This is a genomic window from Stenotrophomonas sp. (genome assembly GCF_050737075.1).
Taxonomy (GTDB): domain Bacteria; phylum Pseudomonadota; class Gammaproteobacteria; order Xanthomonadales; family Xanthomonadaceae; genus Stenotrophomonas.
Genome location: NZ_JBOHXV010000037.1, coordinates 1 through 42,224, shown reverse-complemented (window position 1 = coordinate 42,224; position 42,224 = coordinate 1). Strand labels below are relative to the sequence as shown.

The following is a 42,224-nucleotide window of genomic DNA, read 5'->3' as shown; positions in this document are numbered from 1 at the left end:
GCCCAAGGGGGAGCGGCACGACCCTGTTACACACACATCGGGGGGAGGGGTGTGCTTAGTGGGCCGGCAGCGGCGCGGTCAGCGGCGACGGCTGGTCGTCGGTGGCCAGCGGCGGCAGTTCCGATTCGCGGCCATCCAGCACCATGGCCAGGCGGTCGCGGTCCAGGGCGTTTTCCCAGCGCGAGACCACCACCGTGGCCACCGCATTGCCGATGAAGTTGGTCAGCGAGCGGCATTCGCTCATGAAGCGGTCCACGCCCAGGATCAGCGCCATGCCGGCCACCGGCACCTCCGGCACCACCGCCAGCGTGGCGGCCAGGGTGATGAAGCCGGCACCGGTCACGCCGGCGGCGCCCTTGGAGCTCAGCATCGCCACCAGCAGCAGCGCGATCTGGTGGCCCAGGGTCAGTTCGGTGTTGGTGGCCTGGGCGATGAACAGCGCGGCCAGGGTCATGTAGATGTTGGTGCCGTCCAGGTTGAACGAGTAGCCCGTGGGAACCACCAGGCCCACCACCGACTTGCTGCAGCCGGCCTTTTCCATCTTTTCCATCAGCGAGGGCAGCGCCGATTCCGACGATGACGTGCCCAGCACCAGCAGCAGCTCGGCCTTCAGGTAGCGGGCCAGCTTGAACACCGAGAACCCGCACAGGCGGCAGACCACGCCCAGGATGACCGCCACGAACAGGAACGCGGTGAGGTAGAACGAACCCACCAGCCAGGCCAGGTTGATCAGCGAGCCCACCCCGTACTTGCCGATGGTGAAGGCGATGGCACCGAAGGCGCCGATCGGGGCGGCCTTCATCAGGATGTGGACCAGGCGGAACACCGGCGCGGTCAGCGCCTCCAGGAAGGTCAGCACCGGGCGGCCGCGCTCACCCACCAGGGCCAGCGAAATGCCGAACAGCACCGCCACGAACAGCACCTGCAGGATGTTGCCATCCACGAAGGCGCTCACCAGCGTGGCCGGAATGATGTCCATCACGAAGCCGGTGAGGGTCAGCTCGTGGGATTTTTCCACGTAGCTGTGCACCGCCGTCTGGTCCAGGTCGGCCGGGTTGATGTTCATGCCGGCGCCGGGCTGCACCACATGCGCCACCACCATGCCCACGATCAGCGCCAGGGTGGAGAAGAACAGGAAGTAGGCCATCGACTTGGCGAAGACCCGGCCCACGGTGCGCAGGTGGGTCATGCCGGCGATGCCGGTGACGATGGTCAGGAAGATCACCGGGGCGATGATCATCTTCACCAGCTTGATGAAGCCATCGCCCAGCGGCTTCAGCGATTCGGCGAAGGCCGGCTCGTAGTGGCCGAGGATGGCGCCCAGGACGATGGCCACCACCACCTGGAAATACAGCTGGCGGTAGAACGGCAGCGGCTTGGCCGCAAGGGGGGCAGCGGTGGGAACGTGCATGGGAAGCTCCGGCAGTGTCACGGGGATGCCGGCCGCGGACGGCGGCATCGGGCGTGGCCTTTTTACGCCCGGCGCACCGCTACGCAGATAACCTATTGGTACTAGCCCCCCGGTTCAGCCCCAGCCAGTGCCTACACTGCAGGGGCACCGCGCCCCCACGGCGGCGGGTTGCCGCGTCATCCGGAGCCAGCCTTCACAGGCGGATGGCCCCACAGTTTCACCGCGCGCGGCCGTTGTTGTTCTGCCCCCTTTTTGAAGCCAGCCCTGAACTCATGCGCCTGACCCCCCTGTTTATTGCCCTGACCGCCCTGACCGCCCCCGTGGCCGCCTCCGCAGCCGATTACGACTGGGACAACTGGCCGACCAAGGTCGCCTTCAGCGACGGCACCGAACTGGCCGCCACCGCCAACATCGCCTACGACCTCAACGACTTCTCGGGCGCCGACGCGTTCGAAGATTCCGACGCGGTGCGCCGCAAGGAGTTCGGCGCGACCCTGAAGAAGAAGGGCGTGTACGACGCGATGGTCTATTACGACTTCCAGGCCGACACCTGGTTGGACGTCTTCTTCCGCTTCGAGAGCAAGGCCGTGTTCGGCAAGGACGTGGGCCGCTTCCGCTTCGGTTACATGAAGACTCCGGTCGGCCTGGACGCCAACACCTCCTCGCGCGCCGGCAGCTTCATGGAAACCGCCCTGCCCGTGCAGGCCTTCTACGCCGGCCGCCGCACCGGTGCCGAGTGGGTGCTGGAGCGCCCGCAGTACCTCATGCAGGTAGGCGCCTATGGCGGCAAGGACCTGCAGGGCGACAACCCGGGCACCACCCAGGCCGTGCGTGGCGTGTGGACCCCGGTGAAGGCACCGGGTGACGTGATCCACCTGGGCCTGGCCTATTCGCAGGAAAACCCGCGCGGCTACAGCGATGGCCGCGACGTGCACCATGAAGCCAGCGCCCGCCTGCGCGCGCGCCCGGAAGCCGGCCTGACCGACATCCGCCTGGTCGATTCCGGCGCCCTGGTCACCGCCGACCAGATCCGCCGCACCGGCCTGGAAGGCATCTGGATCCACGGCCCGCTGTCGCTGCAGGCCGAAGCGCTGCGGACCACCGTCACCCGCGACGGCAAGCCGGACTACACCGGCAGCGGCCAGTACGCGCTGGCCAGCTGGGTGGTCACCGGCGAATCGCGCCCGTACAACGCCGGCGCCGTGGCCAACATCAAGCCGGCCCATGGCTATGGCGCCGTTGAGCTGCTGGCCCGCTACAGCCGCATCGACCTGGACGACCGCGACGTGCTCGGCGGCCGCCAGCACGACTGGACCGTGGGTGCCAACTGGTACCTGACCAGCCACTTCAAGTTCCAGGCGAACTACGTGTGGGCCGACGCCAGCCGTCGCGGCGTGCGCACCAAGCCGGAAATCTTCGAACTGCGCGCCCAGGTTCACTTCTGATGCGCCACGGCGGGTGCACGCAACGTGCACCCGCCGGCACACCGTAAACTGACGCCGTGTACCGCGTCTCCCGCTACCGCCCACTGCTGCTGACCCTGCTGGTCATGATCGGCGGCACGCTGCTGGCCGCCCTGGTGGCCGGCCGCTATGCCCAGCAACGCGCCCTGGCGGCCGAAAGCGCCCAGGTGCGGCGCCAGCTGGATCTGTACGCCCAGACCCTGCAGCAGCGCATCGACCGCTTCCGGACCCTGCCGGAGGTGCTGGCGCTGGACCCGGACCTGCAGCAGGCCGTGCGGCAGCCGTTGAATGACGCCGAACGCCACCGGCTCAACCTGAAGCTGCAACAAGCCAACAACGTCACCAGCGCCTCCACCCTCACCCTGATCGACCGCCATGGCGTTGCCGTGGCCGCCAGCAACTGGGATCAGCCCACCACCAACGTGGGCGAGGATTACAGCTACCGGCCGTATTTCCAGCAGGCCATGGCCAAGGGCAGCGGGCGCTTCTACGGCATCGGCATGACCACTGCCGTGCCGGGCTACTTCCTGTCGCAGGCCATCCACGATGCGAACGGCGCCGTGCTGGGCGTCATCGCCATCAAGATCGAACTGCGCGCGCTCGAACAGGAATGGCTGCAGAGCACCGACATCGTCATGGCCAGCGACACCCACGACGTAGTGTTTCTCGCCAACGCCGACGCCTGGCGCTACCGCCTGCTGCGCCCGCTCTCCCCCGCCGAACGCAGTGAAATGCTGGCCACCCGCCAGTACGCCGACCGCTCGCTGCAGCCGTTGCGTGCGCGCACGCTGGAGGTGCTGGACGACGGCGGACGCATGGTGCGGCTGGAGCAGCCCGCGCTGCCGCGCCCCATGCTGTGGCAGACCCATGTGCTGGCCGATCCGAACTGGACCCTGCACCTGCTGCACGACGCAGGCGCCAGCGCCGCCGTGGGCCGCAGCACCGCGCTGGCGGCCGGCGGCATCTGGCTGGCGCTGTGCTTCCTTTCCCTGTTCGTGCAGCAGCGGCGGCGGCTGGACTCGCACCGCCAGCGCAGCCGGCGGGAGTTGGAAGCCGTGCTGCAGCAGCACGCACAGGAACTGCGCACCGCGCAGGACGGCGTGCTGCAGGCGGCCCAGCAGGCCGACAGTGGCCTGAGCCGCAGCCTGGCGCACCTGCCGCAGGGCGTGGTGGTGATCGACAGCGAACAGAAGCTGGTGGCGTGGAATGCGCGGTATCTGGAATTGTTCCGCTTCCCGCCGGACCTGATCCGCGTGGGTCGCCCCATTGAAGAGGCATTCCGCTACAACGCGCGCCGTGGCCTGCTGGGCCCGGGGCCGGTGGATGAGGCCATCGAGCGCCGCCTCAATCACCTGCGCAGCGGCCGCCCGCACATGCGCGAGAGCGAGAAAGACGACGGCACCGTGCTGGAGATCCGCGGCAACCCCCTGCCCGACGGCGGCTTCGTCACCAGCTATGCCGACATCACCGCCTACAAGAACACCGCGCGTGAGCTGCGCTCGCTGGCCGACGCGCTGGAACACCGCGTGGCCGAGCGCACCCGCGACCTGGATGAGGCGCGCCGCGAAGCCGAACGGGCCAACCGCTACAAGACCCGCTTCGTGGCCTCGGCCGTGCACGACCTGCTGCAGCCGCTCAATGCCGCGCGCATGTTCGTCTCCGTGCTGCGCGGCAAGTTGAGCGGCGATGCGCGCGAACTGAGCGAGCATGTGGACGCCGCGCTGGCCGCGCAGGATTCCATCCTCAACAGCCTGCTGGACATCTCGCGGCTGGAGTCCGGCACATTGCAGACGCACGTGCATGCGTTCGCGCTCTCGCTGCTGCTGGAAACGCTGGCACGCGAATTCGGTATTGCCTCCGAAGGCCGGGGCCTGCAGCTGGACTGGGTAGATACGCGCGCGGTGGTGGTGAGCGATGAAGCGCTGCTGCGCCGCATCCTGCAGAACTTCCTCTCCAATGCGCTGCGCTATACCCCGCGCGGGCGCGTGCTGATCGGTTGCCGGCGCGTGGGCGACCAGCTGCGCATCGAAGTGCACGACCAGGGCCCGGGCATTCCCGAGAGCCTGCAGGGCGAGATCTTCGAAGAGTTCCGCCGCCTGGATGACGGTGTGGACCAGGAACGCGGCGCCGGCTTGGGCCTGGCGATTGTGGAGCGTATCGGCCGTTTGCTGGGCCACCGCATCAGCCTGCGGTCCACGCTGGGGCGTGGCAGCGTGTTCGCGGTGACGGTGGCGATGGGCCATGCGGCGGACATTCCCGCACCTGCGGCGGTGCCGGTGGCGGCGCCTGAGCCCGGCGACGACAGCCCGCTGCGCCGCTGCCGGGTGTGGAGCATCGACGACGACCCGCGCGTGTGCGCGGCCACGCGCGCGTTGCTGGAACGCTGGGGATGTTCGGTCGAACTGGCGGATGGACCGCAGGCCGCGCTGGAGATCGCCTCTGCGCTCAACGTACCGCAGTTGTTGCTGCTGGACGTGCGCATGGGCCAGTGGCATGGGCCGGATCTGTATGAGGAGCTGTGCACCCTGTGGCGTGCGCGCCCGCCGGTGATTCTGGTTACCGCCGAACGCGACGATGCGTTGAGGGCGCAGGCGGCGGAGAACGGCTGGGGCTTCCTTTCCAAGCCGGTAAGACCACCGGCGTTGCGGGCGTTGATGACGCAGCTACTGGTGCGCCACCGCGAAACCCGGTAGGGTCGGACCCCGGTCGACTGCACGTAACACTGATCGGTGCGACGAACGCATGACCCAAAAACGAAACGCGCTCTTTCCCCAACGGTCATGCCATAACCGAACGTTCCAACACGGTCGGCGGTCGATTGGGATGCGACCCTACCAGGAGGCATCCCACGCGGCTCGACAACACCGCCCTACTCCAACACCTCACCCGTCGTCACATCCAACACCCGCCGCTTCTTCTTCGGCACGTGATCCTGATACCGGTACGGCACAACCACAGGCGTCTCATCCAGCCTCAGCGTGACCCGCTTGTGCGCCACCTCCACCAATACACGCGCCCCCACTGGCAGTTCGAACCGCTCCAGCCACATGCCACGCAGAACGATGCATGGAATGCGGCCACCATCCGGCAGATCATGGCCTGCGGGGTGCTTGAGCGATCCAACACGCAGGCGCTCAGGCGCATGCATGCCGATGCGCGTCTGGGGTTGTTGGCTTGAGGGTGAATCCGACTTTGAACGACGCATATGCCACCTCCGAGGAAGTCTCCCTCGCCGGAATGGCGAGGGAGTCGGGAGGCTGAAATCCGCTTGAACGCGCACGGCATGACGTATTTCCGCGAAGGTGTTGTATTTCGCCACCCTCCCGACATAGGACGTCCACACTTTAGCGTTCAAGGAGATTTCAGGCTCCGAGGCAACACCATGCGCAAAGCTGCATGCGAAGGGAAATTGCTTGTTCCGAATGATAGACGAGCTTCGGTTGATAGGAACTAACGCATGTCGCATTGCGCCTGAAGCCGCAAACGATCATTGCGCGCACGAACAGCCACCAAGCCCGACTGGGTAGAGCGGACTGTTAGTCCGCTGCCGTCCGCATGAACGCATGCCCCACCCAAACCACAGCGGACTAACAGTCCGCTCTACCCCGCCGGTTTGTGAGCCGCCACGCGTGGCCGGTTGCTTACCGCCCGCCCCATCACTGCGCTCCGCTCATCTAGGCCCCATCGCGCCTGAGAAGACCCCTGACCTCGCTGTCGGCGTGCGGCGACAGTGCAATGTGAGACCGGACATCGGCCGCCATCAGCTGATCGGGGTCCAAGTAGCTCAGAGTGACCAACTGTGCGAGCACGGTTTCGTCCGGCGACCTCTTCAGCCACCAATGGAACGCGCCATTTCTGTCGTGCTCGGAGGAGTTCTCCATCCCTGGTTGGTACGTCGCAATCAGCTGGCTCAACAGGTCCTCTGGAATGAGACCGTAGTCCTTCCATTCTTTCGGAAATTGCATCAAGGCCAGATATTCGTCAGCCGTCATCTTCAAACACCCTCGCTCAGCGCTCCCAGACCTCACTGACCATCAGTGGCGGCCACGTCAGACTGTGGAAGACTGCCATTCGGCCACATCGATGCCCTCATCCTGCATATACCTCTACGCCCAGCTCAACATCCAGTGACGACAGCGCGCCAAGCAATGCTCGATCGAGGCTGAAGCCGACATGATCATCCACGAAAACACCAATGTAGAGCATCAGCCTTCCGCCGCTTTTCACAACATCGCGGAGGTACTCGCGTCGCACCTGAATCAGCTCCACTGCATTTCGCACGCCGTCGACGAAATGCCCTTCCACCCGGTCACTCAGTGCAAATGCTGCAATGGTTTCTTTGTAGGCGCCTCCCAGCGTCTCTCCCCGATTGGACTTTCGCGGCTCGCCTGCAGTCTGTCCATGAACCAGCTTAAGATCGACGACGGCCGCAATCTCCTCATGTCGACGATGCGGGTGAATGACCCTGAGGGTGATTGAATAGCGCTCCGGTTCAACGGCGTCTTCGACAACGGCGGGCTTGCGAGTGCAGAAGGTCACGATCACAAGAGCCGCGCAAACCAATATCGACAGACCCAGCAACGGGCGGATCTGGTAAAAAAAGGCACCCGCGCTCATTGCCTGCAACCCTTGATCCACTACCGATGACGCCGCGCGGGCCAGCACCTGTATCCAGACGAACGTGATGAACTGAAGCAGGAAGATTCCCACAACCGCCAAAACCCGCCGATTGGTTGTCCGCGCAGTGACAGCCACATAGCAGAGCAGAACCAGCACAAGGACGAAAATAGAAATAAGAATGGTCATGACTCAGCTCCTACCGCAATCAACCAGGCGGCCGCATCTTTTGACCTGAACATTCGATAGGTTCAATAGGCATCTCGATCTCGAAGAAAACGCGAGAACTCAGGGGTCTCCAGTACCCGCAGTTGCGTCATTGAGATGTTGTACCGGTAGAAGAATCCCAGTAGATCATGCATCTCACGCCGACTGAGCAGCGCTCTGTCAATGACGATGTACAGGGTGTCACCGCACCCGTAGAAGCGCCTCACACATTCCATTCGTCCGAGCCAGTCAAAGAAGCACTGCTCATCGTGCGGCGAGTAGAACTTGACTATCACCGCCTCTAACTCAGCCAATTGATCACTGTCCATCCGAGTCTAGCTCCTTGATCCAGTGCAGGGAGCTGCGCTGGATTTACATTTGCATGCATGCAACGCGCGCAATACCGTGGGACTGACGCGAATCCCATGCCCGCCCCCAAGATGGCGGGCACGCACCCGTTGGTGAATGGCCCCCAATCAATTCGTTGGGTTCGCTTCATCAAAGGGGGAGTCGGTGGGGCCTGGCCGCCCCTCCCATGCGCCCAACCCAGCAAGCTGCGCGGGGACGGCCCGAATGACCATATCTACGTCCTCCGCTCCAGTACATTCCTTGGGGAAGCCGAGTGGCGAACTCATCGAAATGGATGCACTCACCCTGATGGCGATCATCTTCCTGGTCAGCGATAGAACCTCCACCTCCCCCGACTCCGCCCGCCCATAGCAGCCCCGCTTCCCGGCGAACGCGCTTGACCCTCTGCTGAAGAACACTCGTGCCACTCCCTCATCCAGAGAGAAGTGATCTCCTGCCTTCAGGTTCGCCGGCAAATAAACAGTCATCTTGCGAAAGCTCGCGCCGTCGGTCTTCCAGGAGCGCTTGTAGAGACTGAAAGCAACGACGGTGCCAACACCCGATTCAATTCGGTGGCATGAAAACTGCAGCTCTCGAGTGCCAACGTCGAGGCACCCATCGGTGACGGAGCTGGCATTCTCAACAAAAAGCGCCGACCTCTCGGCGGCGGCGGTGCTGCCCGAGATCACCAAGCCGGCAAGGATCGCCCACGCTCGAAAGCTACCACCAGCATCCATACTCCGTCCTCTCAATTTGCGCCCCATGCAACGCCCTGAACTGACCAGCACGTCCTCATCACCGCGTGCCTCTGCAGCCTGGCGTCTGCCAGAGTGCCCCGCTCGACCCACTACACGGATCGGCACCAAGATCATCGCTTTGTTCGCGTCCCGGATGACGCAAGCAGAGCCAAGCCAACGACGCTGAAGAAGATGACGACGCGGCGTGGAAGGGTCTTTTGATCTCTCTCTGCCATCCCAGCAATAAAGTCTGGCGAGCGCCCCGCTTCCTTGGCTTCAGAGGCATGTGCTCGCATGTCCTCCATAGTGAATAAGACAGTATAAATGGCTATAGAAGCCAAGAAGGCAACAGCGATCCGTCGCAACCATGGTCGCGAGGTAAATATTCCCACGACGGTCGCAACGCCCGCCAGCGCTATCAACGATATGGTGACATTCATCATCTTGGACACCTTTAGGGCCCAGCGCCCACCGCCATTGCTACCACCCGCCCAGTATGTGCATAGAAGCATATGCTCGAGCCATCATCGTAACCACAGACAACCTCAACCGCGAGTCGGCCCAGCATCACCTGCGATGTGTGGGTCTGACCGTATGCGCGCGCCGCACTCACCCCCTTTGGAGGCCGGGTCCCCGATTGCAACCCCTCTCAGATTCAAGCCCTTCAAACTCTCGGTCGTATAGGATGGCTCCGCTCCCATAGCGTCCCGCGAAACTCGAATATCTTCCACATATCGATACCTCGGCGCGATATCCGGATTGGACGTGACCACCACTTCCAGTTGGGTGTGGGGATCCCAGTACCCGCGTCGCAGAAGCCCTTCCTCACTCAGGCTCTCGGCGCCCGCCCCATAGCGCCGCATCACGTCAATCTCGTCATAGACGTGGGGGAGGAACCCCCCGTCGTGGAAGGCCTTTGTTACGTAGTCGACGCCGCGCTCATTTGCATCGGAAGGCGCTGCAAGAGCCATCAGAAGAAGTGCGATCAAGGTTGATTGACCTGTACTCATGCGCTTCACGCGTTCTCAGAGGGGCGGTAGGTGACAACTAGCGGAGCACCATCAGGCAAAGCTGAACGCGTAGAAGCTTGGCTCTTACGAATAAGCAATCAGCTACTTCGCCTGAAGTTCGCCGACATCAATTCCATTGGCATGAGTCTGACGACCGCCGACAAGGAACTCTCTCGATTGATACCTTGCGCCATTTTCGCAAGCAACCTCAAAGAAATAGGGAGCTGCCTCAGGCCCAACAACCATCATCATCGGTACTGAAAATTCATCCGCAACTACTTTGCCCGCAGACCTTTCGCCGGTACGTGCCGAAACGGCATCCATCTTGCAGGCGACACCTTGAAGATCGTCGACCGCAACGTCCGGAATTCTGCCGCTTACGCGAACAATCAGGTCGCCGCCAGTGGCCGCACAGGCAGACAACCAGAGCACAGTCGACGCCATCAAGCGGCCGAATCTCATCCCGGCCTCTTTATTCTTCCCAGATGACAACATCACGCACCGGGTCGATGACCGCTTTCGGGCTCGCCAACGATGGAAGACGCGCATAGCACCTCAGTCGAATTTTATCAGTACGCCCCGATGCAGTCCCACTCACCCTCACCCATGTCGCTGCGATGCGCGCAAATGTTACTCCCCGGCCCAAAGTACTTGATAATTAGCTCATATCGTTCAACGGATGAAGACTGATAGAAGACTTTCATCTCCTCAGATTCCGAGACATCTAACAGCCTCTTGTCAATTTCATTCAGTTCGCGAGGATATCGTCCTTTCGCATCGTAGTAGGCATCCAGTCCACGCACGATCTTATCTCCCTCATGCTTGGCCTGCTCGCCACGTCGCCCCTCACCCGGAGCATCGCACCCGACAAGCAGCGTACTTGTGAGCAACAAGGCCGCCAATTGGATGTTTCCCGCTCTCATTTCACGCCGAGTTGGGCATGGAAGCATTTCCACCACTGATCGCGGATGCCCGGGAGCTGGCGCTCGGTGGTTAGCGTCTGGCCGTAGGCCGAGATGGTTTCCCACTTTTTCCACCTCCTGCGCGTGCGCAAGTGGAGCGGATGAAAGGGCGATGAAGGCCACGAGTGCGCGTTGGTGCGGGGTGTACGGCACGAAGCGGGACATTCCAATACTCCTTCCTGGAGGGGAACTGCTCGTCGATCAAGATGGCACCAACGTCGCGGCAGGCAGCGATCCGGCTGGCGGCGACAAACGCGGGTAAGGTATGAATGCGGGGCTCTCTTGGTCAAGGAGGAAAGCGTGAGCCACTTCACCATTCCGGACATTTGCAACCCGAGACGGCAGATTTTCAGAAGCGCCTTAGATGTGATGCGGGGTTTCCCTACAACGGAAGCGGGCATTGATGCTCGCGTGCTGGCATGGCATGACTGTGTGGGACGAGGATCATCCCGACAACTACTCGATGTCTGGCGCGTCAGGCCGAGGAGAGAGAACTGATGAGAAATTTCACGCTGAAAGATTGGATGAAGGCGAATGACGCACGACTGCGGTCATTTGGATACTCCATGACCTTCAAAGATTACCCACAAGGGCAGACAAGTCTGGATCTGGACTCTGCTGAGTTCAGGGGGAGGATTACATGCTGGCCCAATGGGAAATGCGAGCTTCAGTTCCACTCCACGCGAATTGGGGATGTCCTTTTCCTCATCCCCGAGGTTGAACTGGACGGAGATCACCTCATCAAAGTGCTCGAAGAGCGGCATGTGATCTGACGCGTTGTCGCGTTGGCGCGTGCGACAACGGCCTTGGCATCTATGTTGATCACATGCGAGCCAAGGAAAGACGCACCTGGCCGGATCCTTGATGCATAATCCGCTGGGCGCCACCCCGCACTCGCCGGGCGTGGCCGAAACGCTCGGCTGGGGGGCCGGCGCCAAAATGAGCGAATCAGTCAGATATACCATCCTCATGGTCCTGGCGATTGTCGGAGCGCTACTGACACTGTTCGTCATGCTCTTCGACAGGTACCACTACTACGACTACGAGACTGCGAAGTGCAAGGCTGGGCCTGTCATCGTGGAAGCCATGCTGGTGGGCGATGCCTACGAAGACGATCCAGCTACAGGACCTACCCCCTACCGCCTGAGCCTTTCGGCGAACGGCGATGGCGGTCAATACACGCTCTCCGGCGTGACGCTCACTTCGTCTCAGTCACGCGGGCGGATTGCCGTTCCCAGTGCTGAAGCTACCTGGGGTGCGGATGCGAGAACGAGCTTGCCAGAGAACGGCTTGCTTTCGCAGACGCTACGGCTGAGCTATGACGATTACACACTCGACGGAATGATCCACGCCTCGACAGACGACGATCACCCCGCCGTAGTGTTCAGCTGCGCCTTGAAGCGGAACCATCGAAGCGAATGGCGTGCATCCTGGCTGGATGCCTGGATGAGCGTTTGACGATGAGCGCATGCTCTTGATTGAATCATGAGGTAAGCCCCGTGGCACTGCGCACATACAGTTTCGTTTTTGCGGTGAGCCTGAAGCAAGCGCTCACGGCGGCCTGGCGCTTGGGCTGGTGTTGAACTGAGCCAGCTAGGGTAAAGTGGAATCTCCTCCATCGGTCAAACCACCGCGACCACCGAGCGCGGGAACCAAGGGCCTTAAACGTGGAAGCACGCAACGCGATCTCGATCCTTGCAGCTTACAACCTCATCTATTACGCAATGGCCAGGCGGGCTGTAAAAGTCATGGCTCGGGAATCGGAGGGCCCGGACGCAACGCTGAGGACCGGAATGTCAACGTCTGTCAGGTTGGTTTCGATGATCTTCAATCCAGCGCTGCCGCGCGAGGATCAGTCGAAACAGTTCAAGGTCCTTCTCAGGACGTCGCGAGTGATGCTCTACGCCGCGCCGTTCGTATTTGCCCTTGTTTTCTTGCTCCTTTAGCAAGAGGATCGCCAGCGCTGCGTTTTGGATTGACCGACTCGCGATCGCTGCGAAGAGCGTCAGAAAGAATGCGTTCGTCATCAGGGCGGCATCGCACAGAGGCATTGCAGACAATGATCAGGCTGATTCTCGCCCTTCCAACCGCACTACTCCTGCTCTTCATCCAAGCGGAGGGCGCACAGGCGCAGACTTACATCAACCACGCCCCCGACTCCAGCAGGGCGACTGCCGAGCAGGAGTCGCGAATCACTTTCCTGATAGACAAGGACCTGTTCGGATACGGACATGACTACGGCAAGCTTGGCCTGTGCGCGGGCAGCGATTCAAACTGCATCACCTTTGATTTCATGGCACTCCGCGACCTTCCGGGCAACGCGGATGTCGGATCAATTTACTCAGAAGGCGCTTACTCGTTCAAGGTTTCGCGCGCTGTCAACTTGTCTCTGATGGGCCAGAAAATTCGAACTCTTCGCGTGGACGTCACAAAGGATGGAAGGCTTGCGAATTCCTACCTTTTTGACAAAGACAGAGGAGTGGTTGCAATCGTGACTCCAAACTTCGACTTGAAGAGCATCCGCGAGTCCATTTACTTCCTAGAGGCTGAGCGCGGCATTTTCGCGAAGGGGTCAGCTTCGCCCTGAAGCGAAGTTATCGGAACAAATGGCGCGCATCTTGGCTGGATGTCTGGATGAGCTATTTACGGCGAGCGCATGCTCTTGATCGAATCACGAGGTGAGCCATGTGGTACTGCGCACATGCAATTTTTCGCTATCAGTACGAAGGGCAGACTTCAATAACGGTGCACGAGAACGTGTACCTCATTGATGCGTCCGATCCTGACGAGGCCCTGCTGAGCGCAGAGAAGATCGCGCTGGAGCACGAGATGGTCGGGGCTGAGAGTGCGTTGAAAGTGAACGGAGTCAGGGCGGAGTACCGTTTCTCGGGGATACGCAAGCTGATTGCCGTCGAGTCGGATGAAAGCACCGCTGCAGGCAGAATCTGCTCCGGGGTTGAAGTGACGTATTCGGTGATGGAGGTTGGCAGCCTGCGCGAGGTTGAAGTACTTGCCGCGGGAGGCAGCGCGACCGTCGTCTACGTAGAGTAGAGATGCACCTGCTAGCGCTGGACGGGGCAGAGCGGACTGTTGGTCCGCCGCCGTTTGCATGGTGGTTGGCCTTGCGCGGAGAGCAGCGGACTAACAGTCCGCTCTACCAGTCCGCTCTACCCCGTCGTGGGCTATCGCCTGCGCTTTCTTTTGCGGCGCGGGGTGTGGGGTGGGATGGCGATTGGGTTTGGGCCGTCTGGATTGGCGAAGTCGAACGGTCTTCTGCCACGGCGGAGTACGGTACGAAGCACGCCGAGCCAGCCGTCGCCGAACAGCAGTGAGATCGCTATTGCCGTGTAGAGCATCAGGAAGGCGGCCGGAGGTACGATCGCGCCTTCGTTCACGCCCTGGCAGGCGGAGAGTTTGCTACCCAAATGGGCGGCGACTACCACTTCGGTGGATAGCAGACATGCAGCGGCGATGCGCACGTAGGTTGCGTTGGCTTTGAAGAGCCCCTTCGACAGAATGTCGGCCCTTGCGTACAAACCTCAGAAGGGCAGCGAGAGCAGCCATGACCACATGAAGGCGCCTGAGGGGCCGGTTGATGTGCAATCCATCGTTGCCATCAGGCTGGCTAGTGCGAACAGGAAGTAGCCTGCTCCGATCAGGAGGGCGGCCTTCAGGCATTTTGCGAAGATCTGTTCGCCGGTTGGTGGCATGGTTTGGCTCGTCCTTGAGGTTGTTACCGGGCTCGCGCAGTCCGAGGTTAGAGCGCGTCTTCGGCTTGGGTCATGCCGTTATCGCGATGATGGGCCATATCGGCAGTCGATTGGGATGCGACCCTACCGGAGCGCGGGCGAACATTTATTCGGGCGCCGCCGTGTCTGCGCCTGCGACGGGTTTGTTCGGGGGGTACCGTGCCGGCACATGCGACGGGCTTGTTCGGGGGACGACGTGCCGGCACATGCGACGGGGTTGTTCGGGGGACGTCGTGTCTGTACATGCGACGGGCTTGTTCGGGGGACGCCGTGCCGGCACATGCGACGGGCTTGTTCGGGGGACGCCGTGCCAGCACATGCGACGGGGTAGAGCGGACTGTTAGTCCGCTGCCGTTCGCATGGCATAGGTTTTACGTCAGATCTGCGCCTGCGTCGCCTTCGGGTTCCAGTGCCTTCACCAGCACCGCCGCCTGCGTGCGGCTGTGGCATTCGAGCTTCTTCAGGATCGCGGTTACATGCACCTTGACCGTATTCTCCGCCAGGCCCAGTTCGTAGGCGATCTGCTTGTTGAGCAGGCCGTCGGCCAGGCAGAGCAGTACGCGGAACTGCTGTGGGGTTAGCTGGGCAAGGCGTGCTGCCAGGAGGGCGTCGGATTCGGAGCGCTCCGGGGACATGGCCGGGAACCAGAGGCCGCCGTCGAGTACGGTCTGGACGGCCTGGCCGATGGCGTCGGCTGGGGCCGATTTCGGGATGAAGCCGGCGGCGCCGAACTGCTGGGCGCGGCGGATGACGCGTGGGTGGTCGTTGGAGGAGACGATGACCACCGGGATGTCGGGGTGCGAGCCGCGTACGTGGAGCAGCGAGGAGAAGCCGCGCGCGCCGGGCATGGTGAGGTCGAGCAGGACCAGTTCGATTTCCGGGGTCTGGTCGAGGGCCGTCTCCAGGGATTGGGCGCTGGCTACTTCGATCACCTGTACTGCGGGGAGTGCCTGGCGTAGGGAATGTACGACGGCGGCGCGTAGCAGAGGGTGGTCGTCGGCTACGAGGATGGTGATTTCGCTCATGGCCGTATTGTAGGGGGCAATTTGGTGGCTGGTTGGGAGCAGCCACCCATGGGGTGGCTCTACGGTTGCTGCGGGGTGATGGGCTGAGGCGGGACACGCGTGGCGTGTCTCTACTTGGGATGCGCGTCGTCGGACACGGGGCAGCCACCCATGGGGTGGCTCTACGGGGTGGGGGCCTGGTGTCTTGTACTGCCCTTCCAGGCGTCCAGGAACTGGCGGCGCTTGAGGGCGTCCAGGTAGACGAGCAGGCCCGGGCCTAGTTGGATCGGGCGGTAGCTGCGGCCTGGGGCGCTGTCGCGCTGGGTCGGGAGGATGGAGCGCAAGCGGGCTTCGCGTGACAGGACTTGTTGGCCTCGCGATGACAACAGGTAGTCGAGGAAGCGGCGCGCCTCCGGTGCGTTGCGGGTGGTTCGCGGGATGATGGCGGTGCGCAGCACGACCAGGGTGTAATCCTCCGGTTCGACGATGCCCAGCGGGGCGCCCGCATCGATGCGCGCCTGCGCGTAGGAGCCCAGTACGTTGTAGACGAGCGATAGCTGGCCGCTGCTGACGCGGTCGAGCAGAACGCCGGTGCGCTCCTCCAGCTGCACCCGGTTGTCGCCCAGCGCGCCCAGCAGTGCGCCGGCCATGCTGCCGCGCTGGCCGTCCTGGGTGGCCAGCAGGTAGCCGACGCTGCTGCGTTCGACGTCGTAGGTGCCTACCTTGCCGGCCAGCGGTGCGTCCGGCGCACGCAGCAGCTCCAGCAGCTGGCGGCGGGTGCGCGGCACGCGCGCGGCAGGCAGGGTATGGGTGTTGTAGACGATGGCCACCGGTTCGTAGCTGATGCCGAAGGCCTCGTGCCGCCACTGCGCCCATGACGGCAATGCCTCGGTCTGCGCCGAGCGGTGGGCCAGCGCGTGGCCGTCGTTGACGAGCTTGGCCTGCAGGTCCATGCCGCTGCTGATCAGCATGTCCGGCCCGTTCGCACCGCTGCGCTCGCGCAGGTAGCGCGCGTACATGTCCTGGGCGATCACGTCTTCGTAGATGATTTCGGTGCCCGGATGCAGGCGCTGGTAATCGGCGATGACGGTGGCGAACACTTCGATGTCGGTCGAGCCGTGGATGCGCAGCTGCGCCTGCACTGGCCCCTTGGCGGCGAAACGCTGGGTCTGGCCGGGTTCGGCCGCAACGCTGCCGGCCACGAGCAGGAGCAGCAGGGAAAGCAGGATCTTCATGCGTGCAGCCTTGGCAGGCGGATGGTGGCGACCAACCCGCCGCCGGGCCGGTTGCTCAGGTCGATATGGCCGCCGTGGCTGTCGACGACGCGCTTGACGATGGCCAGGCCCAGCCCTGCCCCGCCCGGCGCGGCATCCTCGCCGCGTGCGAAACGCTCGAACACGCGCTCGGCGTCGCCCGGCGCAATGCCCGGGCCGTGGTCGGCGATGGTCACCACGCACTGCCGCGCGTCCTCGGTGAGGGCAAGCTGCAGTACGCCGTTACCACCGTATTTGAGGGCATTGTCGATGAGGTTCTTGATCGCCTCGCGCAACAGCAACCCATCGCCCTGCACCCATGCCGAAGCCACACCCACCGCGAGCTGCACGCGCGGTGCGGGCAGCGCCTGCGGCAAGGCTTCGTGCAGGGCCTGGTGCAGGGTTTCCACCATGTCCACCGGCGCGAAGCGCTGCAGGTTGGAGCGGTGGATGACGCTGGCATCGCTGAGCAGCTGGTTGAGCAGGCGGCTCATATGGGTGGCATTGCGGTCGATGGCCACCAGGCTGCGGCGCATGTCTTCGGGGTCTTCGTCGTCCAGCGCCAGCTGGGCCTGTGCACGCAGCGCGGCCAGTGGCGTGCGCATCTGGTGCGCGGCCTCGGCCATGAAGGCGCGCAGGGTCTCGTTGCTGCTCGAAAGACGCGCCATGAAGCGGTTCAACGCGGCCACCATCTGGTCCATCTCGCGCGGCACGCGTGCGTCCAGTGGGCTCAGGTCGGACGGCTCGCGCCGCGACAGCTCGCGCTCGACCTTGACCAGCGGGCGGAACGCGCGGTGCACGCCGAAGGCCACCAGCGCCAGCGACAGCAGCGAGAGCACGCCGATGGCCAGCAGGGCCCGGTTGACGATGTCCTGTGCCACTGCTTCGCGCGCGCGGCGGGTCTGGCCGACCTGCACGCGCACGTCGGCCTGCGCCGACGGCGAGGACACGCGGCGCGACACCACTACGAAGCGCACGGTCTCGCCGCTGTAGGGCGCGTCGAACAGCTGTGGCTGGTCGCTGGGCGCGCGCGGCGGCGCAGGCAGGTCGCCATAGCCGGTGACGGTCTGGCCGCGCGCGTCGAAGACGCGGTAGAACACGCGGTCTTCCGGCGCCATCGCCAACAGGTCGAGCGAGGCATACGGCAGGTCCACCTGCCACTGTGCATCCACCAAGGCGACCGAATCGATGATCGACAGCGCCGAGGACACCAGCAGGTGGTCGTAGGAACGGTTGGCGGCACGCTGGCCGTAGTCGCGTGCGCCAAACAGCAGGGCCACCGCGAATACCGCCAGCAGCGCGCCCAGATACAGGGTGAGGGTACGCCGCAGCGAGCTGGGCGCGCGGGGCTCAGCCTTCGGCATTGGCGGCGCCGTCGATGGCCTCAAGCAGGTAACCGCTGCCGCGCACGGTGACGATGCGCAGCGGCGCGTCGGCCAGCTTGCGGCGCAGGCGTCCCACATACAGTTCGATGGCATTCGGCCCGGCCTCGTCGTCGAAGCCGAACAGGCCGTTGCCGATCTCGTCCTTGCCCACTACATGGCCCAGGCGCCCCATCAGGATTTCCAGCAGCCGGTACTCGCGGTTCGGCAGCTCGATCGGCTGGCCGTCCAGGCTGACCCGGTGCGAGGCGTTGTCGAACTGGAAGCCGCCAATCTGCACCACTTCGCTGGCCTGGCCGCGCGTGCGCCGCAGCAGCACGCGGCAGCGCGCCTCGAATTCGCGGAAATCGAAGGGTTTGCCCAGGTAATCGTCGGCCCCCACGTCCAGCGCCTGCACGCGGTCTTCGATGCCGTCGCGGGCGGTGAGCATCAGCACCGGGGTGGCATCGCCGCGCTCGCGCATGCCGGCCAGCACGCGCAGGCCGTCCAGCTTGGGCAGGCCGATATCCAGCACCACCAGATCGAAGGTCTGGTAGCGCAGCACGCTGGCGGCGGCCAGGCCGTCGTTCTGCCAATCCACCGCGTGGCCACTGCGGCGCATGCGGCGGACGATGGCGTCGGCCAGGTCCGGGTTGTCTTCGACCAGCAGGATGCGCATGGGGCGGATATCGGAAACGGTGCGGGAATCCTAGCGCGAGCGGGGTGTCCCGTGGGTTGCGCTGCGCTGCAGCAGGCGCCGACAGGTGGATGACAGCTTCCCCGCTCTAGGCTGCGCCATCGCGTCGCACCCTTGGTGCCGGTGCGTTCACCGACAACCTGCGGGCTGGCGGGGCCACCGTGCCCTGCCCTCCCACCGCCATGTACCTGGGAGGGTTCATGCACTTCGATCTCCTGCGCCGCCGCGGGCTGGCCGCCTGCGCCCTGCTGTTGCCCGTCGCCCCGCTCTGGGCCGCCGACGATGCCGATGCCGACCGCCCGGTCACCGCCACCGTGGGCGGCCGCCTGCACCTGGATTTCGCCGATTTCGACAACGATTCGCGCGGCACACCGAACAAGGACGACACCGAGATCCGCCGCGCCTGGGTGGATGTGTCGGGCAAGTTCTTCGTGGTGGACTACAAGCTGGAAGCGGACTTCTCCGGTGACCGGGTGGAAGCCAAGGATGTGTACGTCAGCCGCGATTTCGGCGGCGGCAAGCTCAGCGTGGGCCAGTTCAAGCAGTTCTTCTCGCTGGATGACCGCACCGGCTCCAACTACGGCAGCTTCCTGGAACGCGGCAGCGCCGGCACCACGCTGGCGCCGCTGTACCGGCTGGGTGCGTCCTGGCAGACGGTCAAGGGCGATACGACCTGGGCCGCCAGCGCCTACAGCCTGGAGAGCATCGACGCCTGGCAGGTGAAGGGCCGCGCGGCCGGTGGCCGTGCCACCTGGGCGCCGGGCGCCACCGCCGGCGACGTGCTGCACCTGGGCCTGTCGCTGGCACACGAGCGCTATGACCACCCGGGCGCCGACGGCGCGCCCGGGCTGAAGATCCGCCCGCGCCCGGCCGGCCACTTGTCCGACAACAGCCGCCTGACCCTGGCCGACTTCTCCGCCGGCCGCGACACCGACGTCAACAAGTGGTCGCTGGAATACGCGCAGGTGCGCGGACCGCTGTCGTGGCAGGGCGAGTTCAGCGGCGCCACGTTCGACGACGGCAGCCAGCGCGCCACGGTGCTGGCCGGCTACGGGCTGCTGAGCTGGTTCGTCACCGGCGAGTCGCGCGGCTATGACCGCAAGACCGGGCGCTTCGCACGCATCAAGGACATCCGCCACAAGGCCGGTGCGTTCGAGCTGGCGCTGCGCTATGACCAGATGCGCGGCGACCAGCACCTGATTGGCCAGCCGGACCTGATCGACGCGCGCACCGAATCCTGGACGCTGGGCGGCAACTGGTACATGCGCCCGAACCTGCGTTTCATGCTCAACCTGATCGACAGCCGCAACCGCGACCAGCTGGCCGCGGCCACCGTTGACCACACGCGCGCGGTCACCGGCCGCCTGCAGTTTGATTTCTAACCCCACCCCTACGTTGCAAGGAGTCCGCAGATGATGCTCAGCATCCTCGGCTTTGGCATGGTCATTACGTTCATGTACTTGATCATGAGCAAACGATTGTCGCCGCTGGTCGCCCTGATCACCATTCCCATCATCTTCGCGCTGGTCGGCGGCTTCGGTGCCAACATCGACGAGATGATGCTGGAAGGCATCAAGAAGATCGCGCCTACCGGCGTGATGCTGATGTTCGCCATCCTGTATTTCGGGGTGATGATCGATGCCGGCCTGTTCGACCCGCTGGTGCGCATCATCCTGCGCCTGGTCAAGGGCGACCCGATGAAGATCGTGCTCGGCACCGCCGCACTGGCGATGCTGATCTCGCTCGATGGCGACGGCTCCACCACGTACATGATCACGGTGTCGGCGATGCTGCCGCTGTACCAGCGGCTGGGCATGAACGCGTTGAACATGACGTGCGTGACCATCCTGGCCGGCGGCGTGATGAACCTCACCCCGTGGGGCGGCCCGACCGCGCGTGCGGCCACGGCACTGCACGTGGACCCGGCCGATGTGTTCGTGCCGCTGATTCCGTCGATGGTGCTGGCCTGCATCGCGGTGCTGGGGCTGGCCTGGTACCTGGGCCTGAAGGAGCGCCGCCGGCTGGGCGTGGTGACGCTGCCGACTGGCGGCAGCTGGATGGACTCCAGCGTGTCCGACGATGGCGCACTGCCGACCGTGGAAGACGCCGAGGACATCAAGCGGCCAAAGCTGCTGTGGGTGAACCTGGCGCTGACGCTGGCGTTGATGACGGCGCTGGTGCTGGGCGTGCTGCCGATGCCGGTGCTGTTCATGGTGGGCTTCGCGATCGCACTGGTGATCAACTACCCGAACCTGGCCGAACAGCGCCGCCGCGTGGTGAACCATGCGGGCAACGTGCTCTCGGTGGTGTCGCTGATCTTCGCGGCGGGCATCTTCACCGGCATCCTCAACAACACCGGCATGGTGGAGGCGATGTCGCACAGCTTCCTGGCCGTCATTCCGGATGCCTGGGGCCCGTACCTGGCGGTGATCACGGCGCTGGCCTCGATGCCGTTCACCTTCTTCATGTCCAACGACGCGTTCTACTTCGGCGTGCTGCCGATCCTGTCCGAGGCGGCCGGCAACTACGGCATCACGCCGGTGGAAATGGCGCGCGCCTCGCTGGCCGGGCAGCCGGTGCATCTGTTGAGCCCGCTGGTGCCGTCCACCTATCTGCTGGTGGGGTTGGCCAAGGTGGAATTCGCCGACCACCAGAAGTTCACGCTGAAGTGGGCGGTGCTGATTTCGCTGGTGCTGATGGCCGGCGGCCTGCTGTTCTCGCTGTATCCCTTCGCTGCCTGACCCTGGAGATTCCGAGATGACCCTTCGTATCGCATACGTCACCAGCGGCATGGGCAGCGTGGGCACCGCCATCTGCCAGAAGCTGGCCCGCAACGGCCACACGGTGGTGGCCGGCTGCGCGCCCAATTCGCCGCGCAAGGCCGGCTGGCTGCGCGAGCAGCGTGAGCTGGGCTTCGACTTCATCGCCTCGGAAGGCAACGCGGCGGACTGGCAGTCCACGGTGGCAGCCTTCACCAAGGTCAAGGCCGAGGTGGGCGAGATCGACGTGCTGGTCAACAACGCCGGCGGCAGCCGCGACGTGCTGTTCCGGCAGATGAGCCAGGACGACTGGAACGCGGTGATGGGCTCGAACCTGCATGCGCTGTTCAACATCACCAAGCAGGTGATTGACGGCATGGCCGCGCGCGGCTGGGGCCGCATCGTGAACATCGGCTCGGTGAGCGCGCACAAGGGCCAGATCGGCCAGGTCAACTTCGCCACCGCCAAGGCGGCGATGCATGGGTTCAGCCGTGCGTTGGCCAATGAAGTGGCGACGCGTGGGGTGACGGTGAATACCATTTCGCCCGGTTACATCGCCAGCCAGTCGATCAGCAGTTTTCCGCCGGATGTGTTGGATCGGTTGGCCGGTTCGGTACCGATCCGCCGGCTGGGCAAGCCCGAAGAGGTGGCCAGCCTCTGCGCGTGGCTGGCGTCGGACGATGCGGCGTATGTGACCGGCGCGGATTATGCGGTGAACGGCGGGTTGCACATGTTTTGATGCCATGCCCGCCGCAACGGCGGGCATGGATCGGTAGCGCCCGACCGTTGGTCGGGCGACGCGGAATCAAAATTCCGCGCTGAGGGTCATGAACAATTGCCTTGGTGCGCTGGCGTGAATCGCGTAGCGGGTGCCGGTCGGGTCGGTCGGGGCGAAGGAGCTCAGCTGTCCCGCGTACCGCTTGTTGGTCAGGTTGGTGGCGTTGAGCGAGACCTTGATGTCGCGCAAGCCCAGCCCCGGCCCGAATGAATACCCCGTACCCGCGTCGAAGGTGGTTACGCCCGGCACCGACTGGTCGTTGGTGTAGGTGTAGTAGCGCTTGCCGGTGTACTTGGCGCGCAGGCTGGCGAAGAAGCCGTCGCGGTTCCAGCTGATCTCGCTCGACGCCATGCGCTGCGGCGTATCCACGGTGATCTTGCCGGCCACCGGCACCACCGCGCCGCCCGAGGTGTAGTCGTCCTGGTAGGTACTCTTGTTCCACGACAGCGCGTTGTACCACTGCAGGCCGTCCACCGGCTTGAAGATGAAGGTCAGCTCGGCGCCCTGGCTCTTCACGGAACCCACGTTGATGAAGCGGGTGATGCACTCCGGCCGCGTGCCCACTTCGATGCTGGTGCACGGGTTGAGCGAGAGCAGGCGGTTGTCGAACATCACGTGGTAGGCGGCGATGGAGGCCTGGTACTTCTCGCCGAAGGTGCGGAAGCCCGCTTCGAACGAGCGTGACTTCTCCGGCTCCAGGTCGTCCACGCTGGCCGCGAACGACTCCGGCGACACCTGCAGCGGGCCACCGCTGCCACCGCCGACGAAGGCGGCGATGTTCTCGGCGTACGAGGCGAACACCTCGTTGTTCGGGTTGAGCTTGAAGCCGATACCGGCCTGCGGCAGCACCGATTCCTTCGCGGTCAGCGTGCCCGAGGCATAGCTGGCTTCGGTGCCCGGCTTGGACACGGCGGTCATGCGGGTATTGGGGCTCTTGATGCCCACGTCCACGGTCAGGCGGTCGTCGAGGAACCGCATGCGGTCCTGCACGTAGAACTGGCGCGTACGGATGTCGTAGTCCTGGTCGAACAGGCGGCGGTTCGGATAATTCAGGTAACCGTCGTCGAGGAACGGGCCGGTGATGTAGTAGAAGTTACGCTCGACGTTGTGGTCGTTGCGCTCATACCACAGCCCGGCTTCCAGCTCGTGCAGGCCCAGCTGCCAACTCAACGCGGCGGTGACGCCCTGGCGGTTGATGGTGTAGTTGGTGCTGCGGATGGAGATCGGCAGCGCCTGCGGCGTACCCGGGTTGGACGCCTGCCCCGGTGCCCACCAGTGGCCCTGGCCACGGTTCTCGTGGTGGTAGGCCAACAGCTTCAGGCGGGCGCTGTCGCCCAGTGCGAGATCGGCGTCCAGCGAATACAGGTTGTCGTCGCGCAGCGCGCGGCTCTGGTAATACGCGTCGTCGATGCTGTTGACGCCGCCGCTGAAGGCGCAGCGCTGCGCGTTGTAGGTGGCCGGCGCGCAGTACGCTGCCGCCACGGCGCGGTCCCAATCCGGCGCGTAGATGTTCCAGTCCCAGCCCAGTCCGCGTTCCAGCATGCTCTTGGAGAGATAGGCGTAGTTGGCCTGGCTGACCCGCGAGGTGGCGGCGAACGCACCGAAGCGGTGGTCGCCCACGTTCCACACCGCCTTGGCGTTGAACTGGCGGGTGGTCTGGTTCTGGTTCGGTTCGGCCCACATGTCCGCGTCCTGGTGCACGCCGGAGACATAGGCCGAGAAGCCGTTGAGGTCGCCGGTGTCCACGCGCAGGAAGCCGCGGCGCTGGTTGTCATCGCCCTCGGTGACGCTGGCGCGACCGCCGAATTCGGTGGACGGGTCCTGCGAGAAATACTGGATGGTGCCGCCCAGGTTGCTGGTGGAGGCCACGCCGAGCGAGCCGATGCCCTGCGACAGTTCCGCACCGGCCAGGTTCTCTGCGATCAGCGCACGCGCAATGCTCAGGCCATTGTAGTTGCCGTAGCTGTTGTCGCCCAGCGGAATGCCGTCCATCGTGTAGCCGAGTCGGCTCTTGTCGAAGCCACGCAGGCTGATGGTCTGCGATTCCTCATTGGCACCGAACGCGTCGTTGGACTGCACCGATACGCCCGGCAGGCGGTCGAGGATCTTCTGCGCGCTGGTACCCGGCGGCAGCACCTGCTTGTCGACGGCGGTGATGCGCTGTACTTGGCGGGTTTCGCCTTGACCGATCACCGACACGGCGTCCAGGGTGCGCGCACTGGGCGCGGCGCCGGCATCGAGTGCAGCATCCACGTCGGCAGCATGTGCGTTGGCAGCGCACAGTGCGATCGCCACGGCGATCGTCAGGGGTCGGTTGAGCATGGGGGTCCGTTGCGTGATGGAGGTGCCTGCGTAATGCAGGTGCGCGGCCATCGTGGAGACGCAACATGAAGGGATTCTTACATTCTTGCCCGGCCAGCCAAAAGTGCGACGGGATTCATGAAGTATGAGCGATCCAAGCGCACGCCCACGAAGCTTGTTCCAGCGCGGGAGATGGAAGCCAGCCCGCCTGCGACGTTCCAAGGGGGTTGAAAAAGTCCGCAGACGGGCTGACATCCGCTCAGAGCGAATAGTGCAGTGAGCCTTCTCTGCAGTACATCAGACATGTCTCATTTAATGATCAAACGTCCATTGCCGATTACTCCGCCGCAAGCTGATCCATGCGGATGCGGTTGGCGAACAGCGAAAACGCGAGCATGCCGGCCAGGCCGTTGGCACGGCTCACCCAATGCGGCAGCCAGCGCGGCGGGCGCAGGATGCCTTCTTCGAACAGCGGCGCGAAGTCGATGGCGTCGGTGAGCGACATCTTGCCGGCGAACAGCCAGCGGCAGACCTGCAGGCGGTCTTCGGCCAGCATGTGGCGGAAGAAGGTGTGCACCGACACCAGCCCACGCAGGTACACGGTGTCCTTGGTGAATGCCGCACCGCCGGTGGCCGGTACGCCGCGGAATACGCGCTGGGCCGAGGCGAAGCTCTCTTCGTTGTTCTGCCCGGCATCGCAGAAGTAGCGGAACACCTGGATGAAATCGGCACCCTCGCGTGCCATGGCAATGGCTTCGGTGCGCAGGCTGATGCGCTTGAGCCGCTCGATGTCGATGCTGCCGGTGATCTGTTCGGCGAACGTGGCCAGGCCTTCCTGTGTGGCAGTCACGCGCGGCGAGGACAACGCCAGGCTGGGCAGGTGCGGTTGTTCGCGGCCGTTGAGCGCGGTGAGCGAGTGCACCAGCGCTTCGTGATGGAACAGCTGTGCGCGGTCGTAGGCGCTGAAGCGCGCACTGGTACGCAGGCGGATGCGGGTGGGGCCGGCGGCCGCCTTGGAGATCAGCTCCGGGTCGAGCTGCACGGTGATGATGCGCGATTCGAAGAACGCGTCCAGGTCGCTCTGCAGCTGCAGTTGCAGCGCGGTGGCCGATACCGGCACCTGTTCTTCCGGCGCGAGCAGTTCGTGGTCCAGCTCCTGGGCGATCTGGATGAAGTGGCGCGCGGCCTCGCGGGTGCTGGGGCCGTTGCCGGGCAGTGGCTGCTCGGGCGAGCCGAACAGTTCCACCGAATAGCGGTCCACGGCGGCGGTGCCCAGCGATTCGAGCAGCCCGGCGGCGAGGTCCCAACTGTGCGCGGAACGCCGCACATATAGGCCGATGGGGTGGTTGGGATCGCACTGGGCGGTGATCGCGGCCAGCTCGCGGCGGGTGTCGGCGAAATCCAGCTTGGGATACTCCAGCACCGGCAGCACCGGTTGGCCGCGTGCCACGCTGGCCAGGAACGGGGCCTGCAGCGACGCCGGCCAGCTGGTCAGCCCGAGCAGCTTGATGCCGCCAACGGCCTCCACCAGGCGCGCGTCGAGCGCGGTGTGGTGGGCCACGTCACGATCCAGGGTCATGGGCGTGTTCATAGGCCGGACATTAGCAGGGTATGAGGCCAACGATCAGGCGTTCATGACCCCGGAAGGGAGTACAGCCACGCAGGGCGTGGCTCTACGAGCGGTCTCTCAGCGCTTCTTTCCCGGCGGGCGCCACTGCGCGCCCTTGCTCACATGCTTGCGCTCCAGCGCCTGCTGCGCCTGGCGCACGGCCAGCTTGGCCGCCGCCGCCGCCACTTCGTCCTTCAGCTTGAAGTAGTTGAGCAGGCGCTCTTCATCCAGCTCGCCCGAATCAATGGCGGCACGTACCGCACACCCCGGCTCACGCTGGTGGGCGCAATCGCGGAAGCGGCACTGTGCGGCCAATGCTTCGACGTCGGCGAACCCCACTTCACCCAGCGCCTCTTCGCCGGTGGGCTTGAGCTCGCGCATGCCCGGGGTGTCGATCAGGCAGGCGCCCGACGGCATCGGAATCAGCGCGCGGTGGGTGGTGGTGTGGCGGCCCTTGGAATCGTTGCCACGCACTTCGGCGGTCTTCATCAGCTCGTAGCCGAGCAGCGTGTTGGTCAGGGTCGACTTGCCGGCGCCGGACGAGCCGACCAGCACCACGGTCTTGCCCGCACCCAGCCACGGCAGCAGGGCGCTGGCACTGGCCGGGTCGCGGCCGTTGATGGCCAGCAGCGGAATGTCCTGCGCCGCCAGCTCTTCCAGTACGGCCAAGGCGTCTTCGCTGTACTCGGTCTGGTCGGCCTTGGTCAGCACGACCACCGGCTGCGCGCCGCCACCGCCCACCAGCATCAGATACCGCTCGATCCGGCGTGGGTTGAAGTCGGCGTCGAGCCCGCAGACGATGAACACGGTATCGATATTGGCCGCGATGACCTGCTGGTGGTAATGCTCGCCGGCCGCGCCACGCTTGATCGCGGTACGCCGCGGCAGCAGGGCCACGATCAGGATGCCGTCCAGCAGCACCCAGTCGCCCACCGCCGCACGCTCGTGGCTGGGGAAGCGCGGCCGCTGCCACTCGGCAGGGGATTCGGTCTTGATTGCCGCCCCGGGGGCGTCGGCCACCACGTAGCCGGTGCGGTGCTGCTCGACCACCCGGCCCGGGCGGGCCTGCGGGTGCGCGTCGAACAGGGCCTGCCAGGCCGGCAGTTCGGGGGCGCCTGCCCACGGCCAGCCCATGGTCTGCAGGGCGCGGAAATCGATTGGTTCGCTCATCGGGCCATTCTACCTGTCCTTTGTTCCGAGCCATTGCCGACAACTGCCCGCCGGTATTGAGATTTTCCCCCTTGCCCTGCAACGCAACAATTCCGCTACCATGCGATTTCCATGCCCGAACCACGGCCCAGTCATGTCCACGCCCCCGCTGAAGCCGCTCGCCACCCGCGAGCGCCTGTCCGAAGTCCGCTACGAGATCCGGGGCGAACTGGCGCGGCGAGCGCGTGAGCTGGAGGCCCAGGGCCGCAAGCTCATCAAGCTGAACATCGGCAACCCCGGCAACTTCGGTTTCCGCGCGCCCGAGCACCTGCAGCGCGCCATTGCCGACGACATGGGCCGCACCGACCCGTACACCCACCAGCAGGGCCTGCCCGAGGCCCGCGAGGCCATCGCCGCGGCTTATGCGCGCCGGGGAGCCCCGGATGCGCATCCGGACCGGGTGTTCATCGGCAACGGCGTGAGCGAGCTGATCGACCTGTCGCTGCGCGCCCTGCTCAACCCCGGCGACGAAGTGCTGGTGCCCTCGCCCGACTACCCGCTGTGGTCGGCGGCCACCATCCTCAACGACGGCCGCCCGGTGTATTACCGCTGCGCGCCGGAGAACGGCTTCCAGCCGGACCCGGTGGAGATCGAGTCGCTGGTGTCCTCGCGCACCCGCGCCATCGTGCTGATCAACCCGAACAACCCCAGCGGCGCCAGCTATTCGCGCGAGCTGCTGGAGCGCATCGTGGCCATCGCGGCCAAGCACAACCTGCTGCTGATGGTCGATGAGATCTACGACCAGATCCTGTACGACGGCGCCGCGTTCCAGCCGGTTGCGCCGCTGGCCGGCGACCACCCCTGCATCACCTACAGCGGGCTGAGCAAGGTGCACCGCGCCTGTGGCTGGCGCGTGGGCTGGGCGATGCTGTCCGGCGCGGCCGAACGGCTGGGCGAGTTCCGCGCGGCGATGGACCTGCTCAGCGCGCTGCGCCTGTGCGCCAACGTGCCGGGCCAGTACGCCATCGACGCGGCGGTGAACGGGCCGGACACGGTGTCGGCGCTGTGCGCCCCCGGTGGCCGGCTGTACGAGACCCGCCGCGCGGTGATCGAGGCCTGCAATGCCAGCGAGCACCTGTCGCTGGTGGCCCCCGCCGGCGCGCTGTACGCGTTCCCGGCGGTGGTCGGCCCCGCCGCCCGCAGCTTCGACGACCATGATTTCGCGCTGGAACTGATGAACGAGGAAGGCGTGCTGGTGGTACCGGGCTCGAGCTTCAACGTGCCCTACCGCCACCACTTCCGGGTGACCCTGCTGCCCGAAGCCGAGGTGATGCGCGACGTGTTCGCCCGCATCGACCGGGCGCTGGCGCGCCGCGCCGAGGCCAACACCAAGGTGGTTCCGATCAAGCCGCGCAGCGCGGTCGCCTGAGGTGGCACTGGCCTACCTGGCGCTGGGCGATTCCTACACCATCGGTGAGGGCGTGGCCCCGGCCGAGCGCTGGCCGGTGCAGTTGGCCACGGCGTTGCAGGAAGCCGGCCACGTGGTGGCCGAACCGCAGATCATCGCCACCACCGGCTGGACCACCGACGAGCTGGACGCCGGCATCGATGCGGCCGCTCCGCGCGGTCCGTTCGGGCTGGTGAGCCTGCTGATCGGGGTCAACGACCAGTACCGCGGGCGCAGCGTGGACGACTACCGCCCGCGCTTCACCGCCCTGCTGCAGCGCGCGATTGGCTTTGCCGGCAAGCAGCCGCGGCACGTGCTGGTGCTGTCGATTCCGGATTGGGGCGTGACCCCGTATGCACGCGACAACCACCGCGACCCGGTGCAGATCGCGCGCGAACTGGACGCCTACAACGCGGCCGCGCAGGCCATCTGTGCCGAGCACGGCGTGGCGTTCGTGGACATCACCGCGATCAGCCGCACACGTGGCGCGGAGCCGGCGATGCTGGTCGACGACGGCCTGCACCCCTCCGGCGCGATGTATACCGAATGGACGCGGCGCGCCCTTCCGGTCGCCCGCACACTACTCGACGACGAGGCAGCACACTGAGCACGGACGCGTTACCACTGGCCAGGGAACAGGCCCACCGCATCGCCGATGCGTTCATGCCGGCGCAGCGCTTCGGCAACCGGCGCGATTACTACTACAGCCGCGGCAAGCTCGGCAGCGATCCGCTGTATCCGGGTGTGCTGGCGGCGCTGACGCCGTGTTCGCAGCCGCTGCTGGATATCGGCTGCGGGTTGGGGCTGCTGGCGCATGTGCTGCGCCAGAACCAGCGCACGCAGGCGTATTTCGGCGTGGATATCGATGCGGACAAGATCGCCCGTGCGCAGCGCGCCGGGGCGCGTGCCGCTCTCGCCGACGCACGCTTTGCCTGCGTGGATGCCAGCGCTGCCCTGCCCGACCACCACGGCAGCGTGGCGCTGCTGGATGTTCTGCAATACCTGCCGGCCGAGGCCCAGCCAGTACTGCTGCGCGAGGCCGCCGCGCGGGTTGCGCCGGGTGGGCGGCTGGTGATCCGCACGACGCTGGCCGACAACAGCGGCCGCGACCGCACGACCCGTATCACCGACATGCTGGCCCATCTGGTGGGCTGGATGGGCACGCGGCCGCGGCACTACCCGGACGCCGCCAGCGTGCGTGCGCCGCTGGATGAAGCCGGATTGCAGGTGGAAATGACGCCGCTGTACGGCAACACGCCGTTCAACAACTGGCTGGTGACAGCGGTGCGCGGAGACGCGGCGTGAACGCACCGCGCCCGCGCCATTCCGCGTTGGGGATCGCCGCGCTGGTGGTGAGCCTGGTGGCGCTGGTGGTGTTTGCCGTGACCGCGCATGTGGCCCACCTGCCCCGCTACGCGGGCATGCACGAGGTGCCGGTGGCGGTGCTGGTGATGTTGTTCGTGGGCCTGGGGGTGGCCGTGGTCGGCCTGCTGCTGAGTATCGGCAGCGTGCTGCAGCATCAGCGGCGCCGGGTGACCGGCGTGCTGGCGCTGGGGTTGTCGATCACGTTGTTGTGGGCGCAGGCGTCGCTGGGGAGCTGGGTTCACCAGCAGTGGCAGGATGCGCATCCGACGGTGGATGCCCCCCATTAGGGATCGGTAACACCGCGCGCAGACCGCGGGTCTGCGTTTCCTTCAGCACCGCCTCGATGATGGCCAGGTTGTGGCCGTGGGCCGCGCCTTCGTGCAGCAGCACGATGGCGCCCGGGCGCAGGGTGGCGGTGATGCGGTCGACGACCTGCTGCGGCTGGCAGTTCACGCCGTCGAAGCCGCGCGCGCTCCAGCCCACCCGGGTCAGGCCCCAGCGCTTGAGCGCCGGTGCGACGAACGGGTTGGTCATGCCCACCACTGAGCGGTACCAGCGCGGTGGGGCGCCGGCGATGTCGGTGAGGGCCTGCTGGCAGTGGGCGATCTCGTCGGCCATGGTGGCCGGGCCCAGCCGCCAGAAACGGGTCTGGGGGTGGCGGTGGCTGTGGTTGCCCAGCTCGTGGCCACGGGCCAGCACCTCGCGCACCTGCGCCGGCTGCTCCAGGGCGCGTTCGCCGACCATGAAGAAGGTGGCCTTGGCCTGGTAGCGGTCCAGCAGGTCCAGCACCGCCGGGGTTTCGGCGGACGGGCCGTCGTCGATGGTCAGCCACACCTGCGGCGCGTTACCGGGCAGGCGGCTCAGCACCGGCGCGTAGAAGCGGCTGTTGGGCAGGAACACCGGCACCATGAACAGGGCGTGCGAGGCCACCATCAGCGGCAGCCCTGCCATCCAGCCCCAGGCCCACCAGACGGCCGCCACGGCCAGCTGGGATAGCACCAGCCAGGGCAGCCAGCGCCACGGGCGGCGGGGAATGCGATGCAACGTTTCCGGTTCGGTCATGCCCCATGATGCCATGCCGCGTAGAATGGGCGGTTCGAAAATACCCGGACCCGACCGTCATGTCCCTTGATCCCGCCCTGCGCTCGCGCATCGAATCCATTCTCAACGCCAACCGCGTCGTGCTGTTCATGAAGGGCCAGCCGAGCATGCCGCAGTGCGGGTTCTCGGCCAAGGCCGTGGGCGCGCTGAACGACCTGGGTGTCGAATTTGCCCACGTCAACGTGCTGGCCGACCAGGACATCCGCGAAGGCATCAAGGCCTACGGCGACTGGCCCACCATCCCGCAGCTGTACATCGACGGCGAGCTGGTCGGCGGCAGCGACATCATCCTGCAGATGGCAGGCAGCGGTGAACTGAGCAGCGTGCTGGGCCTGGCCGCACCGGACCGCACCCCGCCGCGCATCACCGTGACCCCGGCCGCGGTGGAAATGCTGCGTGGCGCACTGGCCGACGCGCCCGGCGCGTCGCTGCAGCTGGGCATCGATGCCAGCTACCAGCCGAACTTCCAGCTGGCCCCGCACGACGACAACGCGATCGCCGCCGAGTCCAACGGCCTGCGCGTGCAGTTCGACGCGGCCAGCGCGCGCCGCGCCGAAGGCATCACCATCGACTGGGTGGACGACATCCGCGGCAAGGGCCTGGCCATCGACAACCCGAACGCGCCCAAGGCGGTGCAGGAACTGGCCGTGCGTGACGCAGACGACCAGCGCCGCGCCGGCAGCATCATCGTGGTGGACGTGCGTCCGGCCGACGAGCGCGCCATTGCCGCGATCAACGCCCCGTTCGAGACCTTCGACGGCGACAACCGCGCGCGCCTGGAAGCCCTGCCCAAGGACACCGCGCTGGCCTTCCTGTGCCACCACGGTGGCCGCAGCGCGCAGGCTGCCGAACAGTTCCGTGCACTGGGCTTCAGCAAGGTCTACAACATCACCGGCGGCATCGATGCCTGGTCGAACGAAGTGGACAACAGCGTGCCGAAGTACTGATCGCGGATTCAATCGCGATGCACGAAAAAAACGCCGGCATCGCCGGCGTTTTTTTGTTCAAACAGTTTGCCCACCAACCCCAGGTAGAGCGACGCCATGCGTCGCTGCACGGCAACCGTCAGCCAGCAAACCCACCCTCGGCAAGATAATCCAGCTCCTCGGGCGTAGGCATCCGCCCCAGCACCGCATTCCGATGCGGAAACCGCCCGAAGCGGCGGATGATGTCGCGGTGCAGTTCGGCGTACTGCAGGTATTCCTTGTCGCCCAGCGCGTCGAACATCGACACCGACCGTTCCTGGTCCTGTGGGTCTTCGGAATGCTCGAACGGCAGGTAGATGAAGGCGCGCAGCTTCGGCACCAGCTGCAGGTCCAGGCCCTCCTCCACCGCGCGCATCGCGTAGTGGCGGGCCAGGCCGTCGGTGGCATAGGAATGGGCAGTGTCGCGGAAGCAATTGCGCGGAAACTGGTCGAGCAGGATCATCAGCGCCAGCGCGCCGTCGGCCGTGCCCAGCCAATGCTCGCGCGCACGGCGCGCAGCGGCGTAGTGTTCGTCCAGGAACGCCTGGCGGAAACGCGCATCGAACGCGTCATCGCGCGCGAACCACTGCTGCGGCCCCGCGTTGCGCCAGAATTCCACTACTTGTGCCGCCACGTCCATTCAATACCCCTGCGGGCGGCGCGCCTCCAGGGCGCCCACCCATGCCATTGCCATCACTCGTCAAAGCGCAGGTGGCGGACCGACTTGCCGTTGCGCCGTATAAGCTTAAGCGCCTCGATGCCAATCTGGATATGGTTTTCGACGAACTGGGAGCTGACCTTGGCGTCGGAGGCCTCGGTCTTGACCCCGTCGGGGATCATCGGCTGGTCGGACACCAGCAGCAGCGCGCCGATCGGGATGTGGTTGGCGAAGCCGGCCGCGAACAGGGTGGCGGTCTCCATGTCGATGGCCATGCAGCGCATCAGCCGCAGCTTTTCCTTGAATGCCTCGTCGTGTTCCCATACGCGCCGGTTGGTGGTGTAGACGGTGCCGGTCCAGTAGTCGTGGCCGAGGTCGCGGATGGTGGTGGAGACCGCACGCTGCAGCGCGAACGCCGGCAGTGCCGGCACTTCCGGCGGCAGGTAGTCCGACGAGGTGCCCTCGCCACGGATCGCCGCGATGGGCAGGATCAGGTCGCCCAGCTGGTTCTTGCGCTTGAGCCCGCCGCACTTGCCCAGGAACAGCACCGCCTTGGGCATCACCGCCGACAGCAGGTCCATGACGATGGCCGCGTTGGGGCTGCCCATGCCGAAGTTGATCAGGGTGATGTCGTCGCTGGTCACGCTGGCCATCGGCCGGTCCATGCCCTGGATGGGTGCGCCGGTGAGCTGGGAGAAGGTGTGCAGGTAGCCACCGAAGTTGGTCAGCAGCACGTGCTGGCCGAACTGGTCCAGCGGCACGCCGGTGTAGCGTGGGAGCCAGTTCGTTACGATTTCCTGTTTGTTTTTCATGTTTTTTCCTTTTTTTTATTACGGCAGCCGACTAACAGTCGGCTCTACCCAGTCGGCTCTACCTACCCAGAGCAGCCGACTAACAGTCGGCTCTACCCCGTCGGGCTACCCGGCAATTGTCCTGCGCCACATCGAATTGGCAAGCTGCCGGCGCGCGGCGCAGGCGGTTCGCCACTTGGCAAGGCGGCACCCAGCGGATAGCGTCACCGGGGTTCGTTCATGCCACACCGGGGAAAACATGCGCACTCGATTGACCGCTGGGCTGGGCCTGGCGCTGTTCACACTGGCCGCGCCGTCGGCGCCCGCCGCCTCGCGGTTCACGCAGGATCCGTACCCGAGCACCTATGCGCCGATCGCCTCGGCACCGGTGCTGATCCGCAACGCCACCGTGCTCACCGGCACCGGTGCGCGCCTGGAGCAGGCCGATGTGCTGCTGCGCGACGGCCGCATCGCCGCCGTGGGCAGCGCGCTGGACGTGCCCGCCGACGCGGTGCAGGTGGATGGCAGTGGCAAGTGGGTCACCCCCGGCATCATCGACGTGCATTCGCACCTGGGCGTCTACCCCAGCCCCGGCGTCAGCGCGCACAGCGACGGCAACGAGATGACCGCACCGGTGACCGCCAACGTCTGGGCCGAGCATTCGGTGTGGCCGCAGGACCCCGGCTTTGCCGCGGCGCTGGCCGGCGGCGTGACTTCGATGCAGGTGCTGCCCGGCTCGGCCAACCTGGTCGGCGGGCGCGGCGTGACGCTCAAGAACGTGCCGGCCACGACCTACCAGGCCATGAAATTCCCCGGCGCGCCGTGGGGCCTGAAGATGGCCTGCGGCGAGAACCCCAAGCGCGTCTACGGCGGCGGCAAGGGCGTGGCGCCCGGCACCCGCATGGGCAACGTGGCCGGCTACCGCGCCGCGTTCATCGATGCCAGCGAGTACCTGGCCAAGAACACGCCGAAGAAGGTGAAGCGCAAGCGCTGGTTCGGCGGCAGCGACAAGGGCGACAGCGCCGGCGATACCGGCGGCAAGCGCGACCTGAAGCTGGACACGCTGGCCGGGGCCATCGACGGCGACATCCGCGTGCACATCCACTGCTACCGCGCCGATGAAATGGCCACCATGCTCGACCTGTCCAAGGAGTTCGGCTTCAAGATCGCCGCGTTCCACCACGGCGTGGAGGCCTACAAGCTGGCCGACCGGCTGGCCGAAGAAGGCGTCTGCGGCGCCCTCTGGGCCGACTGGTGGGGCTTCAAGATGGAGGCCTTCGACGGCATCCAGGAGAACATCGCGCTGGTCGACCGCCCGGCCAACAGCTGCGCGATCGTCCATTCGGATTCGCCCGAAGGCATCCAGCGGCTCAACCAGGAAGCAGCCAAGGTGATTGCCAACGCGCGCCGCGCCGGCATGCAGATCGCGCCGGAACGCGCGATCGGCTGGCTGACCTACAACGCCGCGCGCTCGCTCGGCGTGGAGAAGCAGACCGGCAGCCTGGAGGTGGGCAAGATGGGCGACGTGGTGGTCTGGAATGGCAGCCCCTTCAGTTCCTACGCACTGGCCGAAAAGGTCTACATCGACGGCCACCAGGTCTACGACCGCAACGACGTGCGCCGCCAGCCGCTGTCGGACTTCATGCTTGGCCAGGAGGCACGCCCGTGAACGTTCGTTCCCATGATCGACACACGCGCAGCGCCGGTACGCTGCGGCGCAGCCCGGTGCTGTTGGCCCTGCTGGCCCTGCTGGGCGCCGCGCCCGCCAGCTGGGCGCAGGACCTGCTGATCCGCAACGCCACGGTGCATACCGCCAGCGCGCGCGGCAGCCTGGAACACAGCGACGTGCTGGTCCAGGGCGGGGTGATCCGCGCCGTCGGCACCGGCCTGGCCGCCCCCGCCGGCGCCACCGTGGTGGAGGCCAACGGCCGCCCGCTGACCCCGGCGTTCTTTGGCGGCATTACCGATATCGGCATCGACGAAGTCTCCGGCGAATCCACCACCGTGGACAGCGGGCTGAAGCTTCAGGACCAGCCCATGCGCCCGGAATTCGACGTGACCCTGGCCTACAACCCGGCCTCGGTGCTGATTCCGGTGGCGCGGCTGGACGGCATCGGCTTCACTGCCTTGGGCGCCAATACCGACGGCAGCTTCATCGCCGGCCAGGGCGGGGTGATGCGGCTGGACGGCAGCGCCGATCCGATCGGCCCGCGGGCGTTGTTCATCCGGCTCGGGTCGTCCGGCGCCGAACTCACCGGCAGCTCGCGGGCGGCGCAGTGGATGCTGCTGGAGCAGATGGTGAGCGAAGCCCGCAACCGGGTGCCGGTCGATTCGCCGCATGCCCTGTTGACCCCTGCCGGCCGCGCCACGCTGGCGCGCTACCTGGCGGGCCAGGGGCGGCTGGTGGTGGAGGTGGACCGCGCGGCGGACATCCGCCAGCTGCTGCGCTTTGCCGCACGCGAGAAGGTGAGCATCGCCATTGCCGGCGGTGCCGAGGCGTGGCGGGTGGCGCCGCTGCTGGCGCAGGCGAACGTGCCGGTGTTCGTGGATGCACTGGGCAACCTGCCGGCCAGCTTCGACCAGTTGGGCGCCACGCTGGAAAACGCGGCGCGGCTGCACGCGGCCGGGGTGCAGGTCAGCTTCGCCCAGCGCGACGATGCCTCGCACAACGCGCGCAAGATGCGCCAGCTGGCCGGCAATGCGGTGGCCAACGGCCTGCCCTGGCAGGACGGCCTGGCCGGCCTGACCCGGGTCCCCGCCCAGGTGCTCGGCGTGGGCGACAAACTGGGCAGCATCGAGCCGGGCAAGCTGGCCGACCTGGTGCTGTGGGAAGGCGACCCGCTGGATGTGGCGCACTACGCCGAGCAGGTCTGGCTGGGCGGGCGCGCCATGCCGATGCGTTCGCGCCAGATCGAGCTGCGCGACCGCTACGCCGCCCCGGCGACCCGCGAACCCCGGGCGTATTCGAGGTAAGGTGGAATCCATGACCCTGCGCTGGTACTTCGATTTCGTCTCCCCCTTCGCCTACCTGCACTGGCAGCAGCTGAAAACCCTGCCCCAGTTCGACAGGATCACCCCGGTGCCGATCGCTTTCGGCGCGGTGCTGCACCACATGGGCAACCTGGGCCCGGCGGAGATCCCGGCCAAGCGCCGCTTCATCTACCGGCAGGTGTTGTGGCAGGCGCAGCAGCAGGGCACGCCGCTGCGCTTCCCGCCCGGCCACCCGTTCAACCCGCTGGCCGCGCTGCGCCTGTGCCTTGCGGCAGGGGCGACGCCGGCATCGGTGGACATCCTGTTCAACTGGATCTGGCGCGACGGCCGCGCAGCCGACACCCCGCAGGCGCTGGCCCTGCCCGGCGCGATGCTGGACGTGGCCGACGTGGCCGCCGCCGTGGCGGCGCCGTCGGTGAAGGAGCAGCTGCGCCAGAACACCGAAGCAGCGATTGCCGCCGGCGTGTTCGGCGTGCCGACCCTGGCCATCGACGGCGAGTTGTTCTGGGGCAACGAGAGCCACCCGCTGATGGTGGCGGTGCTGGCCGACCCGGGCCTGCTGCAGCAGCCGGAATGGCAGCGGGTAGTGGAACTGCCGGTGGCGGTGGAGCGCAGCCGGCCGGCGGGATGATGCCGGCGGGGCGGCGTTGGCAGCGGCCAGCGCCGAATATGAAAGTCCTGGTCAGGCAACCGGATCGTTTTTGAGATAGCTTTCACATTTCCGAACCTACACCCTGCCTGGAGGGGGCAAACAGGATGCGCATCGGAATCGTGGTCGACTCTGCCTGTGATCTACCGCAGGACTTCATCCAGCAACACAACATCGTGCTGCTGCCCATTACCGTGCGGATCGGTGAGGCCGTGCTGGCCGACCACCGCGACGAACAGGCAACCCTGAGTTTCCTGCATGCCCATGTCGCCGAGAACGGTGCAGAGGCGGAAACCATTCCTTTCAGCGTGGTACAGATCCGTGATCTGTTCCTGGGCAAGCTGGTGATCGATTACGACCATGTGTTCTGCATGACGATCACCAAGACCCGCAGCCCCATCTACGAAAACGCGATGCAGGCCAGCTTCGCGATCCTCAACGACTACAAGCCGGTGCGCCAGGCGGCAGGCTTCAACTCGCCGTTCGCGCTGCGGGTACTGGATACGCAGAACCTGTTCGCCGCCCAGGGCATCACCGCGGTGGAAGCGGTGCGCCTGCGCGACAGCGGTGCCGGCGTGGCGCAGATCCGCGAACGGCTGGAACAGCTGGCGTTGAACGTACACGGCTACATGGTCACCCGCGACCTGTACTACATGCGCGCCCGCGCCCGCCACAAGGGCGACCGAAGCGTGGGCCTGATCAGCGCCGCGCTGGGCAGCGCACTGGACATCAAGCCGGTGCTGCATGGGTACCGTGGTACGACCGGCCCGGTGGCCAAGATCAAGGGCTTCGACAATGCGGTGCAGAAGCTGTTCGACTTCGTCGGCCAGCGGGTCAAGGGCGGGCTGATGACGCCGGCGGTCTGCGTGAGCTACGGCGGCGAACTGGCCGACCTGCAGGCGCTGCCCGGCTACGCCAACCTGCGCGAGACCTGCCGGGCGCACGGGGTGGACCTGTACGAATCGGTGATGAGCCTCACCGGCATGGTCAACGTGGGCAAGGGCGCGGTGACGGTGGGTTTCGCCGACGAACCGCATACGTTTACCGCCTGACACCTGACGCCGGACCGTCCCCGCGACGGTCCGAACGGCGGCCGGTTTCTGCACACCGATTGCACCGTGAATCTGCCACGCTTGCCGCATTCAACGGAGGCCACCATGTCGCAGTACTTCATCAGTTTGCCGGACCCTTCCAAGGCCCGCGGCAACGATTCCGACCTTTCCTTCCACTCGCAGAGCGCCGCCGGCTTCGCCGAGGAGCTGCAGGAAGCGCTGCAGACCACCAAGCTGTTCGACCGCTGGCGTGCCAAGCAGCCCGATCCGGATGCGGTGGAATCGCAGTGGGGCGCGACCGACCCCGCCGCGACGGTCACCGGTGAGCAGAAAGACCTGCGCATCAACCTGGTCGCCACCACCACCATCAACAGCGACGTGTTCAAGGAACGCCTTCGCCTGCTCGCCGGCCACCACTGGGAACTGCGCGACGTGCGTTGAGCATGCGTTGAGCGATTGCCGATCGCAGGGTCGGCAATCGCGGCACGATCGCGGCACGGTAAACTCGGCGCCACTGACGCATGGAGTGCATCGTGGACCCGAAACTCAAAGCCCTGGTCGGCCAGACCAACCTGGATGAGCTGCTGCAGCCTGCCTCGCGCGAGATGGACCTGCACCAGCCGGTCGCCCCACCCGCGGCGGCGACGCCTGAGCCGGCGCGTTCCACCGCCGATCCCCTGCAGATCCACTTTGCCAGCGCGGACATTGTCGGCGGCCTGACCAGCGGCCGGCCGACCAGCGCGCGCATGAAAGGCTTTGCGCTGGCCTTCCTTGGCGGCCCGATGATCCTGTCGGGCCTGATGCTGCTCAGCATCGCATGGAGCGTTCCGGTGCGCTGGCCACAGGCCTTGATCGGCACCGTATTCTCCCTCGGCCTGATGGGGTTCTGGCCGTACGTCGTGTTCGCCAACTGGCGCAAGCGCAACAAGGGCGCGAATCCGGGATAACGACGGTCAGCTTCCCGTCAGGCTTTTCACAGGGCCTGTGCAGCGCGCTCCGGCATGGTGGGGTTGAACCTGCCTTGGAGTATTCGATGCCGCTGCGACTGCCTGCCTCCGCTTCCCTGCTTGCCCTCGCACTGGCCGCTGCGTCGCCCGCGCTGGCGCAGACCCCCGCCACCCTGCCCGCGCCCATTGCCGAAGACGGTGCGGTTGCCACCGGCCCGCGCTCGGATCTGCATGCGCAGGTGCTGCTGGACCGGGCGCATTTTTCGCCGGGCCAGATCGACGGGTTGCCGGGGTCCAACCAGAAGCGTGCCGTCGCCGGCTTCCAGGCGGCACGCGGGCTGAAGGTGACCGGCGAGCTGGACGACGCCACGTGGGAAATCCTGCGCGCGGGCGACACGCCGCCGCTGGTGAGCTACACGCTCACCGCCGAGGACGTGGCCGGGCCGTTCCAGCCGATTCCCAAGAAGCCCGCCGAGCAGGCCAAGCTCAAGGCGCTGGGCTTCGGTTCGGTAGGCGAGGCGCTGGGTGAACGCTTCCATGCCGATCCCAAGCTGTTGCAGGCGTTGAACCCCGGCGTGGACCTGGGCAAGGCGGGCAGCACCATCCAGGTGCCCAATATCGCGCCGGCGGCGCTGCCCAAGGCGGCCAAGCTGGTGATCGACAAGTCCGATTCCACGCTGCGCCTGTATGACGCGGCCGGCAAGGTATACGCGCAGTTCCCGGTGTCGTCGGGCAGCCAGCACGACCCGCTGCCGATTGGCGAATGGAAGATCCTGGGCATCTCGCGCGAGCCGACCTTCCACTACAACCCCAAGCTGTTCTGGGACGCCAAGGCCGGTGACCGCAAGGCCACTCTGCCGCCGGGCCCGAACAATCCGGTGGGCCGGGTCTGGATCGATATCTCCAAGCCGCACTACGGCCTGCATGGGACGCCCGAGCCGGGACACGTGGGCAAGACCGAGTCGCACGGCTGCGTGCGGATGACCAACTGGGACGCGCTGCAGGTGGCCGATGCGGTCGACGCCTCGGTACCCGTGGTGATGCAGGAGTGACCTGATGATGCTGACGCGACTGCTGGCACTGGGCGTGGTGATGGGGGCCGTGGGCTGGTGGCTGCTGGCATCGGGGCCGTCCGAGGTCGCGGTAGAGCGGGGCTCCGCCCCGCTCAGCCGGGCAGAGCCCGGCTCTACCCCCGGCGCTACCCCCGGCGCCCCCGCCCCCGCCGTAGAGCGGGGCTCTGCCCCGCTGGTTTTGGCGCCTAGCCGGGCAGAGCCCGGCTCTACCCCGCTGGCCGTAGCACCGAGCCGGGCAGAGCCCGGCGCTACCGCGCTGGCCGCGGAATCCGCCGCGGCCCCTGCGGGCCTGCTCCTCCCCGTACAGGGCATCACCCCCGCGCAGCTGCAGGACACCTTCACCGACGCGCGCAGCGAAGGCCGGGTGCACGATGCGATCGATATCCTGGCGCCCGACGGCACCCCGGTGCTGGCGGTGGCGGACGGCACCATCGAGAAACTCTTCAACAGCGAGCGCGGCGGGCTGACGGTGTACCAGTTCGAGCCCGGCGGCACGTATTGCTATTACTACGCCCACCTGCAGCGCTATGCCGATGGCCTGGCCGAGAAGCAGGTGGTCAAGCGCGGCGACGTGATCGGCTACGTCGGCAGCACCGGCAACGCCAGCCCGGACGCCCCGCACCTGCACTTCGAGATCCACCGGCTGGGCCCGGAGAAGCAGTGGTGGAAGGGGGAATCGCTCAACCCCTACCCGGTGCTGCGCGGGGAGCAGGCCCTGCGCTGACCTGGCGGCCGCGCCCGCCAAATGAACCGGGACGGGCCGCACGATTGGCCCCGCCGACGCGAAGGTGCGAGAATCCCCGACCCTCCCTTTCAGGCCGGCGCACCCTCGCCCGCCCCCGACCCGAGCCTACGTGAAGACCCCCGAAAGCCTGCAGGCGCTGATCGAAGACGGCGTGATTGACGAAGTACTGCGCCCGCTCAAGAGCGGCAAGGAAGCGGCCGTGTATGTCGTACGCAGCGGCGACGACGTGCGCTGCGCCAAGGTCTACAAGGACATGGCCCAACGCAGCTTCCAGCAGCGCGTGCAGTACCAGGAAGGCCGCAAGGTGCGCGGCAGCCGTGAGGCGCGCGCGGTGGGCAAGGCCAGCAAGTACGGCCGCAAGCAGCAGGAAACCGCCTGGAAGAACACCGAGGTCGATGCGCTGTACCAACTGCGCGACGCCGGCGTACGCGTGCCCGAGCCGCACGGGTATTTCCATGGCGTGCTGGTGATGGAGCTGGTCACCGACGCCGAGGGCTTCTCCGCCGCGCGGCTGGGCGAAGTGGAACTGGAGGCCGACCAGGCCCGCGAGTTCCACCAGGTGCTGGTGCGCCAGGTGGTGCTGATGCTGTGCTGCGGCCTGATCCACGGTGATCTGTCGCCGTACAACGTGCTGGTCGGCCCGGATGGCCCGGTGGTGATCGACTTCCCGCAGGTGGTGAGTGCGGGCGGAAACAACGCCGCGCGCAGCATGCTGCTGCGCGACGTCAACAACCTCACTGCCTACCTCGGCCGCTCTGCGCCGGAACTGCTGGACACCTGGTACGGCGAAGAGATGTGGGCGCTGTTCGAGGCCGGCGAGCTGCTGCCCGACAGCCCGCTCACCGGCACTTTCGTGCACGACGAATCCACCATCGACCTGGACAGCGTGCGCCACGCCATCAACGACGCGCGCGAAGAAGCGCTGATTCGCCAGCAGGGCCGCGAGGCGGCGGAAGAAGACGACGATTGATCTGCCGCTGGACACGCATGGCGTGTCCCTACGTGGTGCCGACCCGGCGGTAGAG

44 protein-coding genes are annotated in these 42,224 nt (G+C 65.9%); 23 read left to right on the top strand and 21 right to left on the bottom strand.

All coding sequences use genetic code 11. The annotated features are described in order from the left end of the window. Positions 1 to 55: 55 nt before the first annotated feature. Positions 56 to 1,411, bottom strand: a complete 1,356-nt coding sequence (locus ACREPD_RS10985) for a dicarboxylate/amino acid:cation symporter (protein ID WP_431599371.1) — start codon at positions 1,409 to 1,411, stop codon at positions 56 to 58. Positions 1,412 to 1,683: 272 nt separating this feature from the next. Between ACREPD_RS10985 and ACREPD_RS10980 the strand changes: the two genes are divergently transcribed. Next, positions 1,684 to 2,856, top strand: a complete 1,173-nt coding sequence (locus ACREPD_RS10980) for an OprO/OprP family phosphate-selective porin (RefSeq protein WP_431599370.1) — start codon at positions 1,684 to 1,686, stop codon at positions 2,854 to 2,856. Between the two features lie 56 nt (positions 2,857 to 2,912). Then, the gene (locus ACREPD_RS10975) at positions 2,913 to 5,567 is read left to right on the top strand and encodes a hybrid sensor histidine kinase/response regulator (protein ID WP_431599369.1); all 2,655 of its coding nucleotides are present in this window, start codon (positions 2,913 to 2,915) and stop codon (positions 5,565 to 5,567) included. Positions 5,568 to 5,743: 176 nt separating this feature from the next. Here the strand turns inward: ACREPD_RS10975 and ACREPD_RS10970 are convergent, their stop codons facing one another. The 8 genes from ACREPD_RS10970 to ACREPD_RS10935 all read right to left on the bottom strand — a co-directional run bounded on the left by ACREPD_RS10970 (position 5,744) and on the right by ACREPD_RS10935 (position 10,920). After that, a complete protein-coding gene (locus ACREPD_RS10970) occupies positions 5,744 to 6,079 on the bottom strand; it encodes a hypothetical protein (RefSeq protein ID WP_431599368.1) in 336 nt (111 codons plus the stop codon). Between the two features lie 469 nt (positions 6,080 to 6,548). After that, positions 6,549 to 6,866: a hypothetical protein gene (locus ACREPD_RS10965; RefSeq protein ID WP_431599367.1), complete on the bottom strand. Its 318-nt coding sequence runs from the start codon at positions 6,864 to 6,866 to the stop codon at positions 6,549 to 6,551. Between the two features lie 97 nt (positions 6,867 to 6,963). Beyond that, positions 6,964 to 7,680 carry a hypothetical protein gene (locus tag ACREPD_RS10960; protein WP_431599366.1) on the bottom strand — a complete coding sequence of 239 codons (717 nt, stop codon included), beginning with the start codon at positions 7,678 to 7,680 and terminating at the stop codon, positions 6,964 to 6,966. Between the two features lie 62 nt (positions 7,681 to 7,742). Beyond that, on the bottom strand, positions 7,743 to 8,027 hold the full coding sequence (locus tag ACREPD_RS10955; RefSeq protein ID WP_431599365.1) for a hypothetical protein: 285 nt from the start codon (positions 8,025 to 8,027) through the stop codon (positions 7,743 to 7,745). 147 nt (positions 8,028 to 8,174) lie between these two features. Continuing rightward, a complete protein-coding gene (locus tag ACREPD_RS10950) occupies positions 8,175 to 8,783 on the bottom strand; it encodes a hypothetical protein (RefSeq protein ID WP_431599364.1) in 609 nt (202 codons plus the stop codon). Between the two features lie 131 nt (positions 8,784 to 8,914). Beyond that, a complete protein-coding gene (locus ACREPD_RS10945) occupies positions 8,915 to 9,226 on the bottom strand; it encodes a hypothetical protein (RefSeq protein ID WP_431599363.1) in 312 nt (103 codons plus the stop codon). Positions 9,227 to 9,895: 669 nt separating this feature from the next. Next, positions 9,896 to 10,255 (bottom strand): hypothetical protein, encoded by a 360-nt coding sequence (locus ACREPD_RS10940; RefSeq protein WP_431599362.1) that lies wholly within the window; start codon positions 10,253 to 10,255, stop codon positions 9,896 to 9,898. A gap of 107 nt (positions 10,256 to 10,362) precedes the next feature. Then, positions 10,363 to 10,920: a hypothetical protein gene (locus tag ACREPD_RS10935; protein WP_431599361.1), complete on the bottom strand. Its 558-nt coding sequence runs from the start codon at positions 10,918 to 10,920 to the stop codon at positions 10,363 to 10,365. Between the two features lie 401 nt (positions 10,921 to 11,321). Here ACREPD_RS10935 and ACREPD_RS10930 point away from each other — a divergent pair, with 401 nt between their 5' ends. Then, complete coding sequence (locus ACREPD_RS10930; RefSeq protein ID WP_431599360.1) at positions 11,322 to 11,528, top strand: hypothetical protein; 207 nt, start codon at positions 11,322 to 11,324, stop codon at positions 11,526 to 11,528. Positions 11,529 to 11,619: 91 nt separating this feature from the next. Then, complete coding sequence (locus ACREPD_RS10925) at positions 11,620 to 12,213, top strand: hypothetical protein (protein ID WP_431599359.1); 594 nt, start codon at positions 11,620 to 11,622, stop codon at positions 12,211 to 12,213. Between the two features lie 338 nt (positions 12,214 to 12,551). Here the strand turns inward: ACREPD_RS10925 and ACREPD_RS10920 are convergent, their stop codons facing one another. Beyond that, positions 12,552 to 12,782: a hypothetical protein gene (locus ACREPD_RS10920; protein WP_431599358.1), complete on the bottom strand. Its 231-nt coding sequence runs from the start codon at positions 12,780 to 12,782 to the stop codon at positions 12,552 to 12,554. Positions 12,783 to 12,814: 32 nt separating this feature from the next. Between ACREPD_RS10920 and ACREPD_RS10915 the strand changes: the two genes are divergently transcribed. Further along, positions 12,815 to 13,342 (top strand): hypothetical protein, encoded by a 528-nt coding sequence (locus ACREPD_RS10915; protein WP_431599357.1) that lies wholly within the window; start codon positions 12,815 to 12,817, stop codon positions 13,340 to 13,342. 98 nt (positions 13,343 to 13,440) lie between these two features. Next, entirely contained in the window at positions 13,441 to 13,806 is a 366-nt protein-coding gene (locus ACREPD_RS10910) for a DUF4288 domain-containing protein (protein ID WP_431599356.1), read from the top strand. A 488-nt stretch (positions 13,807 to 14,294) separates the two neighbouring features. Here the strand turns inward: ACREPD_RS10910 and ACREPD_RS10905 are convergent, their stop codons facing one another. The 5 genes from ACREPD_RS10905 to ACREPD_RS10885 form a co-directional block, all read right to left on the bottom strand. Further along, positions 14,295 to 14,465 carry a hypothetical protein gene (locus tag ACREPD_RS10905; protein ID WP_431599355.1) on the bottom strand — a complete coding sequence of 57 codons (171 nt, stop codon included), beginning with the start codon at positions 14,463 to 14,465 and terminating at the stop codon, positions 14,295 to 14,297. A 410-nt stretch (positions 14,466 to 14,875) separates the two neighbouring features. Continuing rightward, positions 14,876 to 15,529 carry a LuxR C-terminal-related transcriptional regulator gene (locus ACREPD_RS10900; protein WP_431599354.1) on the bottom strand — a complete coding sequence of 218 codons (654 nt, stop codon included), beginning with the start codon at positions 15,527 to 15,529 and terminating at the stop codon, positions 14,876 to 14,878. A 161-nt stretch (positions 15,530 to 15,690) separates the two neighbouring features. Next, positions 15,691 to 16,743 (bottom strand): ABC transporter substrate-binding protein, encoded by a 1,053-nt coding sequence (locus ACREPD_RS10895; RefSeq protein ID WP_431599353.1) that lies wholly within the window; start codon positions 16,741 to 16,743, stop codon positions 15,691 to 15,693. Beyond that, complete coding sequence (locus ACREPD_RS10890) at positions 16,740 to 18,125, bottom strand: sensor histidine kinase N-terminal domain-containing protein (RefSeq protein ID WP_431599352.1); 1,386 nt, start codon at positions 18,123 to 18,125, stop codon at positions 16,740 to 16,742. The genes ACREPD_RS10895 and ACREPD_RS10890 overlap by 4 nt, the downstream gene beginning before the upstream one ends. Beyond that, positions 18,112 to 18,801: a response regulator gene (locus tag ACREPD_RS10885; RefSeq protein WP_431599351.1), complete on the bottom strand. Its 690-nt coding sequence runs from the start codon at positions 18,799 to 18,801 to the stop codon at positions 18,112 to 18,114. Before ACREPD_RS10885 ends, ACREPD_RS10890 begins: the two co-directional genes overlap by 14 nt. 218 nt (positions 18,802 to 19,019) lie before the next feature. On the opposite strand from ACREPD_RS10885, the gene ACREPD_RS10880 reads away from it, so the two are divergent. From ACREPD_RS10880 to phbB, 3 genes are read left to right on the top strand one after another with little or no spacing between them, the layout of a single operon-like run. Further along, on the top strand, positions 19,020 to 20,201 hold the full coding sequence (locus ACREPD_RS10880; RefSeq protein ID WP_431599350.1) for an OprO/OprP family phosphate-selective porin: 1,182 nt from the start codon (positions 19,020 to 19,022) through the stop codon (positions 20,199 to 20,201). A gap of 33 nt (positions 20,202 to 20,234) precedes the next feature. Then, positions 20,235 to 21,560, top strand: a complete 1,326-nt coding sequence (locus tag ACREPD_RS10875) for a CitMHS family transporter (RefSeq protein WP_431599374.1) — start codon at positions 20,235 to 20,237, stop codon at positions 21,558 to 21,560. A gap of 16 nt (positions 21,561 to 21,576) precedes the next feature. Then, the gene (phbB, locus tag ACREPD_RS10870) at positions 21,577 to 22,317 is read left to right on the top strand and encodes an acetoacetyl-CoA reductase (RefSeq protein ID WP_421569279.1); all 741 of its coding nucleotides are present in this window, start codon (positions 21,577 to 21,579) and stop codon (positions 22,315 to 22,317) included. A gap of 66 nt (positions 22,318 to 22,383) precedes the next feature. On the opposite strand, the gene ACREPD_RS10865 is transcribed toward phbB, so the two are convergent. The 3 genes from ACREPD_RS10865 to rsgA form a co-directional block, all read right to left on the bottom strand. After that, positions 22,384 to 24,678, bottom strand: a complete 2,295-nt coding sequence (locus ACREPD_RS10865; protein ID WP_431599349.1) for a TonB-dependent receptor — start codon at positions 24,676 to 24,678, stop codon at positions 22,384 to 22,386. A 316-nt stretch (positions 24,679 to 24,994) separates the two neighbouring features. Next, positions 24,995 to 26,248: a flavohemoglobin expression-modulating QEGLA motif protein gene (locus tag ACREPD_RS10860; RefSeq protein WP_431599348.1), complete on the bottom strand. Its 1,254-nt coding sequence runs from the start codon at positions 26,246 to 26,248 to the stop codon at positions 24,995 to 24,997. Positions 26,249 to 26,344: 96 nt separating this feature from the next. After that, complete coding sequence (gene rsgA, locus ACREPD_RS10855) at positions 26,345 to 27,436, bottom strand: ribosome small subunit-dependent GTPase A (protein WP_431599347.1); 1,092 nt, start codon at positions 27,434 to 27,436, stop codon at positions 26,345 to 26,347. Positions 27,437 to 27,569: 133 nt separating this feature from the next. Between rsgA and ACREPD_RS10850 the strand changes: the two genes are divergently transcribed. From ACREPD_RS10850 to ACREPD_RS10835, 4 genes are read left to right on the top strand one after another with little or no spacing between them, the layout of a single operon-like run. Continuing rightward, complete coding sequence (locus ACREPD_RS10850; RefSeq protein WP_431599346.1) at positions 27,570 to 28,844, top strand: pyridoxal phosphate-dependent aminotransferase; 1,275 nt, start codon at positions 27,570 to 27,572, stop codon at positions 28,842 to 28,844. Between the two features lies 1 nt (position 28,845). Further along, positions 28,846 to 29,469 (top strand): SGNH/GDSL hydrolase family protein, encoded by a 624-nt coding sequence (locus tag ACREPD_RS10845; protein WP_431599345.1) that lies wholly within the window; start codon positions 28,846 to 28,848, stop codon positions 29,467 to 29,469. Positions 29,470 to 29,486: 17 nt separating this feature from the next. Beyond that, entirely contained in the window at positions 29,487 to 30,167 is a 681-nt protein-coding gene (locus ACREPD_RS10840) for a methyltransferase domain-containing protein (RefSeq protein ID WP_431599373.1), read from the top strand. Next, a complete protein-coding gene (locus ACREPD_RS10835) occupies positions 30,164 to 30,514 on the top strand; it encodes a hypothetical protein (protein WP_431599344.1) in 351 nt (116 codons plus the stop codon). Before ACREPD_RS10840 ends, ACREPD_RS10835 begins: the two co-directional genes overlap by 4 nt. On the opposite strand, the gene ACREPD_RS10830 is transcribed toward ACREPD_RS10835, so the two are convergent. Further along, the gene (locus tag ACREPD_RS10830; protein ID WP_431599343.1) at positions 30,426 to 31,289 is read right to left on the bottom strand and encodes a polysaccharide deacetylase family protein; all 864 of its coding nucleotides are present in this window, start codon (positions 31,287 to 31,289) and stop codon (positions 30,426 to 30,428) included. The two genes, ACREPD_RS10835 and ACREPD_RS10830, sit on opposite strands and share 89 nt — an antisense overlap. A 59-nt stretch (positions 31,290 to 31,348) precedes the next feature. On the opposite strand from ACREPD_RS10830, the gene grxD reads away from it, so the two are divergent. Then, a complete protein-coding gene (gene grxD / locus ACREPD_RS10825; RefSeq protein ID WP_431599342.1) occupies positions 31,349 to 32,275 on the top strand; it encodes a Grx4 family monothiol glutaredoxin in 927 nt (308 codons plus the stop codon). 118 nt (positions 32,276 to 32,393) lie between these two features. On the opposite strand, the gene ACREPD_RS10820 is transcribed toward grxD, so the two are convergent. Further along, positions 32,394 to 32,933, bottom strand: a complete 540-nt coding sequence (locus ACREPD_RS10820) for a DUF924 family protein (RefSeq protein WP_431599341.1) — start codon at positions 32,931 to 32,933, stop codon at positions 32,394 to 32,396. Between the two features lie 53 nt (positions 32,934 to 32,986). Continuing rightward, the gene (locus ACREPD_RS10815) at positions 32,987 to 33,763 is read right to left on the bottom strand and encodes an AMP nucleosidase (RefSeq protein WP_421569270.1); all 777 of its coding nucleotides are present in this window, start codon (positions 33,761 to 33,763) and stop codon (positions 32,987 to 32,989) included. Between the two features lie 238 nt (positions 33,764 to 34,001). Between ACREPD_RS10815 and ACREPD_RS10810 the strand changes: the two genes are divergently transcribed. From ACREPD_RS10810 to ACREPD_RS10770, 9 genes are all read left to right on the top strand, one after another. After that, complete coding sequence (locus tag ACREPD_RS10810; protein WP_431599340.1) at positions 34,002 to 35,411, top strand: amidohydrolase; 1,410 nt, start codon at positions 34,002 to 34,004, stop codon at positions 35,409 to 35,411. 56 nt (positions 35,412 to 35,467) lie between these two features. Then, complete coding sequence (locus ACREPD_RS10805; RefSeq protein ID WP_431599372.1) at positions 35,468 to 36,715, top strand: amidohydrolase family protein; 1,248 nt, start codon at positions 35,468 to 35,470, stop codon at positions 36,713 to 36,715. 10 nt (positions 36,716 to 36,725) lie between these two features. Next, a complete protein-coding gene (locus tag ACREPD_RS10800; RefSeq protein WP_431599339.1) occupies positions 36,726 to 37,364 on the top strand; it encodes a 2-hydroxychromene-2-carboxylate isomerase in 639 nt (212 codons plus the stop codon). Positions 37,365 to 37,489: 125 nt separating this feature from the next. Beyond that, the gene (locus ACREPD_RS10795) at positions 37,490 to 38,434 is read left to right on the top strand and encodes a DegV family protein (protein WP_431599338.1); all 945 of its coding nucleotides are present in this window, start codon (positions 37,490 to 37,492) and stop codon (positions 38,432 to 38,434) included. Between the two features lie 105 nt (positions 38,435 to 38,539). Next, a complete protein-coding gene (locus ACREPD_RS10790) occupies positions 38,540 to 38,875 on the top strand; it encodes a hypothetical protein (RefSeq protein WP_431599337.1) in 336 nt (111 codons plus the stop codon). Between the two features lie 92 nt (positions 38,876 to 38,967). Then, complete coding sequence (locus ACREPD_RS10785) at positions 38,968 to 39,381, top strand: hypothetical protein (RefSeq protein ID WP_431599336.1); 414 nt, start codon at positions 38,968 to 38,970, stop codon at positions 39,379 to 39,381. An 86-nt stretch (positions 39,382 to 39,467) separates the two neighbouring features. Continuing rightward, complete coding sequence (locus tag ACREPD_RS10780; RefSeq protein ID WP_431599335.1) at positions 39,468 to 40,433, top strand: L,D-transpeptidase family protein; 966 nt, start codon at positions 39,468 to 39,470, stop codon at positions 40,431 to 40,433. 4 nt (positions 40,434 to 40,437) lie between these two features. Continuing rightward, a complete protein-coding gene (locus ACREPD_RS10775; protein ID WP_431599334.1) occupies positions 40,438 to 41,178 on the top strand; it encodes a M23 family metallopeptidase in 741 nt (246 codons plus the stop codon). Positions 41,179 to 41,308: 130 nt separating this feature from the next. Next, positions 41,309 to 42,169: a PA4780 family RIO1-like protein kinase gene (locus tag ACREPD_RS10770; protein ID WP_431599333.1), complete on the top strand. Its 861-nt coding sequence runs from the start codon at positions 41,309 to 41,311 to the stop codon at positions 42,167 to 42,169. Positions 42,170 to 42,224 lie beyond the last annotated feature (55 nt).

What these genes read in the sequence shown, in the direction of transcription:
- ACREPD_RS10820 (WP_431599341.1), bottom strand. Translation starts at nt 32,933, where the DNA reads ATGGACGTGGCGGCACAAGTAGTGGAATTCTGGCGCAACGCGGGGCCG.
- ACREPD_RS10905 (WP_431599355.1), bottom strand. Translation starts at nt 14,465, where the DNA reads ATGCCACCAACCGGCGAACAGATCTTCGCAAAATGCCTGAAGGCCGCC.
- ACREPD_RS10985 (WP_431599371.1), bottom strand. Translation starts at nt 1,411, where the DNA reads ATGCACGTTCCCACCGCTGCCCCCCTTGCGGCCAAGCCGCTGCCGTTC.
- ACREPD_RS10910 (WP_431599356.1), top strand. Translation starts at nt 13,441, where the DNA reads ATGTGGTACTGCGCACATGCAATTTTTCGCTATCAGTACGAAGGGCAG.
- ACREPD_RS10775 (WP_431599334.1), top strand. Translation starts at nt 40,438, where the DNA reads ATGATGCTGACGCGACTGCTGGCACTGGGCGTGGTGATGGGGGCCGTG.
- ACREPD_RS10935 (WP_431599361.1), bottom strand. Translation starts at nt 10,920, where the DNA reads ATGTCCCGCTTCGTGCCGTACACCCCGCACCAACGCGCACTCGTGGCC.
- phbB (WP_421569279.1), top strand. Translation starts at nt 21,577, where the DNA reads ATGACCCTTCGTATCGCATACGTCACCAGCGGCATGGGCAGCGTGGGC.
- ACREPD_RS10815 (WP_421569270.1), bottom strand. Translation starts at nt 33,763, where the DNA reads ATGAAAAACAAACAGGAAATCGTAACGAACTGGCTCCCACGCTACACC.
- grxD (WP_431599342.1), top strand. Translation starts at nt 31,349, where the DNA reads ATGTCCCTTGATCCCGCCCTGCGCTCGCGCATCGAATCCATTCTCAAC.
- ACREPD_RS10945 (WP_431599363.1), bottom strand. Translation starts at nt 9,226, where the DNA reads ATGATGAATGTCACCATATCGTTGATAGCGCTGGCGGGCGTTGCGACC.
- ACREPD_RS10800 (WP_431599339.1), top strand. Translation starts at nt 36,726, where the DNA reads ATGACCCTGCGCTGGTACTTCGATTTCGTCTCCCCCTTCGCCTACCTG.
- ACREPD_RS10865 (WP_431599349.1), bottom strand. Translation starts at nt 24,678, where the DNA reads ATGCTCAACCGACCCCTGACGATCGCCGTGGCGATCGCACTGTGCGCT.
- ACREPD_RS10890 (WP_431599352.1), bottom strand. Translation starts at nt 18,125, where the DNA reads ATGCCGAAGGCTGAGCCCCGCGCGCCCAGCTCGCTGCGGCGTACCCTC.
- rsgA (WP_431599347.1), bottom strand. Translation starts at nt 27,436, where the DNA reads ATGAGCGAACCAATCGATTTCCGCGCCCTGCAGACCATGGGCTGGCCG.
- ACREPD_RS10880 (WP_431599350.1), top strand. Translation starts at nt 19,020, where the DNA reads ATGCACTTCGATCTCCTGCGCCGCCGCGGGCTGGCCGCCTGCGCCCTG.
- ACREPD_RS10780 (WP_431599335.1), top strand. Translation starts at nt 39,468, where the DNA reads ATGCCGCTGCGACTGCCTGCCTCCGCTTCCCTGCTTGCCCTCGCACTG.
- ACREPD_RS10830 (WP_431599343.1), bottom strand. Translation starts at nt 31,289, where the DNA reads ATGACCGAACCGGAAACGTTGCATCGCATTCCCCGCCGCCCGTGGCGC.
- ACREPD_RS10915 (WP_431599357.1), top strand. Translation starts at nt 12,815, where the DNA reads ATGATCAGGCTGATTCTCGCCCTTCCAACCGCACTACTCCTGCTCTTC.
- ACREPD_RS10940 (WP_431599362.1), bottom strand. Translation starts at nt 10,255, where the DNA reads ATGAGATTCGGCCGCTTGATGGCGTCGACTGTGCTCTGGTTGTCTGCC.
- ACREPD_RS10955 (WP_431599365.1), bottom strand. Translation starts at nt 8,027, where the DNA reads ATGGACAGTGATCAATTGGCTGAGTTAGAGGCGGTGATAGTCAAGTTC.
- ACREPD_RS10900 (WP_431599354.1), bottom strand. Translation starts at nt 15,529, where the DNA reads ATGAGCGAAATCACCATCCTCGTAGCCGACGACCACCCTCTGCTACGC.
- ACREPD_RS10895 (WP_431599353.1), bottom strand. Translation starts at nt 16,743, where the DNA reads ATGAAGATCCTGCTTTCCCTGCTGCTCCTGCTCGTGGCCGGCAGCGTT.
- ACREPD_RS10875 (WP_431599374.1), top strand. Translation starts at nt 20,235, where the DNA reads ATGCTCAGCATCCTCGGCTTTGGCATGGTCATTACGTTCATGTACTTG.
- ACREPD_RS10970 (WP_431599368.1), bottom strand. Translation starts at nt 6,079, where the DNA reads ATGCGTCGTTCAAAGTCGGATTCACCCTCAAGCCAACAACCCCAGACG.
- ACREPD_RS10965 (WP_431599367.1), bottom strand. Translation starts at nt 6,866, where the DNA reads ATGACGGCTGACGAATATCTGGCCTTGATGCAATTTCCGAAAGAATGG.
- ACREPD_RS10790 (WP_431599337.1), top strand. Translation starts at nt 38,540, where the DNA reads ATGTCGCAGTACTTCATCAGTTTGCCGGACCCTTCCAAGGCCCGCGGC.
- ACREPD_RS10930 (WP_431599360.1), top strand. Translation starts at nt 11,322, where the DNA reads ATGACCTTCAAAGATTACCCACAAGGGCAGACAAGTCTGGATCTGGAC.
- ACREPD_RS10885 (WP_431599351.1), bottom strand. Translation starts at nt 18,801, where the DNA reads ATGCGCATCCTGCTGGTCGAAGACAACCCGGACCTGGCCGACGCCATC.
- ACREPD_RS10960 (WP_431599366.1), bottom strand. Translation starts at nt 7,680, where the DNA reads ATGACCATTCTTATTTCTATTTTCGTCCTTGTGCTGGTTCTGCTCTGC.
- ACREPD_RS10860 (WP_431599348.1), bottom strand. Translation starts at nt 26,248, where the DNA reads ATGAACACGCCCATGACCCTGGATCGTGACGTGGCCCACCACACCGCG.
- ACREPD_RS10950 (WP_431599364.1), bottom strand. Translation starts at nt 8,783, where the DNA reads ATGGATGCTGGTGGTAGCTTTCGAGCGTGGGCGATCCTTGCCGGCTTG.
- ACREPD_RS10920 (WP_431599358.1), bottom strand. Translation starts at nt 12,782, where the DNA reads ATGACGAACGCATTCTTTCTGACGCTCTTCGCAGCGATCGCGAGTCGG.
- ACREPD_RS10795 (WP_431599338.1), top strand. Translation starts at nt 37,490, where the DNA reads ATGCGCATCGGAATCGTGGTCGACTCTGCCTGTGATCTACCGCAGGAC.
- ACREPD_RS10810 (WP_431599340.1), top strand. Translation starts at nt 34,002, where the DNA reads ATGCGCACTCGATTGACCGCTGGGCTGGGCCTGGCGCTGTTCACACTG.
- ACREPD_RS10980 (WP_431599370.1), top strand. Translation starts at nt 1,684, where the DNA reads ATGCGCCTGACCCCCCTGTTTATTGCCCTGACCGCCCTGACCGCCCCC.
- ACREPD_RS10925 (WP_431599359.1), top strand. Translation starts at nt 11,620, where the DNA reads ATGCATAATCCGCTGGGCGCCACCCCGCACTCGCCGGGCGTGGCCGAA.
- ACREPD_RS10850 (WP_431599346.1), top strand. Translation starts at nt 27,570, where the DNA reads ATGTCCACGCCCCCGCTGAAGCCGCTCGCCACCCGCGAGCGCCTGTCC.